The organism is Flavobacterium pectinovorum (assembly GCF_006438875.1).
In the GTDB taxonomy this organism is placed as follows: domain Bacteria; phylum Bacteroidota; class Bacteroidia; order Flavobacteriales; family Flavobacteriaceae; genus Flavobacterium; species Flavobacterium pectinovorum_A.
Map to the genome: position 1 here is coordinate 57,672 of NZ_RCZH01000019.1, position 57,671 is coordinate 115,342.

Here is a 57,671-nt window from a genome sequence, read left to right on the forward strand (position 1 = left end):
TATTAATTGACTATTACGATACTATTTTAAAAACATATATGGCTTTCCATATATGTTTTTTTTTGCCATGAAAAAAAATATTATTCTGATACAATTAGATCTTTTAGTGGCTATTATGAGCTCTTACGCAGTTTAATTTTGCAAAAAAATCAAATATTAACGATACATACCTTCTCCCACTTGTGTCGTATTTATTTGAATAAAAATGATGCTAATTTATTATGACTAAGATATGATAACAATAAGCCTGTGCATGATTGTGAAAAATGAAGAAGAGACATTGGCACAATGTCTTGACTCTATCAAGGAAATTATGGATGAAATTATAATTATTGATACTGGTTCTACTGATAAAACGAAAGAAATTGCATACTCATTTACAGATAAAGTCTATGATTTTGAATGGATAAATGATTTTGCAGCCGCAAGAAATTTTGCATTTTCTAAAGCGACAAAAGAATACCAACTTTGGTTGGATGCTGACGACATTATAATCGAAAAGGATAAGATCGCTTTTCTGGAACTTAAAAAAACACTTTCTCCTGCAATCGACATGGTTTTGATGAAGTATAATTATGTTGTTGATGAGAACAATAATCCTTCCTATTCTTTCCATCGTGAAAGATTACTAAAAAGAGCTAATAATTATCAATGGAGTGATCCTGTTCATGAATATATTGAATATGGAGGCAATTATTTAGTTTCTGAAATTGCTATTACACATAAAAAGCTAGTTTCCTTTTCAGATCGCAACTTAAAAATTTATGAGGAACAACAGCGAAAGAATTTACCTTTCTCTCCAAGATCTTTGTATTATTATGCCAGAGAGCTAAGAGATCACGATAAATACAAAGAAGCAATTGAATACTTTAATAAGTTTCTTGATACAAAAAACGGAGCTGTTGATGATAACATAAATGCCTGTAATGAAATTGGTAAAATTTACAAGAAATTAGGTGATACAGAAAACGCTTTAAAATACCTCTTTCAGAGTTTTATATTCGACATTCCAAGAGCAGAGGCATGTTGTGAAATAGCATCGATTTATAAGGCTAATGCAGATTATACAAAAGCCATCTATTGGTACGAGTTTATACTTACTTTGAAAATTTCTAACACTGACACCAATATGACTTCAATTGATTGTTGGAATTTTGTGCCAGCAATAGAACTTGCAGTCTGTTATTCTAATATAAAGAATATTGAAAGAGCAATATATTTTAATGAATTGGCAGGAAGATATAAAGTGAATCATGCTTCTGTACTACACAACCGGGAGTATTTCAATACATTCAAAAAAAATAAAGATTGTTTATATAAAGATTATATACATTAAGTATTGAAAACTTACAGTACAAAATAATAGTAAAAAGAAGATTATATAAAAAGGCGTTCGCTGTAGCGAACGCCTCCTGGTTATAATTACTTAAAATATCAAAAAAAGTAACTATTTCTTAGAGCCAATGTTTATAAAGCATTGGCTCTTTTTTTATTTTAAAACCTAACTTTTTTAAGTTCCCACAAGGTTTTAATAAACGTATCAACATCTTGTGTTGTGTTGTAAAATGCCAACGAAGGACGAACCGTTGTTTCAACGCCCATTCGTCGTAAAATTGGCTGCGCACAATGATGTCCTGTTCTTACGGCAACACCTTCTTTGTTAAGCGCTTGCCCAACCTGATCGTTTGAATATCCTTGCAGATTAAAAGAAAGTACGCTTGCTTTATCCTTTGCCGTTCCTATCAATCTCACACCCGGAATTTCTTTCAGCAATTTTGTAGCATATTCTAACAAATAATGTTCGTATTGCCCAATTGCTTCAATTCCTAGTTTTGTGACATAATCAATTGCCGCTCCAAGACCAATTGCATCGGCGATATTTCCAGTTCCGGCTTCGAAACGATTGGGTGCTTTGTGGTATTTTATCTCCTCAAAAGTCACATCCTGAATCATATTTCCACCCGCTTGATACGGTTCCATTTCGTTTAATAAATCTTCTTTTCCGTATAAAGCACCAATTCCGGTTGGACCAAATAATTTATGTCCCGAGAAAACAAGCCAATCCGGATTCAGATCCTGAACATCTACTTTCATATGCGAAACAGATTGTGCACCGTCTATTAGAACTTTCGCTCCGGCGGAATGTGCCATTTCGACTATTTTTTTAGCAGGAGTTACAGTTCCCAAAGCATTTGAAACTTGTGTAAAAGCAACCAAACGTGTTTTCGGATTCAGAAGTTTTGCATATTCGTCAAGCAAAATCTGACCGTCATCATCAACCGGAATCACTCTTAGTTTTAAGCCTTTTTTATCTGCCAGTCTTTTCCACGGAACGATATTAGCGTGATGTTCCAGATTACTTACAATGATTTCGTCTCCGGCAACTAAATTATGATCGCCCCAACTTTGTGCTACCAAATTAATTCCTTCGGTTGCGCCGCGAACAAATACAATTTCGTTTACAGAACCAGCATTCAGGAACGTTTTTACTTTTTCGCGTGCCGCTTCATAAGCGTCAGAAGCTCGTGCCGCTAATTCATGTGCCGCACGATGAATATTTGAATTTTCGTGTTCGTAGAAATAAGCAATACGATCAATTACCGATTGTGGTTTTTGAGTTGTTGCTGCATTATCAAACCAAACCAGAGGTTTTCCGTTCACGGTTTCTCTTAGAATCGGAAAATCTTTTTTGATTAATTCAGCATTAAAATTAGTTCCGGTAATGGCGCCAATTTCTTTAGAACCAAACGTATTTCCAACAATTGGACTTGGACTTTTTTTATCAAAAGCAAAAGGATTCTGATCTAAGAAATAATAGTTGTTTCCTGGTCCATTTCCATTTAATGGAGAAATGTCTCTCTTTTTAAATTGTGTGTCAACCGTTGCCAAAGCTGCTTGTAATTCAATTTCAAAAGAAGAATTCTCCGTTTGAAAAGGCAAATATTGATTGTTCAGCAGCAATTGAGAGAAAAACGAATCTTCAGTCAATTGTGGTGATGCTCCATTTTTTAAATTAGAATCATGAAAACCCGTATGCGGGTTATTGATGTTTAAATTATAATCTTCCTGAACTCCGGATGTTGTAACACCACTTTGCGGATCAAATCCGGCTCCGGCATTTGGATATAAAGCCGAAGCTCCTGTATTACTATAATTAGCAATTGTTGGAGTCGCCCCAAAACCGCTAAAGGAATTTGGATTTGGCTGAATATTCAACGGATCTTGTGCCGGAATTGGAGCTGTATTACCCAAATTTCCTGCCTGCAATATCGTTTCTGCAATTTTAGTTGCACGAGGATGTTCACTTTTATCCGGACTTAACGAAATTTCTTTCGGAAACTCATTAGGCAAAGTCCTGAACAGTTCGTTTGCCAAATTTTGCAAATCGTCAATATTAGGTAAACCGTTGTTGTTAGTATTTGTACTCATGATACTTTCCTATTTCTACATCTTCAAGAACAGCGATGGCGTCATCTACTAAAACTGCCAATGAGCAATAAAGAGATACAAGATAAGAAGCGATTGCTTTTTCGTTTATTCCCATAAAACGAACTGATAATCCAGGAGATTGTTCGCCTTGTAAACCTGGCTGAATCAAGCCGATAACTCCTTGACGGCTTTCTCCGGTTCTCAAAAGAATGATTTTAGATTTTCCGTTTACAATTGGCAATTTATCAGATGGAATAAGCGGAATTCCTCTCCAGGTTAAAAATTGTGATCCAAATAATGACGTTGTTGGAGGCGGAACTCCACGACGCGTACATTCACGGCCAAAAGCGGCAATTGCTAACGGATGTAACAAGAAGAAACCAGGTTCTTTCCAGACTTTAGTCAATAATTCGTCTAAATCATCCGGAGTTGGTGCACCAGTTCTTGTTTTTATGATTTGCGAAGGAGCAATATTGCTCAACAAACCATAATCTTTATTGTTGATTAATTCGCTTTCCTGGCGTTCTTTGATCGTTTCGATAGCCAAACGAAGCTGCTCAGAAATTTGATTGTATGGTTTACTGTATAAATCAGAAACACGTGTATGAACATCGACAATAGTCTGAACGGCAGCCAGATTGTATTCTCTTGGATTTTCGATATAATCCACGAAAGTATTTGGTAAAACTCTTTCGTCCCTTGCAGAACAGTCCACTTCGATATCGATTCCGTCTTTTACTTTATTCAAACGAAATACACCCGATTCTACCGGAACCCAATGCAAAAGATGCGTTAGCCAACGCGGAGATGTGTTTCCTATTTGTGGAACTGAACGGGTCGCAATTGCTAATTGTCTTGCTGCTACATCGCCTAATGCGGTTTGTTGTTTTTTTAATTCAGCCATGATTTAATGGTTTAAAGGTTATTTTTTGTTTATGATGTTAATAGGTTTCGAATTGCATAGACCTATTTTATGCTATAAGTAAATTTATGTTAAAAATTAAAGCTTCTTAAAATAAAGGATGTTTTATTTAGGTTTAAAAAACTCTTATGTTGTTGAATTTCAGAATTAAGAAAAGAATCCAAATAATTCTTCAACCGAAAGATATCGTTCTCCCGTATCATAATTAAAAGTCAGAATTACGGCATCTTTTGGAATATCTTTTAGCTTTTTAGAAACTCCCGCAAGAGCTGCTCCAGTTGAAACTCCGCCAAATATTCCTTCTTCTTGGGTTAGTTTTTTGGCGAAATTAAAAGCATCATTTTTTTCAACCGTAATTATTTCGTCAACATATTGTCTATTAAAAACTTCTGGAATAAATCCTGCACCAATTCCCTGTAAAGGATGCGGCGCCGGAATTCCTCCGCTTAAAACCGGCGATAAAGCAGGTTCTACAGCAATAGTTTTTAAATTTGGGAAATGTTGTTTTAAAATTTTAGAAACTCCCGTGATATGTCCGCCAGTTCCAACACCTGTAATCAGATAATCAATTCCATCAGGAAAATCGGCTAGAATTTCCTGCGCTGTTGTTCTTTCGTGAACTTCGACATTGGCAGGATTTGTAAATTGAGATGGCAAAAACGAGTTTTTAATCGTTGCCGCCAATTCTTTTGCTTTTTCAACCGCGCCCGAAGTTCCTTTTTCTCTTGGAGTCAAAACATATTCAGCGCCATAAGCTTCGATTATTTTTCGGCGTTCCACACTCATCGATTCCGGCATTACGATAATCACTTTGTATCCTTTTACGGCAGCGACCAACGAAAGTCCGATTCCTGTATTTCCCGAAGTTGGTTCTATAATAATCGAATCAGCATTTAAAAGACCTTTTTTCTCCGCATCTTCAATCATTGCCAGCGCAATTCTGTCTTTGATACTTGAGCCTGGATTTGATTTTTCAAGTTTAATCCAAACTTCGTGTTCTTTAAAAATTTTGTTCAGTTTAATGTGAGGAGTATTTCCTATTGTTTCTAAAATGTTTTGGTATTTCATGTTTGATATTTTTGATATTTTGGTTTTGGTATTCTTTATATCGAATAAAAAATAGGTTCCGGAAAAGGATTATTATCCTTGATCTTCATTTCATTTTTATGATAAACAACCGAGTTTGAAGGAATGGTATACGTGAGCCAGACATTCCCGCCAATAATCGAATCGTGCCCAACAGTTGTTTGCCCTCCCAGAATAGTGCTATTGGCATAAATAATAACATTATCCTCAATTGTTGGATGTCTTTTTATAAAAGCTTCTTCCTTTTTTACACTCAAAGCGCCAAGCGTAACGCCTTGGTATATTTGAACATTATTTCCGATAATAGCTGTTTCACCAATTACGATTCCTGTTCCGTGATCGATGGCAAAATCGTTTCCTATTTGTGCTCCCGGATGAATTTCTATACTCGTTTTGATGTGCGCATATTCTGAAATGGTTCTGGCAAGAAGTTTCAAATCCTGCTCCCATAACTGATGCGAAAAACGATAAACCGAAATGGCAAAAAACCCGGGATAGGAATACAAAACTTCTTCTAAAGTCTTTGCGGCAGGATCTTTGGCAAAAATGGTATGAGCGTCGTTTAGTGCTTTTTTATGTAAATATGGAATAGCTTCAAAAAACGTTTTGGTTTGTTGTTTGCTGTTTTCGTTTTTTGGAGCAAAATCTAAAACCAGTTCATCGAATTGCTTTTCTAATTCATCAATCTTGTTTTCGATAGTAGTCAGACAGCCAAAAGATTTTGAAGTGTTTGAAAATAATATGGCGAATAATTCATCAATAAATTTATGAATTAATTTCTTCTCCGGAAGAATTAATAATTGTTGATGCTGTCTTGCTATTTCCTGATAAAATGAATTCATAGTCGATTATTTTAGGATTAGAAATTTGCTTATTGTCTTTTTAAAAGTGCCCCGCCAGGCATTACTTCCGGTTTTAGTTTGAATTTACTGTATTCTACAACTCCGGTTTTATCTGCCCAGTCAAAATAAGAAGCCGAAAGTTTGTTTACAATTCCGGGATTTTGTTGTGCTACATTTGTGGTTTCACCTCTGTCAGTTTCGATGTTATAAAGTTCCCATTCATACGAAGGATAAGTCGAAACTAATTTCCATTTTCCATCTCTCACGGCTCTGTTTCCGGCTCTTTCCCAGAATAATGGTGTGCCTCGATCGACCTGCGAAACATTATTAAATAAAACAGGCAACAAACTGCTTCCAACCAAAGGGTTTGTCGTCACACCATTATATTCCTTGGGATATTCAATTCCTGCCAATTCGTAGAAAGTAGGAGCGAGGTCAATAATATGTCCGGTTCCCTTATCGATTCGGCCTGCTTTTATTTTTGATGGAAACCACGCAATAAATGGAGAACTGAATCCGCCTTCATGCATATTATTTTTATATTGCTGCAATGGTGTATTCGATAAATATGCCCAGTTTTGTTCTTGATAATCAAACGATCCCGAGGTTCCAACTGGTCCGTCATTTCGAACCAAACCACGTCCTAACGGATTATAAGTATTAAAACCACCTTGAGCGCCATTATCTGAAATGAAAATAATCAGTGTGTTTTTATCCTTTTTCAACGCTTTTAGTTTATCCAAAACTTTCCCCACATTCTGGTCCATATTATCGACCATTGCGGCATAAACTTCCATTTTGGCTTTCCAGAATTGTTTCTCATCATAGGTTAATTTATTCCATTCCGGGACTTCGGGATCTCTTGGCGCAACGGTTTGATCAGCAGGTAAAATGCCGTTTGCTCTAAGTTTTTCAATTCTTTTTTCTCTTAGAATATCCCAGCCTTCATCAAATTTCCCTCTATATTTTGCAATGTCAACAGGTTTTGCCTGCAAAGGCCAATGTGGCGCTGTAAAAGCCAAATACAAAAAGAAAGGTTTGTTTTCCTTGTTTTGTTCGTCTAAGAAAGTGACAGCATTATTCCCAATTTCATCTGTAAAATAATAAGAATCATCTTTTGGATGTAATTCTTCATTATTCCGAATCAATTTTACCGGATAAGGTGTTTTTCCGAAAGGCAGAGATTTCGTATCAAAGTAATTGGATGCGCCTTTCAAAATTCCGTAAAATTTATCAAAACCTCTTTGATTTGGCCATTGCGATTGATCTTCAGAACCTACGTGCCATTTTCCTGAAAGTAAAGTGCTGTAACCCCCAGAACGGAAAACTTCGCCTAAAGTTAAAGACTCTTTGTTTAAATATCCTTGGTAAGCTGGTAATCCCAAATTGACATCAAAAAATCCCATTCCCGCTTTGTGTTGATATTGTCCCGTTAACAACGATCCTCTTGTTGGGGCACAAATCGAGTTATTGTAAAATTCGCGCAATCGTAAACCTTCATTGGCGAGTTTATCCAAATTAGGCGTTTTAATTTCAGAACCATAATTTCCTAAATCAGAATAGCCCATATCATCAACCAGAATTAAAATAATATTGGGTTTTGATGTGTTGGTTTGGGCTTGACTAAAAAAGCCAAATGCGATTAAGAAATTAAGGGTGATAAATGCTTTTTTCATTTTGTTTTTAGATATAGTTCAGCAACTCTTTTGATACAAGTTTGTAACAAACAGCGTTTTATAATAGGTAATAAGAAACTTGAGGAATTTTAAGAAAGATTCGTTTTTTGGTTCTATTTTCAAATAAAAAAAAGATTGAAACGAAATTGTAAGAGACAGAATTAGCAACAGATAGACATATAACAAAAGGTGTTATAAGTGTACTTTTTAGGAAGAATGTAATACGATATGCTTTCTGTTGTTTTCAAAATTTAGTCTATTTGATTTAAATATAATATTAAACTCTACTAATTCTATAGACAAAGTTAAATTTAAATTAAAGATATCCAAATAAATATGTAATTATTTTTTTGAAGAGTAGGAGAGGATTGTGTTTGTGTTGGTATAATGTTCTGATTGTTAGTGTTTTGTTGTGGGTTTTTGAAAATTAAAAAAAGCAAATAAAGAATGCAATATTAAATACATTTCTTACTTGCTTTTGAATGTTTATTGTGGTTAAAAGGATTAATAAAGTGTGTTTAAAAAACAATCTCGCAAAGACGCAGAGGCGCAAAGTTTTATTTTTTTTACGGCTTTGCGACAAAGTTGTGTCATTTCGACAGAGGAGAAATCACACTAGAAGTTCCACATGCAGAATCGTCAATCTTTGTCGATTTACGAATGTGATTTCTCCTCCGTCGAAATGACAATATTGCGTCTAAACTTTGCGCCTCTGCGCCTTTGCGCGATTAATTAAAATCATCTGAATCTTTTTAATCTATGGCCATAATGAATTTATATCACTTACATGGTGAAAAAACTTATTTTCCAAATAACAAAAAGGCAATAATCAAAGTAATAATAACATTGAAAAATTGTGCCAATAAAAAAGCATACAACGGCTTTTTGCTATTATTACTCAATAAATCCTTAAAGTTAGTTTCCAGACCAATACTCGTAAAAGCCAATGCAAACCAAATTCCCTGAAGATTCTTCAAACTGTCTTTTACTTCATCCCGAACTTCAGGAGTAATCAGGAAAGAAAACACTAATGAAGCGACGATAAAACCAATAACGAACTTAGGAAAACGTTCCCAGATTACACCTAAAGTTGGTTTTGATGCTTTGGCTTCCGCCGAATTATTATGCGTGTAAGTCCAATAGACAGAAATCGCAAAAGCAGCGATTCCTAATAATACATTTTGAGAGAATTTTACAATGGTACTAATTTTCAAAGCAGTTTCGCCAACCAAAGAACCAGAAGCGACAACGGCACCGGATGTATCAATACTTCCGCCTAACCATGCTCCGGTAACTTCTTCGGGAAAGTTGAAATATTTGGCAATAATCGGCATGAAAATCATCATTGGAATTGCAGTTACCAAAACCATTGAAATTACATAAGATAGTTTTTTAGAATCACCTTTGATCGCGCCAGACGTTGCAATTGCGGCAGAAACGCCACAAATAGAAACCGCACTCGAAATCATCATTGTTAATTCGTCATCGACTTTTAGTTTTTTACACAACCAAAAAGCAAAATACCATACAGATAATACCACCACCAAAGCCTGAAATAATCCTAAAGCACCTGCTTTTAGAATATCTGAAAAAATAACACTAGTTCCCAATAAAACCAATCCGATTTTGACAAATACTTCTGTAGAAAGTGCCGTACGAAACCATTCCGGAAGCTTGAAAAAATTACCGATTGCCAAACCAATTATCAAACTGAAAATAACAGCTTCGAGATTTAGTCCTTTTATCGTTGTATTTCCTGCAATTGTCAATGCAAGAATGGTCAATATATAAACTATAGGAAACCCTAATAGAAAATTTTTAACCGATTTTCCGATTAAAAAAGCGCCAATTGTCCCAATAGAAATGAGATATATAAATTGTAACAAAATGATTTTTAAATTTCCGAAATCAAATACATCTTTTAGTAAATCTGTTCCGTTTGACCATTTGAATATTGGAACTTCAGGAAGAAAAATAAAGAGAGAAATCCCGATGATTAAAAATCCAAGAATTACGACTGTCCAATCTTCGTGGATGGTAATTTGTTTTGTTGAGGTTGACATTTTTATTATTTTGTTATCCTAACAGGTTTCTAAAACCTGTTAGGTATTGATTTGTTGGTTTTTTAATTTTTTTTGAATAGCCTCCAGTTTTAACTGGAGTAATTATTATGATTGACATTGGCTTTAGCCGAATAGTGTATAGCTGACCTTAAAACTAAATACCTAACAGGTTTTAAAAATCTGTTAGGATATCTAAATGTTTATTATTACAAATCGACAAAATATTTTTGTTTGCCAAAATCAAATTCGTAATGCGTTAGATTTGGCCATAAAGGTTTTACTAAACCTTTTTCCCAGTTTTGTAAAGCAACGTGTAATTCCTTTACTTTTCCCGGATTTTTTTGAGCAAGATCAGTTGTTTCCGATTTGTCATTTGCTAAGTTATAAAGCCATTCTTCGTGCGTTTTTCCGCTGATGATTAATTTCCAATCACCACTTCGAATGGCTTTTGCATCACCGGAACGCCAGTACAAAGTTTTGTGCGCTTCTTTATTTTCATTAACGGTGCTTACAAGATCTACACCATCATAAACCCTGTCTTTTGGCAAATCTGAATGTATCACAGCGGCAACGGTGCTAAAAATATCCAAAGTACTTACCGGAGTTTTATAAATAGTATGTGGTTTGATTTTTCCTTTCCATGACAATGCAAACGGGACATTGATTCCGCCTTCAAAATGTGAAAATTTCCCGCCTTTTAAAGGTGCATTTGTTGTAGCAAAAGTATAATCGGCGCCACCATTATCACTGGCGAAAAAGATAAGTGTATTATCTTCCAGACCTTCTTTTTTTACTTTAGCCCTGATTCTTCCAATCGCATCGTCCAAAGCGCTGATCATCGCAAAATACACTCGTTTGTTTTCGTCTTTCACATTCGGGAAACGATCGTAATATTTCCTACGAACCTGAAATGGCGTATGTGGTGCATTAAACGGAACGTAAAGCAAAAATGGTTTCGTTTTATTTTTATCAATAAAAGCTTCTGCTTCATCAGCAAATGTTTCCGTTAGATAAGCTTTGTTATGAATGATGGTGGTATCGCGACGAATTTGTCCAATTCCGACACGGCCATTTCCCCAAATCGTTTTATCTGTAAAATCTTTGTGATGATGGTTGATAATATCCGGATTGTCATCTTCGGGTGTGTAAAGAGAAAATGCCTGATAAAATCCGTAATGATAATCGAAACCGCGGTCTAAAGGAAAAAAACCTTTGTTGTGACCCAGATGCCATTTCCCGATAATTGCTGTTGCATAGCCTTCTCTTTTGGCAAGATCTGCAAACGTAATTTCAGATTGTGGCAAACCTTGTGTGGCTATAGACGCTTCATTTGGGTAATTTATTTTTGGATTTAATCTCCAATTATTGGTATTAATTAAATACTTGAAACCATAATATTCCAGGTTATTTTTTGGATATCGATCTCCGGGTTGAAATTCATGTCCAAAACGTTCCTGATAACGACCTGTAATCAAACCGGCTCTTGAAGGCGAACAAATGGAAGCAGAAACATAAGCGTCAGCAAAAGTTACGCCTGAAGCCGCGAGAGAATCTATTTGCGGTGTTGGTGTCGATTTTCCTCCATAAAGCGAAATATCATATTTTCCTAAATCATCAGCAAGAAGAATAATGATATTTGGTTTTTTGAATGAAGAATCTGTTGGGACTTTTTCGGATAAGAATTCTTTTTTTCCTTCGAGTAGTTTTGCGTTTGGTTTTATTAATGTTCCATCTGTATTGATGGGAAAGAATAGAAATACAGCCAATAGAAAAACAATAGCAACTATTGGAAGAATAATCTTTTTTGCTTTGGATAATGCCATGGTTTGGTTTTTGGTTTTTTGGAAATGATGTGTTTAACGACAATCTTTGTCAAAGTTAAAAACTTTTATAAAGATTTGCATAATAGGTTGTTATGATAATTTTGTCATTTCGACGAAGGAGAAATCACACTATCCCGAAGCTTCGGGACGCAAAGAATTTCGACAATCTTTGTCGAGCTAGATGTGTGATTTCTCCTTCGTCAGAAATGACAATGATTGTGATTGCAAAGCACAGATTAAAATAAAAATCTGCAAAATCTGCGTGAAAAAAAATCTAACAATGAATTTTATTTCGAAGCCAACGCCACATCAACATCATTTTTCAAATCGCCTAAACCGTCTTTTTTGAAAACAATTTTTCCGTCTTTGTATAAAATTAAAGTTGGGAAAACTTTTACTGTTTTTAGGTCAGCGATTACTTGCGGGCTGTCTTCCAAATCAATTTCTACAATTTTCAGATTGCTTCCGTATTGCGCTTTGATGGTTTCTAAAACTGGTTTTACTTTTTTGCAGGCACCACAATAGATTGAACCAATATCTACTAAAACATCATTATTTTCGGCAATTATTTTTTTGTACTCGGCTAATGTTAGTTTGCTTTTTGAATTGGCATAAAAAGGTTTTCCGTTTCCAATCCAGTTGGCGATTCCGCCTTCTAAACTATACGCTTCTTTAAAGCCTTTTTTTAATAAATCATCTGCCAGCCAAACACTTCTTCCTGCGCCAATAGAATAGGTAAATACGGGTTTTGACTTATCTAAAGCGGCAATGCGTTTGTCATAATCTTTTGATTCTAAATTAAAGTTTTGAGCACCATTTATATGATTCAAAGCAAATTCTTCAGGACCTCTGGCATCAATTATCTGCGGATTTTTTTCGCTTTGAATTTTTGTATAAAACACCTCTAAAGATACTGTATTTGAACTTTTTTCTTGTGAAAAACTTACAATTGTAAAAAGTAAAAAGACAATTGCGAAACGGTTATTTAATATTTTATTTTTCATGATTTTTTAATTTATGGGGTTACAATATTCCAATATGGATTTGCAGGCTCAAAAACGCTTGCCAATTCTTTGAATCTAAACGGATCTCCGACAAAACTAACACCTTCAGAAGTCAAAATATCTCTTGCCGTTTCTGGTTTGGTCAATAGTTCTACAAACTTGGCTTTTGGAATTGTCAGGGTAAATTCGGCTTTATCATTTGGATGGGTTTGACTTTGGTGTAAAACTCCGTTTTTAAGATAAACCAGAATATTTTTGTTCAATTCAGGGAAAATGAAACGTAATTTAACCTCTTTTCCGGCAGCTTTATTTCCGTCAACGGTAACAGACAAATAATCGAAAATAGCTTCAGGAGTTAAAGTAGATAAGAATCCCGCTGCGCGATTTACAGGATTTTTAGGAACAATTGTACCTTCGCGAAGTTCTTTTGCACCGGATAAATATAAATCTCTCCAGATTCCGGATTCGCTTTGATAGGCAATTTGTTCAAAAGCATCGGCTTGTAAATTTTTAGCGGCGGTATTATCAGGATTTGCAAAAATTACGTGTTTCAAAACTTCGGCAACCCAACGATATTCTCCTTTTTGATAGCTTTCATTTGCTTTTTTTAAGGCAGTTTCTTCACCACCAAACCATTCTACATATTTTTTAGCGGCTTCAACTTGTGGAAGTTTGTCGTATTCAGCGGGATTTCCGTCCCACCAGCCCAAATAGAATTGATAGGTTGCCTTGGCATTGTGTTTTACAGTTCCGTAAAAATCACGATTGTACCATTCTTTGCCTAATTCGGCTGGAAGTTTTATTTCTTCGGCAATCTCCTCTTTATTTAAACCTTTATTGGCTAAATGAACGGTTTGATCGTGCACGTATTTGTATAAATCTCTTTGTTTTTCTAAGAAAGTAATTCCTTTATCATGACCATAAACCGGCCAAGTGTGTGACGGAACAACAAACTCGGTTTTATCGCCAAACAAATCAATTGCTTCGTCCAGATATCCTGCCCAGGCTTTTGCATCTCTTGTTTTTGCACCGCGAGGCGTTAGAACATTATGATAGGTATGACTGGCAATTTCAGCAGAAAAGAAAACTTTTTGAGCAGGAGCAAAGACCGTTAATTCAGCTGGAGCTTCAGAATTCGGCGTAAGCTGAAAAACTAAATCCAATCCGTCAATATTAATCGTTTGCCCTGTTTTTTCGATTTCAAAATTAGGCTGTAAAAGCGAAGAACTTCCTCCGCCTAAAAACGGTTTTCCTAATCCAACATCAACTTGCCCAGTTGCGCTTCTTTCTAAACTTAAACCAAATTGATAACCGGCTCTTCGTCGCATTACGTTTCCTAAAAGCACGTTTTCGCTTACAGCTTCTTCATAAAAACCTTTTGGCGTAATGAATTTTACTTTACCTGATTTAATGTCTTCGGCAGAAACTAAACCTTGCAATCCACCATAATGATCGCCATGACTGTGGGTTACAATTACGGCAAGAATTGGTTTATCGGCAACGTATTTTTTTACAAATTCATAGGCTTTCGCCGAGGCTTCTTCAATGGTTAAAGCATCAATGACAACGTAGCCATTTTTGGTTTCGATAAACGAAATATTAGCCGCATCAAAAGAGCGAACCTGATAAACGCCATTGGTGATTTTAAACAATCCGTTGATGTTATTTAATTGCGCCTGACGCCATAAAGCTGGATTTACCGTTGCTGGAGCTTTTCCTTTAATGAAATCGAAATCAGTAAGATTTACGGCAACATTTCCGGCTTTAGAAAGAATTTTTCCGTCTGGCAAAGTGGCGATAAAACCACGTTTTGCATCAGTAAAATCGGCAGTATCATCAAAGTTTAACTTTGAATATACTGCCTCATTTGACTTTTGGGTAAAAGTTGATGCTTGTTTAGGCGCCTGTGCATTTGCTGCAATGGTGAAACCTATTAGTAAAGCACTTATTTTGTTATTTTTCATCGTATTTTTAAGATTGAGCCTGTTCGTAATAAACTGGACTCGGAGCAATATTTTCTGATTTGGCTTTTATTGGTAATGATAATACACCTTCGGCAAGAGGACTTCCTTCTTTTTTAGATTTGAATATTGGCCATAAAAATTGTGCGTACCATTCTTCTTGTTTGTATGATTTTGTGCCGTATGATTCCGGGAATTTACGTGTGATTAAACCTGTTCCGAAGATAACATCCCAAAGAAAAAACATGTTTCCGAAGTTGCCTTTGAAATGTCCAACACCATCACCGCTTGTATCTGCATGATGTGCATGATGCGTTGCCGGAGTAGAAATTAAACGTTCTAAAACCCATGCAACAGGATGTAAAACTTTGTATTTATAAAATGGTTTATCCCATGCAAGACTTGAATGTGCTCCTAATGTGATAATGCTTTTGATTACTAAAACAAATAAAGCCGGTAATCCTAAACCTAAATACGTTAATGTTGCTGTTAAGTAAATTTGAGAAAAGAAAACCGTATAAATAAAGTTTTGTCTCGAAGCCATCGCCATTCCCATATATGGAGCGGAGTGGTGTGTTCTGTGAAATCTCCATAAAAACGGAACCTGATGGTGCAAACGGTGGTACCAGTATTGCGTTAAATCATCGGCAATTGCGATCAGGAAAAATCCTCCCCAAAACGGAACCCATGAAAGTGTATTAGCCAAATTCGGGATCAAATAAGGCAAAGCTGTTAAGCTGAAAAAAGCAATCACGGGCGGTAAAAGCAATTTTGGCGCAAGGAAACAAATGATGTCTACTTTGCGTTCCTGACCCGTCCATTGATCGTCGTATAATCCTGCTCCAAATTCTATTATTCCTAAGACTAACATGAAAACGGTTAATCCCCAGGTACGGATATGTTCGAATGCGGGTTTGGAAAATTCTAAAAATGATGGTAATGAGATGTGCGATTCTGCTACAACACCATTTGTTAGTTTAAAATAAAGGAAAATTGCCAATACAGGCAAGCTGTATATTAATAAGCTGATGCTTAAATCTCTTGTTAGTTTTTCTTTTTGAACTATTGCCATGATTTCTTATTTTAAAAATTTACTAATTAATGCTAAACCTCCCGCCAATATGACTAGCGGAACTAAAAAAACGATCGTTCCCACGATGATTTTTTTTCCTATAATTTCATAGTCTACTCGTTTCATAATTTCTATTTTATGTGTGTTGTTGTGTTTTTTAATTTCTTTTAACTTGTTCGGATAGTTATATTTAAGCTAATAAAATGTAAAAATAAAAAATAAAACTTCTAATTCTATGGATATAGTAGAGTTTTATTTAATCTTTTTCAACAAAATTTGTTATAATCTTATTTTACCTTCTGAATTGTTGGAAGTGTTTCAACTGTCAAATTGTTTCTAAGCTCATCAGACGGTAAATACAAACGAATAATTAAGGTCGCTTTTTTAATATCGTTGATTGGCAGCCAATTTTCTTTTTTATCCGTTCCCGAAAGGTTGATTTTATAAGATGTACTATCAGCTTCATACTTTACATTTTCCAGATTATAGCTGTATTTGTTGATTGGATTTTTAATTAAAAAACCATTTTCATCATAAGCTGTAATGCTCCAATATTTAGCATCCAGTTTTTTTCCGCTAATAATATAATCAGCTTTAGGATCTAATGCATTTCCTTCGCTATCCGTACTTGTGCTTACGTAGATCACTTCTTTTTTTGTTAAAGCATAAGGTCCATAAACGGCAACTTGTGCGATTGTCAACAAATCTGCGGTACTAAGATCTTTATCTTTGTCAATCGTTTGCCAATTGCCAATAGCGCGCTGCGAATTGCTTTTGCCGGATTTAATATTGTAAACCCCAACGGCACTTCCTAATACGATAGCCAGAATGATCAACGCCACTCCAAGACCTATCTTCTTGATTTTTTGATTTAAAGCCATTTTTATTTTTATTTAAATTGAATGTTGTGTTTTTTTAGGAGCTAATCCCGCACCCGAGCCTGAAAGTGCGAACTGGCGAAGCAATCCATTCCAATCTTTTGTGGCGAACCCCGCCACAAAAGGATTTCCACTTCTATCGGGGCTAGGACAATCTTTGTCGAGTTACTTGTGTGCTCTTTGACAAAGCTGGTATGCGTATTTTTGTCATTTCGACCGGAGGGAGAAATCACATTAGAAGCTCGTCAAAGATTGTCGACATTGCTTGCGGAGTTACGAGTGTGATTTACTTCGTCTGTTCGCTTTCGCTCGGGTCTCCCTCTGGTCGAAATGACAAAGATTATGCTTACTTCGCCAATTTCTCTACCGTAACACCATGCTGCAATTCAGCCAATTTTGCTACCGGATATGCTTTTGAAACTAAATAACGAAACAGAATCAATCCTTTTGTAGTTGGACTATAAATGATTTTCTCTTTCGGAATATTTTTCAATACTTCTGCAGTGCTTCCTTCTGGTGCCAAATAATATTCGAATTTTGTTTTTACCTGTTCTTCATTCTGAACAAAATAATTGGTGGTGTTTTCCTGATATGCTGAAATTGACCAATAAGTCGAATCCGGAACAATTCCTGAAATTTTCAATACCTGATCTTTCAAATCATAATTGATTGTAGAATACAAAAAGTCAGGATTTGGTAACGGAATTACACGGCTGTTTTCAGCATTGGGCTGATCTCCAAATCGGGGAGTGTTGACGTAACCCAGACTTTTTTCGGCAAATTTATTTTGCACATAATAAGGAGTTACCCAAATGGTTAAGTAATAAAAGCTTACTGCAATTACTACAAGAACCAAGGCAAAAATGCCTTTTTTGATAAGTGGTTTTACTGCTGCCATAATTTACTTGATTTAATATCAGAGCCGTTATATCGAATGTTTAACAGCTCTGAATAGTTTTATTTTGAAGGTTATCCTGCAAGGTTTCCAAAACCTTGTAGGTATGTTGAAATCTATATTAGTTAGAACTTCCGGTTTTTCCCGTGGTTTCTGTATTGCCGCCTTTAGTTACTTGTTTTACTAAATCCTGAAGCGTTTTTCCTTTGTCTGCACCAGAATTATGAATTCTTCTGTTGTACACATCTTGCCAGTCAATTAGTGGATAAAGGTTATTTTCTTTGGCTTGTTCATCAAACAGTTTTTGAAGTTCGGCTAATTTTTCAGGGTATTTTTTAGCCAGATTGTTACGCTCGTTGAAATCTTCGTTTAGGTTATATAATTCCCAAACATCGGCATCAAAATTACTTACGGTAGGTTTTTCGTTTTTACCCAAAGTATTTTTTAAGGCAAAGGAATCCGGTAAATGTGCTGCTCCGGCTTTCCAGCCATCTTTGTAGATTGCTCTGTTTCCAAAAATATAGAAGTATTGTACTTTGTGTAAAGATTCCGCTTTAGCGTCATTTAGCGAAGCATATAAAGACGAACCCTGAATAATATCCTGTTTAATATTTTTGATATATTCCGGCGCTTTAATTCCTGCAATATCCAAAGTTGTAGGCAGTAAATCGGTTACATGACTGTATTGGTTTCTGATTCCGCCTTTTTCTTTGATACCTTTTGGATAAAAAACAATCAACGGATTGTGTGTTCCTCCTTCAGATTGTGCATCTTGTTTCCAGTTTTTGAAAGGTACATTTGTAGCTTGTGCCCATCCTAACGGATAATTGGTATTCAAACCTTTTGCCGTACCAATTTCGTCAATATTCGCTAAGTTTTTCTTTAGGTTTTCATCGTCAGAAGTTCCTTGAGAAAATAAACTTTGGTTGATTGTTCCTTCGGTAGTTCCTTCTTTACTGGCTCCATTGTCTCCAATTGCAACAAAAATTACGGTGTTCTCAAGTTGGTTTGTTTCTTTTAGATAATTTACCACTCTTCCAATTTCATGATCTGTATAACTAAGATATCCTGCGTAAACTTCCATGAATCTTGCATATACTTTCTTTTGATCCGAAGTTAATTTTTTCCAGTCTGCAATTAACGGATTACGTTCCGGTAAAACAGCATTTGCAGGAATTACACCTAATTTCTTTTGGTTTGCAATAACTTCTTCGCGATAAGCATCCCAGCCTTTGTCAAATTTCCCTCTATACGGATCGCTCCATTTTGTAGCTACCTGATGCGGTGCGTGAGCAGCTCCTGGCGCATAGTATAAAAAGAATGGTTTTCCAGGTGCGGCTTTTTGTTGTTTTTGAATGTAACTAATTGCTTTATCTGTAATTAGCTCGTTCAAATGACGTCCGTCTGGCGTAACATGAACCTGATCTTCTACTAAGTCAGGATTGTACTGATCCGTTTGAGATCCTAAGAAACCATAGAAATGATCGAAACCTTTTCCGGTTGGCCATCTGTCAAACGGTCCTGCATCTGTAGCATCTTCGTCTGGCGTAACGCCATATTTACCAACTGCAAAAGTGTTGTAACCGTTATCACGTAAAATCTCTGCGATTGTTCCTTTGTCAGATGGGATTTTTCCATCCCAACCCGGGAAACCTGCTGATAAAATAGTGTGTGAAAATCCGCTTACGTGAACTCTTCCTGAATTTCTTCCGGTTAAAAGTGCAGCACGTGTTGGCGCACAAATAGCGGTTGTATGAAAGTTGGTATAACGCAAACCATTATTAGCTAATTCGTCAAATGTTGGTGTTTGAATTAAACCTCCAAAAGCGCTTGAGGCTCCAAATCCTACATCATCCAAAAGAATCCAAACAACGTTTGGTGCGCCAGCGGGAGCTTTTACAGGTTCTGGCCAATATTCTTTAGAATCGGCTAAAGTTTTACCAATTACACCTTTAAATTCTTCTTGCTTTTCTTGTGCAAAACCAAGTTGTGCCACTAGCAATGCAGTAATCAAAAGCCCTTTATTAGGGCTTTTGATTTTTGAGTTAATTGTAATTTTTTTCATTATTTCTTTTTTTTAATAGTTGTTTGTCTATGGATTTAATAGAGTTTTAAGGTAAATTTTTTTACTTGTTTGCTTTGGTTAATAATTCCTGAGCAGATTTTCCTTCGGTAGATGGTGTTTTGTGTATTTTTCTTAAGTAAACATCTTGCCAGTCTATTAAAGGATATAGGTTGTTTTTCTTGGCTTGCTGATCAAAGAGTTTTTTTAGTTCGGCTACTTTTTCAGGATATTTTTTGGCCAGATCTTTTCTTTCGTTGAAGTCTTCATTGATGTTGTACAATTCCCAAACATCTTTGTCAAAATCACTTGGCGGAAGATTTGTTTTGGCATTCAAAGCTTCTTTTACTTCAATTGAATTTGGATGATGCGCTGCTGCTGCTTTCCAACCATCATTGTAAATAGCCCTTGATCCAAAAATGTAATAGTGCTGAATTTTATGCGCTGATATTGCTTTTGCATCATTCAAAGAATTGTAAAACGAATATCCCTGAATCGTATCTTGTTTAACTTCTCTGATAGATTCAGGCGCTTTTACTCCTAAAATATCAAGTGTTGTTGGCAAAATATCAATTACGTGACTGTATTGTGTTCTGATTCCGGGAGTTTTGATTCCTTTTGGATAATAAACAATTAACGGATTATGTGTTCCTCCTTCTGAATTGGCATCTTGTTTCCAATATTTAAATGGTGTGTTTGTTGCCTGCGCCCAACCTAACGGATAATTGCCATAGGTTTGAGGAGTTCCAATTTCACCAATTCGGTTTAAGTTATTTTGGAAAACTTTTTCTTCTGAATCACCATTTACATAAGTTAGTCTGTCAACGGTACCTTGAAGTGTACCTTCTTTACTTGCTCCGTTATCACCAATTAAGACAAAAACAACTGTATTTTCTAATTGATTACTTTCTTTTAAATAATTAACCAATCTTCCAATTTCATAATCAGTATAGGTTAGATATCCGGCATATACTTCCATGAATTTTGAATATACTTTCTTTTGATCCGGCGTTAGTTTTTTCCAATCTGCGATAAGTGAATTACGTTCGGGTAAAACAGCATTATCGGGAACAACTCCTAACTTCTTTTGATTTGCCAATGTTTTTTCGCGATAAGCATCCCAGCCATCATCAAATTTGCCTTTGTATGGATCGCTCCATTTTTGAGCAACTTGATGAGGTGCGTGAACGGCTGCCGGAGAATAGTATAAAAAGAACGGTTTTCCCGGAGCTGCTTTTTGCTGTTTCTGAATATAGCTGATTGCTTTATCTGTAATTTGTTCGCTAAGATGTCTTCCGTCAGGCGTAATATGCGCTTGATCTTCGATTAAATCAGGTTTGTACTGATCTGTTGCAGAACCTAAGAATCCATAGAAATGTTCAAATCCTTTTCCGGTTGGCCAATGGTCAAAAGGTCCGGCATCTGTAGCTTCTTCATCAGGCGTTACACCATATTTACCTACGCCAAAAGTATTGTATCCTTTGTCGCGTAAAATCTCTGCAACAGTTCCGTTTTTGGATGGTAATCTTCCATCCCAACCCGGAAATCCTGCCGACATTATCGTGTGAGAAAATCCGCCAACATGCACTTTATGCGAATTACTTCCGGTCAATAATGCCGAACGGGTAGGGGCGCAAATTGCTGTCGTGTGAAAATTGGTATAACGTAAACCGTTATTAGCCAAACTTTCTAATACAGGAGTTTCAATTAAACCTCCAAAAGCACTTGAAGCTCCATATCCTACATCGTCAAGAATAATCCAAACCACGTTTGGAGCACCTTTAGGAGGTGTAACAGGTTCCGGCCAATATTCTTTAGAATCGGCTAAGGTTTTGCCAATTACTCCTTTGAATTCTTCTGGTTTTGTTTGTGCAAAACCTAACTGTGAAAGAAGCAATGCGGTAATCAAAAGCCCTTTTTGCGGACTTTTGATTGCAATGTTATTTTTAAACTTTTCCATTTGTATTATTGTTACGTTATTACCTTTAATAATAGAATTATGTAATCATGTAATGCATAAAAAAAATTAAACACATAGAAACATAGAATTATTGAACTTAAAAAGGCGTTTCACTTGCATTAACACACATAGCTATGTGTGAGAAACAAGTTTCTTTTTGATTTACTTTTTTCAAAAACATAAAAATCTATGTTTCTATGTGTTAAAAATAATTATACCCAACGGGTTGTAATCACTGTTTTAACTATGCTATTTTATTTTATTCCAATCTTCGACACCTACTTTTACGGACCATTGCTGATGTAATTCAATCAGGGCTTGGAGCAGTTTTGGTTCTGATTTTGCCAGATTTTTTGTTTCTGTCCGGTCTGTAGCGAGATTGTACAATTCCCAAGGCTGATTGTTTTCGGCTACTGCTTTCCAATCGCCTTTTCGTATTGCTTTGCTGCCTTCATGTTCCCAAAACAAAGCTTCGTGTGCATCAGATTGTTGTCCTTCAAATTCCTTTTTTAAACTAATACCTTCTAAAGGAGTTAGCTTTTTTCCCTGAAAAGAATCCGGATAGTGAAAACCGGCATACTCCAAAAGAGTTGGTAAAACATCAATTACATGACTTACTCTGTTGCTTTGTGTACCTGCTTTAATATGCTTTGGATAATAAGCAATAAATGGAGAAGCAATTCCGCCTTCGTGAGTGTTCTTTTTGAATAATTGAAAAGGCGTGTTGCTCACATTTCCCCACGGACTTTCGTAACTGTCAATCGACGCAACGGAACCTGGAGTCCCATTTTTTTGTGTAACATAATTCCAGTTTTTCACATCATCGGCACTTCCTCCATTATCCGAAAGAAAAAGAACGATCGTATTATCTTTTTCTCCCAAAGCCTTTACTTTCTGCAGGATTTCTCCAATTCCGGCATCCATTCGGTCAATCATGGCAGCATAAATTGCCATTCGGGTATCCCATTTGTCTTTTTCTTCGGCACTTAGTTTTTCCCAATCCGGTACTTTTTCAAAACGATTTGATAAGTCCCAGTTTTTATCAATGATGCCTAGTTCTTTTAATTTCTTAAAACGGCTTGCTCTCAATTTATCCCAGCCATCCAAATATTTGCCTTTGTATTTTACAATATCTTCGGGCAACGCCTGAATGGGCCAATGTGGAGCATTATAAGCAACATATAGAAAAAAGGGCTTTTGCTGATTTCGCTGTTTTTCTAAAGAACTAATGGCGAAATTGGTAATTTCCTGAGTCAGATAAGTCGAAGTATCCGTGCGAATAATTTCTTTATCTCCTTTCAAAAAAGTGATTTTTCTACCATCATTATACAAAGGATCTGAGTTGAAATAACTGCTTCCATTGTTTTGTAAAGTAAAAGAATCATCAAACCCTCGATTAACTGCCCAAGCTGAAGGTACTAAACCAACGTGCCATTTTCCCGAAACTATGGTATTGTATCCTGCCAGTTTGAGTGCTTGCCCAATAGTGATACAATGTTCGTTTAAATATCCCTGATACGCAGGAAATCCCTTGTCCTGAACCATATCACCAACACCTGCCTGATGCGGATATAAACCCGTTAGCAAGGAAGCGCGTGAAGGACAGCAACGTCCGGCATTGTAAAACTGCTTGATAATAAGCCCGTTTTTAGCGAGCTTATTTAAGTTTGGGGTTTTAATTTCTGAGCCAAAAGCACCAATATCTGAGAAACCTAGATCATCCGCCAAAATGACGATGATGTTAGGTTGTCTTTTCTGTGCAGATAGCTGAAATTGTGCAACAACCAATAGGGCAATTATGAGCAGTTTTTTAATCATTTTATTTAGTCGTATGAAAGCTATTTATTAATAGCCCGGGTTTTGTGGCAAACCTACAGGATCGATATTTCTTTCGCTTTGCGGAATTGGATATAGATTATTACGTGCTGAAACCGAGTTTTTAGCAGTTACTTTTTTTACTTCGGTAACCAGAGTTCCCCAGCGTACTAAGTCAAACCAGCGTTGTCCTTCCTGAACAAATTCTTTTTTGCGTTCTTCCTGAATTGCAGCTCTAAATGTTACCTGATTTAATCCCGCTAAATCTATTGTTGGATCTGGCGTATTAATTGGTTTTGCAAAAGCTCTTCTTCTTATCTGATTAATCAATTCGTAAGCTTCCGGAGTTGGTGCGCCTTGTTCGTTAATCGCTTCCGCTAAAGACAATAAAATGTCGGCATAGCGAATAAGCGGGAAATTAATCGCTACGTTTCCTGGTGTTGCTAAATTGGTTAAATCCAAGTATTTTTTGAAAATCGGTTTTGGAAAAGTATAAATGTTTGCAGTTCCCGGAATTGGCAATGTCTTTGCATAGCTTACATCTCTACGAACATCTCCTGCCGCATAAATATCATAAAACTGTGCTACATCAGATATAATATCTGCTGGTTCTGTTGCTGTAAATCCTGTGAATGATGTTGCTTGAAAATTATTTCCGCTTGATCCGTTTCCTGCCTGATTTTGTTCAAATTGAACAGAGAAAATATGTTCTTTTCCATTCTTTTTGGATTTAGTGAAGATATCCTGAAAATTTTCAAAAAGGGCATATCCATAACCTCCATTAATAACTTCTCTGGCTTTTAAGATCGCATTTGGATAATCTTTTCTTGTCAAATATACTTTTGTCAAAATCGCTTTTGCAGCTCCTGATGTTGCACGCCCCGCATCACTTGCAGGATAAGTTGCAGGTAAGTTTTCGGCAGCATTTAAGTCTGAAATGATTTGTGTATAAACAGCATCAACAGTTTCTCTTCTCGATTTCAGGCTTTCTAATTGAATAGAAGTTGGCTCGTGTAAAACGATTGGAACTCCTCCCCAAATACGAACTGCCTGAAAGTATAATAAACCTCTAAGGAATTTGGCTTCATTGATTAATCTGGTTTTAATAACTTCGTTTCCAACTACTTTTGGAATATTGTCTATAGAAACATTTGCTCTGTTAATTCCAGCGTAAATTTGGCGCCAAGCTACCTGAACACGATCGTTTGTTGCATCGTGGGTCAAACTGCTCATTGCTCGTACCTGAGGATTTGTTGCAGAAACTCCTGCTGCAGCATAATCGGATCCCATATCTGTAAGGAAATATAAATTTCTTCCAAATAAACTTTGTTCTCCCGGATCTAAACTCAAAGAGGCATATGCAGCATTTATACTCGCAATAGCGTCATCTTGTGTGTTGAAGAATTTGTCTTCGGTTACAAAAGAGGTAGGCGTTACCTCTAAATCTGCGCACGACGAAAATAAACCGGCGCTTAGTAGTATTGTTATGATAATCTTTTTCATCTGTGTATATTTTTTACTTAGAAAGTTACGTTGACTCCTGAAATGAATGTTTTGGAGTTTGGATAAGAACCAAAATCAATTCCGGGATATAAATTATTTTGTTCATAAGAACTTACCTCCGGATCATAACCGGTGTATTTTGTCCATGTAATTAAGTTTTCGGCAGATACATAAAACTTGATGCTTTTTGTCCCCAGTCTTTGAGAAAGGCTTTTAGGTAATGTATATCCTAAAGTGATCAATTTTAATCTTAAAAAAGAAGCATCTTCTACGTAACGCTCTGAAACAATTCCAAGAGGAGAACTTGTTGCTCGCGGAACATCTGTATTTGTATTTGTTGGTTTCCAACGGTCGTCAAGCGTAACATTAGCATTGGTTCCAAGGGTAGAAATTTCTAATTGTTGATTTAATGCATTAAACACTTTTCCGCCATAAGATCCTTGGAAAGAGAAATTAAGATCAAAATCATGATAAGAAATCGTGTTGCTGAAACTTCCCACGAATTTTGGCTGGGAGGTTCCAAGATTTCCTTTGTCGAGAGCTGTAATTACGCCATCTCCGTTAGTATCAACATATTTTCTGTCACCAACTTTAGTATTGGCAAGGCTGTTTATTTTTGGCTGAGTATTAACTTCTTCCTGAGTTTGGAAAATTCCGTTGGTTCTGTATCCCCAGAAAGTACCTAATGGCAGTCCTACTTTTACAATTACAGGTTGTTGTTGTAATAATGAACCGTTTGGAACTACGGGAAAAAATTGATTAACACCATTTCCTATAGAAACCACTTTGTTTTTGTTGGCAGAGAAAACAAAGTTCGAATTCCAGGAGAAATTCTCTGTTTTTATGTTTTCAGTAATCAAACCAATCTCGATACCTTTATTCTCAACACCTCCAATATTTTGAAGTACTGTCGCATATCCTGAAGTCAACGGAATAGGTACATTTATCAATAAATCGTTTGTTTTTTTGTAATAAACATCAAATACAAAATTGATTTTTCGATCTAATAATGATAAATCCAGACCTATATTGTATTGATTTGTCTTTTCCCATTTCAAATCCGGATTTGCTAATCGGGTAGGAGCCAGACCTGTTTGCAAAGTACCGCCAAAAGCGTAGTTAACAGAACCCATTTGAGCCAGAGAAAGATAATTTCCAATTTCCTGATTTCCTGTCGTTCCCGCTGTAATTCTAAGTTTTGCTTCTGTAACACCTTTAATATGGTTTGCAAACTCTTCATCGGTAATATTCCAGGAGAAACCTGCAGAAGGGAAATAACCCCAAAGTGATTCTGATCCAAATCTGGAAGAACCATCGGCACGTGCTGATACAGTAAAGTTGTATTTTCCTTTATAAGAATAATTGACTCTGGTTAGCCATGATTTTAAGACACTTTCGAATGCGTCACTATAAGGTTTTACAGGAACTCCATCTTGTAAGGCGTTGTAGGTATTTGTGTCATTTACAAAAGATTGTGCGCCTGCATTAACAACTTCACCTTGAGTGTATTGAAGTGTATAACCTCCTAATGCTGAGAATTTATGATTTTCGCCAAAAGTAGTATTGTAATTCAACGTGTTTTCATTCAATACAGAACTTACTAATCGATCACCAACAGATCCTAAACCTTTAGTTCCGGCTCCTGTAGTAGTAGTTGATGGCGCATAATAATTTTGTTTGGTATTGATTACGTCGCCACTAACAGCAACTTTTGCAGTAAGTTTTTTAGTGATTTTGTATTCGCCAAATAAACTGGTCAAAATTCTGTTGATTTTGGTTTCATTTGTTGTACTAACCAAATCATTAATTGGGTTAGGTATAATACCATTAGTCGCCGTAGCGTAAGGGTTATTGGTTAGATTATAACTTCCGTCAGGATTTTTAATAGGAACTACTGGTGGTTGATACAAAGCTACAACCAATGGATTTGGCTGTCTTCCTGCAGCTGCACCGCCATTTGTACCAATACCATTTGCAACTGAATTGCTGTAGTTTGCATTTACGCCAAATTTAAAATTCTGAGAATAGTTTCTTTCATAATTAGCGCGAAGCGAAATTCTTTTGAAATCAGATGCAATTACAATTCCGTCTTGTTGAAAATAACCTGCCGAGATTGCGTAACGGGAGCGCTCGTCTCCACCTGAAAATGATAACTGATGATTTTGAATTGGAGCTGCACTTCTAAAAACGGCATCTTGCCAGTCATAACTTCCTGAAGTTTTAAAAGCTTCTATTTGAGCAGGGGTAAAAGAGGGTGCCTGACCAATACTTGCCTGAACATCATTGCGCAAACTTGCCCATTGACTGGCATTCATTAAATGTAGTTTTTTTGAAACATTCTGGAATCCAATATATCCTTGGTACGAAATGTTATCTTGTCCTTTTATTCCTTTTTTGGTAGTAATAATCACAACTCCATTGGCACCACGAGATCCGTAAATTGCTGTTGCCGATGCATCTTTCAAAACTTCGATAGATTCTATATCTCCGGGATTAATGGTAGACAAGACATTTACAGTTGCTCCGGCATTGGTAACACCTGCAGTACTATTATTATTGTCATTATAAATCAGGATTCCATCTACTACATAAAGAGGTTCATTTCCTGCTGTGATTGAGTTTCCTCCTCTAATACGAACACTTGAAGAAGCTCCGGGACGTCCAGAACTTTGTGTGACTACCACTCCTGGAATCGCACCGCGTAATAGATTATCTGCAGATGAGGTTACTTGAGATAAATTAGCCTTTGGAACTGATGCAACAGAACCGGTAATGTCTTTTCTCTTTTGAGAACCATAACCTACAACTACTAATTCATCCAGTTCCTGACGTTCTTCTTTTAAATTTATAGTAACAGGATTTTTGTCTACAACTATTTCTGCTTTTTTGTATCCTATATAAGATACAATTAAAGTATAAGGTAATTTTTGACCTGTTTGAAAATAAAATTTTCCTTCAGCATCAGTTTGTACTCCATGAGTTGTACCCTTAATAACAACAGATGCTCCAATAATTGGTTGATTTGTAACATCATCAACAACAGTTCCGTCAAGTTTAGATTGAATAAGCGGTGTGGTATTTTGGGCATTAATTCCTGCCGAAAATAACAGGACAAAAAGCAATGAGTATATGTTTAATATTTTTTTCATTTCTTTGTATTGGTTTTAAGTAATTAACAAGGCGCCCTGAAAGTTGAATTTTCAACTCTCTAATGGTGTTCTTGGTTTAGTGATAAATATTCTTTAGGCCTCGCCATTTCTGTTGCCGCAGAAATGGCTTTTTTTATTTACAGCAACAGCTTTGCATCTTTTTCATTTTAGTTTAGTTTTAGTTATTAGTCTTTTTTTAATTTATAGGTATAGTTTCAAGTATCTTTTTAATACAGATGATTGCATTAAACAGACTTTTGTTATTTTCAGTAATAGGGTATTTTGATCTATAAGAGATTCGATTTTTAAATCTGATTTGTAAAAAAGGAAATCAGATGACGAATAAATTGTGGTGGGAATTAGCAACAGAAACACATATAACATAAAGTGTTATAAGTATAGTTTTCAGGAAGAATGTTATACGATATGCTTGCGGTTGTTTTCAAAATTTAGTTTTTTTGGTTTCAAATATTATTTTAAACTCTACTAATCCTATAGACAAAGTTAATTTTAATATAATAAAATCCAAAAATTTCAGAAGTTTTTTTTAATAATGATGAATTCTATCTTCAAAATATGTGATTTTTTAGTATTTAAATAATTGATTTTCAGTTATTTGTGTTGGTTTTAAAAAACAATAAATATGTTAAAATAAAATAATCCAGAAGGCTTAAAATGTAGTATTTTATACTTAATTTTTCTCAATTTAATCCGCTACAGGCTTTTCACAAACAACCAAAAACGTCTAGTAAACACCATTTTGGAATTTAATCGAAGATTTTCGAACCTGAAAAAGATAATTTGAAAATTTATTGAATGTCATTAAGTTAAGCTTTTAAAAAATAAAATTATGGCAGATCAAATCCGTTTTTATCCGCGTTTTTACGAAGTAAATCTGTTTTATCCGCGTCAAAATTAGACGCTGAAATAGCAACAATGACCATTTTGCACAATTAAAGATAGATATGTCTTTTCGACATGATATATATCATTTTTTGTAAGAATTATAGACTTTATTTTTGCTTGTATAGTAATGAGAAAAGAATAACTCATTTTCAATTAAAGTAAACATTAGAGTTTTATGAGTAGCTTATCTCAATCCCACCGAATTTTATTTTTAAATACGTTAGCATTTACAATTTGTTTTGCCTGTTGGACATTAAATGGTGTTTTGGTAACGTATTTGGTTGATAAAGGAATATTCAACTGGACAATTGTTGAAACAGGCTGGTTACTTGGAATTCCTATTCTATCCGGATCAATTTTCAGACTTCCGATAGGTATATTAACTGATAAGTACGGAGGCAAAATTGTTTTTTCTATTTTATTGATGTTGTGTTCAATTCCGCTTTTTCTTCTTCCTTTTGCAGATTCCTTCTGGAGTTTTGCTGTATTAAGTTTTCTATTTGGTTTAGTAGGGACAAGTTTTGCAGTAGGAATCGGTTATACTTCGGCTTGGTATCCTCAAAACTGGCAGGGAAGGGCTTTAGGAATTTTCGGAATGGGAAATGCCGGAGCTGCAATTACCACTTTTATAGCACCTACATTATTAAATAACTTTTCAGAAACTGATCCTCAAAACGGATGGAAAATTCTGCCTGTTATTTATGGGACAGTATTGGTACTTATAGGAATACTGTTTATTGTTTTTGCTAAAAATAAAATCAATTCGGGAGTTTCAAAATCAATGAAAGAGTTAATGTCTCCACTTAAAAATATCAGAGTTTGGAGATTTGGAACTTACTACTTTTTAGTTTTTGGCTTTTTTGTAGCCTATTCACAATGGTTATTGCCCAATTTTATGAACGTTTATCATACTTCGTTAGTAATGGGCGGAATGTTTGCTACAATGTTCAGTTTGCCTTCTGGAATTATCAGAGCATTTGGAGGTTATCTATCGGATAAGTTTGGAGCCAGAAAAGTAATGTATTGGGTTTTAGGTTCATCAATTGTGATAAGCTTTTTATTGATGTTCCCGAAAATGGAAATTTTTACTGTCGGTCCCGGCGTTCTTTCCGCTACAAATGGTATTGTTACCGAAGTTTCTGCAGAAGCGATTACCGTAAATGGTAAAGAACATAAAATCCATAAAAAAGAAATTTCCAACAACGACGATAAAGCAATTTTTCCTGTAAAAAACTCCTGGCAGGAAATCGTCGTAAAACAAAATCAAGAAGTAAAAAAGAAAGAATTATTAGCTCAGGGCGTCACTCAAATTAAGTTTAGTGCCAATCTCTGGGTGTATGTAATTCTGGTAATCCTTATCGGCATTTCGTGGGGAATTGGTAAAGCGGCTGTTTATAAACATATTCCGGAATATTTTCCCAATGAAGTTGGTGTTGTAGGAGGAATGGTTGGTTTAATAGGCGGATTAGGAGGGTTTATAGGTCCCATAATCTTCGGTTACCTTCTTAATTATACCGGACTATGGACCAGTTCATGGATCTTTATTTTCATAGTATCAATTCTCTGTTTGCTTTGGATGCATCGAACAATTATAAACGGAATGAGAAAAAAATCACCGGATTTCACCAGAGATATAGAACACAATCATTAAAAATTAAACAAATACAATATATGAAAACTTGGTTAGACAAATGGGAACCCGAAGATGAAGCATTTTGGAATTCTACCGGAAGTAAGATTGCCTGGAGAACTTTAATAATAACAACATTAACATTAATATTATCTTTTGCCTCCTGGTTTATGATGAGTGTTATTGCCGTAAAATTACCGGGATTAGGTTTTAGTTTTACTAAAGATCAACTTTTTTGGTTAACAGCAATTCCCGGATTAGCTGCCGGATTCTTAAGAATCATACATACTTTTATTCTGCCAATATTTGGAACACGACATATTGTATCTTTTGCGACAGCAATTAAATTGATTCCCGTAATTGGGATTGGTTTTGCTGTGATGGATATAAATACTCCGTTTTGGATATTTGCACTTTTAGCTTTTACGACAGGTTTTGGAGGAGGAGATTTCTCCTCGTATATGCCAAGTACAAGTTTGTTTTTTCCTAAAAGACTTAAAGGTACAGCACTTGGAATTCAGGCAGGAATTGGAAATTTTGGTGTTTCGGTAGCACAATTTGTGACACCGCTTATTATCAGCGTTAGCATTTTTGGCGCAGCATCAGTATTTACAAGTATCGATCCTAAAGAAACACTAATGGTTTTTCAGAATTCGAGTATAGAAAAGCAAAAAGAAGTTTTTGCAGCACTTGATACAGAAGTGCAAACTAAGATATTATCTAATGTAAAGAAACCAATAATAGATTCCGTAAGTGCAGCCGTTCGTTCTTTGGATAATACGATCATTTTTACATCATTGCCCATAAAAGTAAAGGCAAAAGCCATCGCTAATGCAAATCCGAAATTGGCAGAAAAAATATTAAATGATATCAGTCCGAAAAATACAGCAGTTAAAAACACAGAAATATACCTGCAATCGGCAGCATTCTGGTATGTTCCTTTCTTAATCATATTATCAATTATAAGCTGGTTCTATTTAAGAAGTATTCCTATGAAAGCGTCTGTTAGAGAACAAATGGACATCTTCTCTAATAAACATACCTGGTATTGTACGATTACTTACGTTATGACTTTTGGAACATTTGCAGGTTTATCTGCGGCGTTTCCATTAATGATTAAATTTTTATACGGAGATTTTCCTAACGCACCGGATCCTTTAGTATACGCTTTTTATGGTCCACTTATAGGATCAGCGAGCAGGATTGCTTTTGGTTTTGTCGCCGATAGAGTTGGTGGCGCAATACTGACTACAATTACAGGATTAGGAATTTTGGCAGGATCGATTCTTTTAGTTACCGAAGGATTGGTAGCACCAACAAGTATGGATCAATTTCCGCTATTTGTAACCGTGATTTTAGGAATGTTCTTTTTTACAGGAATCGGAAACGCTGGAACGTTCAGACAATACCCAATTATTTTTGCCGAAAATCAACGTCAGGCAGCAGGAGTTATTGGTTGGACGGCGGCAATTGCAGCTTTTGGACCCTTTATATTTTCAAAATTAATTGGAAATAACCTTTCTGCAAATGGTACAGTAAATCAGTTTTTTATAGGAGTTTCTGTTTTTACTCTTTTGGCGACAGCAATAAATTGGTGGTTCTATAATCGCAAAGGTTGTGAAAAACCAAGTTAAGAAGTAATCATTAAATTAAAATTAAGGATGAAAAATAAAACGTTTAATACCAAAGCTTTACTTGTTGCAACTCTGGTTTCGGCATTAACTATAGTATTAGTTTTTTACGGATCCAGACAACTGCAAAATTTTGATGCAGCATTAGTTACCTACTTGTTTGGAACAATATTCGCTTTCTTCGGAATTGTATATCGTTATACAGTTTGGTTGCAGCGTCCGCCAACATGGATGTATTTTAAACGCAGTCTTAAATTTCTTTTTACGGGAAAAATAATCCAACATTTGTGGTTTTTAGGCAAGGAATCTGTTGAAAATATAGTCGTTCAAAAATTCATTTATCCACGAAGTAAATACCGTTGGGCAGCCCATTTTTGTATTGCATTAGGATGTATGTCAGCATTTGCAATTACAATTCCGTTAACCTTCGGGTGGATTCATTTTACATTGGCACAAGATTCCATTTCAATTTACGAAGCACATTTCTTTGGTTTCAAAATGATGGATTTTAAGATTGGGTCATTCTTGGCATTTTTAATCTTTCATGCCCTAAACTGGTCTTCGTGGTTAGTAATATTTGGATCTGTTTATTATTTAAGAAGACGATTAACAAACCCTGGTTTAATTGCAACTCAATCTTTTGAAGGTGATTTATTGCCACTTATTCTGTTGATAGCAATATCAGTTACAGGTTTGTGTCTTACCTATTCTTACCAGTTCATGAAAGGATTTGCATATGATTTCTTAGCAGTAATTCATGCCGTAACCGTAATCATGTTTTTGATATGGATTCCTTTTGGGAAATTCTTCCATATTATTCAGCGTCCGGCGCAGATTGGAGCGCATATTTATAAAAAAGAAGGAATAAAACAAGGAATGGCAGTTTGTCCCCATACAGGCGAAGAATTTGCGACTAAACTTCATATAAACGATTTGAAAATTGTCACCAAACAATTAGGATTTGACTTTACTCATGAAGATGGAACGTCACATTTAGATTTAAGCCCTGAAGGAAAAAGATCACGCTTGGCGCAGGCGCATCTAAAAGCAAGATTAGAGAATGGTGGGAAGTTATTTGGATAAAAAAACACAGTTTTCAGTCACAGTTTACAGTGACAGTTTGTACATGGCGACAATAGTTTACAGATCTATTTTGTAAATAACGATGATAGTTTACACGCTGAGACTGAAAACTGAGACTGAAAACTAAGAACTAAAAATAAAAATATGGCAAAATTACCCGTATCAACTGAAAAAATTATTGAAGATTTTGGTCCTCATTTAAATTATGCACCCAAAGATGGTTATGTAGGTAGAGATGAGCCGGATAGTTTAGTAAAAACGCATTGTTGCTTTTGCGGAATGCAATGTGGAATTCAATTATCAGTAAAAGATAATAAAGTAGTTGGTTTTGAACCTTGGATGGAATTTCCTTTCAATGAAGGACGTTTATGTCCAAAAGGAGTTCAGCGCTATTTGCAAAATAATCATCCCGATCGTCTTTTGCATCCCATAAAAAGAGTAGAAGGAAAAGGATTTGAAAAAACTTCCTGGGATGAAGCAATGGATAAAACAGTATCTGAAATAAAAAGGATTCAGGAAAAATACGGTAAACATGCTTTCTCAATGTTATCCGGAGTATCATTAACCAATGAAAAAAGTTATCTCGTTGGAAAGTTTGCCCGAGTAGCCTTAAAAACCAGAAATCTGGATTATAATGGTAGACTCTGCATGGTAAGTGCGGGAGCAGGAAATAAAAAAGCCTTTGGTTTAGATCGAGCTTCAAACAATTATTCTGATTTAGAATATGCCGAAGTAATCATTGTAGCCGGAGCAAATATCAGTGAAACTTTTCCAACATTAACCCATTGGATTTGGAAAGCCAGAGATCGTGGTGCCAAATTAATTGTCATCGATCCAAGAATGATTCCGTTAGCCAGAACCGCCGATGTGCATCTTGATGTAAAACCCGGAACAGACTCGGCATTATATGGAGCAATGCTTAAGTATCTTGTAGATCACGATATGCTCGACCATGATTTTATAGACAATTATACCTCAGGATTTCAGGAAACAATAGATGCCGTAAAAGAGTATACGCTGGAATGGGCAGAAGAAGTTACAGGAATTGACAAAAATAAAATAAAAGAAGCTGCCGAATTATGGGGAAAAGCTAAAACTAGTTTTCTACTTCATGCACGTGGAATCGAACACCATTCAAAAGGAGTTGATAATGTTTTAGGTTGTATAAATCTAGTGCTCGCAACCGGAAGAATTGGCAGACCATATTGCGGATACGGAACAATAACAGGACAAGGAAACGGACAAGGCGGAAGAGAACATGGACATAAATGTGATCAATTACCCGGAAATCGTGATATTGAGAATCCGGAACATAGAAAATATATTTCGGAGGTTTGGGGAATCGATGAAAAAGATATGCCCGGAAAAGGATTAACGGCTTATGAAATTATAGAAGCGATTCATAGAGACGAAATCAAAGGATTAATTTCTATTTGTTTCAATCCATTAGTTTCATTGCCCAACAATAATTATGTACGATCGGCCCTTGAAAAATTAGAATTTTACGTTTGTATTGATTTCTTTTTGAATGAAACGGCCCGTCATGCTGATATTGTTTTAGCCGGTTCTTTACAGGAAGAAGAAGAAGGAACAACGACATCTGCAGAAGGTCGTGTAATACGTATTCGTCAGGCTGTAACACCTCCGGGAGAAGCAAGAACTGATACTTCTATTTTGTTGGAAATTGCCAAGAGATTGGGCGAAGAAGATAAGTTTACATATGATAATAGTGAAGCTATTTTTAATGAATTGCGTGTTGCTTCAAAAGGTGGAACAGCAGATTATTTTGGAATATCTTATAAAAAAATAGAAGATAATATGGGCGTTTTTTGGCCTTGTCCAACAGACGATCATCCCGGAACACCAAGATTATGGGAAGATAAAAAATTTGCGACACCGGACAAAAAAGCACACTTTAATCCGGCACCTTATAAATTACCGGGCGAAGTTACAGATGATGAATATCCTGTTATTTTAACCACAGGTCGTGTGGTTTCTCAATATTTAAGCGGAACCCAGACACGGAGAATTGGTAAATTGGTAGACCAATTTCCTGAACCACTTTTAGAGATTCATCCGGAACTGGCTTTGAAATATGGAATCAAACAACACGAATTAGTAAGGGTTGCAACGCGACGTGGAGAAGGGATTTTCCCTGCAAATATCGTAGAAACCATTAGAAAAGATACCATTTTTATTCCCTACCATTGGCCTGGAGCCAAATCTGCAAATCAATTAACAACAGGAACTTTAGATCCAATTTCAAAAATTCCGGAATTTAAAGTTTGTGCCTGCTTATTAGATCCGTTAGGAGAAATAGCACCATCATCAAAAGAATCAGAAGCATATGCAAGTGTTTAAGCTATAAAAACGAAATTATGAATTGGACTAATTTTAATAGAAATGAAGAGTTTTTTGTAGATCTGCAACGCTGTATTGGTTGTAAGGCCTGCGAAATGGCTTGTGCTGAATGTGAAACTAACGGACAAGAATCATTGATTAGTGTGAATTATGTCGAGCGTTCTTCAACAATTCAAACCACTGTACAAGTTTGTATGCATTGCGAAGATCCGGTCTGTGCAAACGTATGTCCTGCCGATGCCATTTCGCAAGACGAATTTGGAATTGTTCATACCGCAAATACAGAAAGATGTATTGGCTGCTCGAACTGTGTTATAGCATGTCCGTTTGGAGTTCCTAAAAAAATGGAAGAATATGATTTGATGATGAAATGTACCATGTGTTATGACAGAACAAGCGTTGGTAAAAAACCAATGTGTGCCACTGTTTGTCCAAGTGGAGCTTTGTTTTATGGAACAAGAGCAGAAATGGAAGAAATGAGACCTAATAGTTCCCCAATCAATACCTTCATATTCGGACAAGAAACAGTAAATACCAAAGTAAACATTATGATGCCAAAAGGCAGTAATGAATTAAGAATTTATTAAATCTAAATCCATGTCAAAAGAAGATAACCTAAATGAAAACTGGAAAAAAGATTTCCCAATAAAAAAACAAGAATCTACCCAAGTAAGCCGACGTGACTTTGCTAAATTTCTAACTTTTGTTTCCGGAGGATTAATGGCAGGAAGCGGATTTGTTGCGGTAAAAGCTTTTTTGATACCAAAAGAAGGTGTACAAGGAGAACATTTTATATGCAATATCGAAGATGTGCCAGTAGGAGGAACTCGTGGATTTGTAATTGAAGGTAGTACAATACCTTATATTTTAATACATCTCGAAAGCGGAGATTTTAGAGCTTATGAGCAAAAATGCACCCATTTATCTTGTTCTGTTTTCTATAAACCCGGAACCGGAATCATACATTGTCCTTGTCATGAAGGCTCATTTGATGCCATGACCGGCGATGTAATTGCGGGACCGCCGCCAAGAGCTTTACCGCAATTAGAAGTGTTTTTTAAAGACAATCAAGTCTTTGTAAAAGCATATGCAGAAAATAAAAATAGTTAGATAAATCCTAAAAATGAATCGACATGAGCACTTTTAGAAAAAGTCAAAATCGCGCAAATCCAAATAAGTTAAACAATATACTTTCGACACTTATTTTTATTTTGATATTAAACGTAAGTATTCAAATTTGGCTGTTATATGCTTCCCTGAATAATGCACTTGACCATAACAATGAAATCTTGTTACCGGCATTTATAGCTTCGGCAATTCTGTTTTTTATAGGTTTTTCATGGTTATATTACTTGCCAACCGGAAATTTTCGAAACAAATAATTTGAAGCTTCCATAATTTTAATGACTTGTAAAAGCTATTTGATTGGTTTTTCTGAATTAATTCAAAGAATTAAGCTTAAATTTATAATCTTTTAAAAATTTAGACTACCAATGATTTTAACTAAGTATAAATACTTATATTTGTAATAAGTATTTATCGCGATAAATAAAATAGCAACCATGATTCAAGTTGAAGAAGCATTATCAATTATAGCAGAGAATAGCACCAACATGCCAATTCAGAAAATAGCAGTCAGTAAAGCACTTGGCTACGTTTTGGCAGAAACAGTTTATTCTCCTATCAACATGCCGCCTTTTCGTCAGTCGGCGATGGATGGATATGCTTTTATTCACAGCGAAAGACATCAGTACGATATTGTTGGTATTTCGCAAGCCGGAGATCATTCCAATTTAAAACTGAACCCGAACGAAACAGTCCGCATTTTTACAGGTGCTTTTGTGCCTGATAATGCAGATACAGTAATAATGCAGGAACATGTAATGGCTAATGATAAATCAATTTTGATTACTATTATGCCGGAGCAGTTTGCAAATGTTCGAAGTAAAGGAGAACAAATTCAAAAAGAAGAGGTTGTCTTTGAAGCTAATACTTTAATTACACCGGCAGCAATTGGATTTTTGGCTTGTTTGGGAATTACAGAAATTGAGGTTTATAAAAAGCCAAAAGTTACCATTTTAGTAACGGGAAACGAATTAGTAGAACCCGGAAAAAAATTATCTAAAGGAAAAATTTACGAAAGCAACTCCGTTATGCTGGAAGCAGCGCTCCAAACAATTGGAATAAAGAAGACAAAAGTTTACAAAGTAAAAGATAGCCTGAAAGCGACTAAAAAAGCACTAAAAAGCATTTTAAAAAAAAGCGATATAATATTAGTTTCCGGAGGGATTTCTGTTGGGGATTATGATTTTGTAAAAGAAGCTTTATTAGAAAATGGAGTAGAAGAACTTTTTTATAAAATCAATCAAAAACCCGGAAAACCAATGTTTTTTGGATCTAAAAATGAAACTTTGGTATTTGCGTTACCAGGAAATCCGGCTTCGTCACTTACTAATTTTTACATTTACGTTTATCCTGCAATCAAAAACAGAATGGGTTTCTCAGATACTCATCTTCCAAAATTAGTTCGAAAATTAAACACTTCATTTACCAATACAACCGGAAAAACATTGTTTTTAAAAGCATTGTATGATGAAACAAATGTGACAATTTTAGAAAGCCAGAGTTCAGCAATGCTCAACACATTTGCAATTGCAAACAGTTTGTTAATTGTTCCATATGATACAGAAAACCTTAAAAAAGGTGAGCTTGTAACTTTATTACCAATTGATTAGAGCGAATTTTTATAATTAGAGAATTAGGCAATTAGAAAATTAGATAATTAATTTGAAATACGAAATGCAGTATGTAAAATTAAACATACAGCATAAACTTGAAACCTGAAACAAGATTCTTTGAAACTTGACACAAAAATAAACCTGAAACAAAAGAATAAATGCAGTTACTGAGTTCTGAAAACATCTTATTATTTAGCTTTGCCTTAATCGTTATTGCTTTTTTGTATTCTAGTGTTGGACATGGCGGAGCATCGGGATATTTAGCTTTGATGACCATTTTTGCTTTTCCGATTTCAATAATGAAACCATCGGCTTTGTTGCTTAATTTGTTTGTTTCGAGTATTTCGTTTCTGTTTTATTACAGACAGAATTATTTCAAGCCAAAGCTCTTTTACCCGTTTGCAATTGCATCGGTTCCAGCGGCATTTATTGGTGGATTTGTAACGTTAGATAATGCTATTTATAAAATTATTTTAGGAGCTGTATTAGTTTTTGCAGCATTAAGATTGTTCGGAATATTTAATTTTAAAGAAAAAGAAGCAGTTCAGATAAATTTACCTTCTGCATTAGCGATAGGTTTTATAATTGGATTATTATCCGGAATGCTGGGTATTGGCGGAGGAATTATTCTGAGTCCTATTTTATTATTTTTAGGTTGGGCTACGATAAAAGAATCGGCTGCAATATCAAGTTTGTTCATATTTGTGAATTCATTTGCTGGAATGTTGGGTTTCTTTTTAGGAGGAAAAACAATTCCCACAGAGAGTTTTTATTTGGTTCCGATTGCCGTTATTGGAGGAGTTTTAGGCGGATTTTACGGAAGTGGATATTTCTCTAACAGAACTTTAAAAATGGTTTTAGGCGTAGTGATTTTAATGGCAAGTATAAAATTGATTTTTCCATAGATTAATAATTTAATCTACGATAGATATTTATTGACACGAATTTTTTTACCACAGATTTCACAGATTACAATGATTAATTTTTTTTAATCCTTTAATCTGTGGCAAAAAAACAAGATTAACAAAAACCTGAAACCTGAAACAAAAAACTAATAAAACAGTTTGATATGGAAACACTAACCGTATTTATCCTTTGTGGAGGAAAAAGTTCTCGAATGCAATCAGAGAAAGGATTAGTATTGTTTCAGAAGAAGCCATTTATTGAACATATTATAAAGGCTATTTTGCCTATAACAGATAAAATAAAATTAGTAACCGCAAATAAAGAATACGACTATTTGCCGTATGATAAAATTCCGGATAGAATTACTGACAAAGGTCCTTTGGGGGGAATTTATACCGCATTGACACATTCTGAAACCGAATTTAATTTGATTTTAAGCTGCGATATTCCGTTAATTTCAACCGAATTATTATCAGAATTAATTTCAAAACATAATGAGGAAGCCGAAATTACAGTTTTTGCTTCTGAAAGCAGAATGCATCCTTTGATAGGGATTTATTCGAAGAAATTATTATCCGTTATCAAAAGCGCAATTGATAATGATGATTTAAAAATGATGAATTTAATTGAGAACATTCCGCATCAAATCATCACAATTGAAGAAAGTGAAAACTTTCATCTCACAAACATTAATTCGGTTGACGAATTAAATGACCTGAATATCAATTTAAGTTAAAAGCTATGCGAAATTTAAAAACACCAAAATTAACGATTGTAGGCGCAGGTCCGGGTGATGTTGAATTGATTACCTTAAAAGCAATAAAAGCATTAGAAAATGCCGATGTAGTTTTGTATGATGCCTTAGTCAACGAAGAATTATTGCAATACGCAACAAACGCAGAAATCGTTTTTGTAGGCAAACGTTTGGGTTGCCACGCTTATACGCAGGACCAAATCAATGAATTGATTGTTTCGATGGCAAATCGTTATGGTCATGTAGTACGACTAAAAGGCGGTGATCCTTTTATTTTTGGAAGAGGAAGCGAAGAAATAGAATATGTAGAAAAATATGGTGTAGAAACGGCTATCGTTCCTGGGATTTCTTCGGCTTTAGGAGTTCCTGCTTCGGTTGGGATTAGCTTGACACAACGCCAGATTGCCGAAAGTTTTTGGGTAATTACCGGAACAACTTCTAATCACAAATTGTCGAAAGATATTCACCTAGCATCAAAATCTGCTGCAACAGTTGTCATTTTGATGGGAATGCATAAATTGGATGAAATTATTGCAATATATCAAGAGAACCGAACCGATGATTTGCCTATCGCGATTATTCAAAACGGTACAAAAAATACAGAGCAAAAAGTGGTTGGAACTATAAGTTCAATTGCTAAATTAGTGTCTGAAAATAAAATATCATCTCCGGCAATTATTGTAATTGGAGAAGTGGTGAAAAACACTTCAAGATTGACGTCTTATTTTCAGGAACATTTTGATGACGAATTTATTTTTCAGAATTTAAATTTAAAATAATGATTGAGATTAAATATTTTGGAGCTGTCGCTGAAAAAACGAAATGTGAGTTTGAGAAAGTTTCTTTTTCGGATAAATCATTGCAGGAATTAATGCAGGATCTGGAGATTAAATACCAATTTGAAACCCTTTCTTTTAGTGTTGCGGTCAATCAAAAAATAGTACCCAAAACAATTGATTATAAATTGCAAACAAGTGATGTTGTCGCTTTATTACCTCCTTTTGCGGGAGGATAAATGACTTTTTATGAATGATTCAATACGTTATAACCGACAAATAATACTTCCTGAAATAGGAGAAACGGGTCAGCAAAAATTATCAAAAGCAAAAGTTTTAGTAATTGGCGCAGGCGGTCTTGGTGCTGCCATATTGCCTTATTTAGCTGCCGCGGGAGTTGGAGAAATAGGAATTGTTGACGATGATGTTATTGAACTTTCGAATTTGCATCGTCAGGTAATTTATAAAAGTTCGGCAGTTGGAAAATATAAAGTCGAAGAAGCTAAATTGATGATTTCTGATTTGAATCCGTTAGTGAAAGTCGATGCGATTACAGAGAAATTATCAGGGAAGAATGCCATTTCGTTATTCAAAAAATATGATATTATTGTAGACGCAACAGATAATATCGCCATAAAATATTTGATTAATGATGCTTGTATAATTACAAACAAACCAATGGTTTACGGATCTATTTTTAGATTTCAGGGACAGGTTTCGGTTTTTAATTATCAAAACGGACCTACATACAGATGTTTGTATCCTGATGAAAACACGCAATCTGCCAATTGTGAAGATGCAGGAGTAATTGGAATTTCAGTTGGAATTATAGGAATGCTTCAAGCCAATGAAGTCATCAAAATGATTCTACAAATAGGAGAGGTGTTGAGTGGTAAAATACTGGTGTATAATATTTTGAATAATGAACAACAAAAGTATGACTTTGAAAAGAATACTGATGTTATCATGAATATAGAAGCTTTTCAGAAAAAATATAATAATACTGAAAATCAGATTGAAGAGATTTTAGTAGAAGAAATTTTAAATGAAATTGATAATGATGAGGTCTTGTTTTTAGATGTTAGAAATAAAGAAGAACTCCCAAAAATTAATTTCAAAAATGGAATTCAGATTCCATTGATTAATTTAGAAAATGAAATCAAAAAACTGAACCCAAATCAAACTATTTACGTTTATTGCCAATCCGGAATCAGAAGCAAAATAGCTGTTAAAATGTTAAAAAAGCATCAGTTTAAAAATATAAAAAGTATTGCCGGCGGTGCTTTAGCATTAAAACAATTATTAAAAGAAAAAGTATAGCCACAGATTTCACAGATTAAAATGATTTAAAAAGAAAGTTATACCAAGATTTGTTCGCCACGAATTTTCACAAATTAAAATGTGTTATTAATGAATTATTGTAGTTTTATCTTGTCATTTCGACGAAGGAGAAATCACATAAAGTGGCTCGACAACAGTGCGTTCATCCCGCGTGTGATTTCTCCTTCGTCGAAATGACAAAGCTGGATAAATTAGTGAAAATTCGTGTAATTCGCGGCAAAAGAAAAATCCTTTTAATCTGTGTAATCTGTGGCAAAAAAAACAATAACAATGAGTAAAAATGTATTTGTAGAAGGACCAATTTCTCCTGAATTTATAGCAGAATCTATTGCCAAACACCAATCTAAACATACGATTGGAGCGCATAATATTTTTCTGGGTCAGGTTCGTGCCGATGTAATTCACGACAATACAGTTGTAGCAATTGATTATTCGGCATATACGGATATGGCGAACGAAGCTTTATATGCAATTCGTGAAAAAGCTTTCGCTAAATTCGACTTAATCTGCATGCACATTTATCACAGTTTGGGCGTGGTAAAAGCGGGCGAAATATGTTTGTTCGTATTTGTTTCGGCAACACGACGTAAACAGGTTTATGAAGCTACAGAAGCCATCGTAAACTGGATAAAAACCGATGTGCCAATTTTTGGTAAAGAAATGTTTGAAAACGATACATTCACTTGGAAACAAAACAATAATGGTTGATATTACGCATAAAATAAGCACTTTAAGAGCCGCAACGGCAACAGCAATTGTCAAAGTTAGCAAACAAGAAACAATTGATGCTGTGGTGAATAATTTGGTTCCGAAAGGGAATGTGCTTGAAATGGCAAAAACAGCAGGATTATTTGCGGTGAAAAACACGCATTTATCGATTCCGGATTGTCATCCGATTCCAATTGAATTTACTTCAGTTGAATATAAAATTGAAGGCTTAACAATTCACATTATTTTCAATGTAAAAACCGTTTACAAAACCGGAGTTGAGGTTGAGGCGATGCATGGCGCATCAATTGTAGCTTTGACAATGTACGATATGCTGAAACCAATTGATAAAGAAATTGAGATTTCGACAATAAAATTAGTTAATAAAGAAGGTGGAAAATCGTCTTTCAAAAATAAATTTCCAAACGTTATAAAAGCTGCAGTTTTTGTTTGTTCTGATTCTATTTTTGCGGGTGACAAAGAAGATCGCTCCGGAAAAGTAATCGTTGAAAAACTAGATTCTTATGGCGTTGAAACAACGCATTATGAAATTATTCCGGATGAAATTGATATTATTCAGGAAAAAACGAAGGCTTTCGCCAAAGATAATCAGTTGGTTATTTTTACAGGCGGAACAGGATTATCGCCAAGAGATGTAACACCCGAAGCTTTGTCGCCATTGTTAGAAAGCAGAATTCCGGGAATTGAAGAAGCGATTCGTAATTACGGACAAGAACGCATGCCATACGCCATGTTATCAAGAACAGTTGCAGGAACATTAGGAAAAAGTCTGGTTTTGGCTTTGCCGGGATCAACCAATGGAGCCAGAGAATCCATGGATGCTGTTTTTCCGCATTTACTGCACGTCTTTCATATTTTAAAAGGAAAAAATCATGATACCCTCTAAAACCATTTTAACGGATGATTTTGGACGAAAACACAATTATTTGCGGATTTCGTTGTTGGAGAAATGCAATTTGCGTTGTACGTATTGCATGCCTGCTGACGGAATTACGTTATCTCCAAAAGCCAGTTTAATGACGGCTGATGAGATTTTTGCTTTAGCTCAGACTTTCGTAGAAAATGGAGTTGATAAAATAAGATTAACAGGCGGAGAACCTTTATTGAGAAAAGATTTTCCGGAGATTGTTTCTAAATTATCAACTTTAAAAACATCACTTTCAATTACAACAAACGGTATTTTAATTGACCGTCATATTGATGTTTTAAAACAATCTAATATCAAAAAAATCAATTTGAGTTTAGACACTTTAATTGCTCCTAAATTTCATTCGGTAACACTTAGAAATCAGTTTGAAAAAGTAGTTGACAATCTGCATTTACTTCTTAATAATGATTTTCAGATAAAAGTAAATGTGGTTTTGATGAAAGGTTTTAATGATAATGAAATAATCGATTTTATTAAATTAACGCAGTTTTTGCCCATTTCAGTTCGGTTTATTGAGTTTATGCCTTTTGCGGGAAATGAGTGGGACAGAAGCAAAATGGTGTCGCAAAATGAGATTTTATCACAATTAGAAACTTCGTTTTCATCCGAAGAAATTCAGAAACTGGAAGACGAAAAAAACTTCACAGCCAGAACCTATAAAATAAAAGGTTTTCAGGGCGATTTCGGAATCATAAGTTCAATTACAAATCCATTTTGTGATGGTTGCAACCGAATCCGCCTAACAGCAAACGGAAAAATTAAAAACTGCCTTTTCTCTAATTCCGAAACGGATTTGCTAACACCTTTTAGAAACGGAGAATCAATTACAAATTTGATTTCAGAATCAATCAAAAATAAAAAGAAAGTAAGAGCCGGAATGGTTACAGTTTCTGAAATCGACAATCCGGAACTTCACTTTGGTAATCGCAGTATGATTGCGATTGGAGGATAGTCCTTCGACTTCGCTAATAATGATATTTTTATTTAATGTGTTTAAAATAAAGCTTTTATAAAAATATTGATATCAGAGTAATACGTTATTTATATTGCTTTTTTTGAAAAAAATTAAACTTCGAAAACGGCAATTTTGTGGTTAATTTCTCTATAATTTCTATAGCTCCGACGGAGCGTAATATTTATAGCAATTATATTTTTTTTGGCATTAAAGCTCCAGAGGAGCGATATCTATGCCACCCCGCTGGGGTTCTTTTTCTCTTTATCAAAAATTAAATTTCTATAAATATAACGTCCCTCTGGGACTTACGATATTAACTCAAAATTAAAATTAATTTTAATCTTTTATTTCTTTAATCTGTGACTAAAAAACATTAAAAACACAAATAAACACAATAAACTACAAACTACACGAATAGAAAGTCTTTAAACAAAAAAAAGGTTCAACTCCTTCAAGTCAAACCTTTCTTTCTAAACTATTTTTTCTTTTTAGCTTTTGATTTTTTTTTGCGCTTTAGCTTTCTTTTTAGCTATTTTTTTTGCTTTAGCTTTATCCTTCGCTTTTTTGGCTTTTTCTTTTTTCTTAGCAGCAGCTTTTTGCTTTGCTTTTTTAGCTTTCTCTTTCTTTTTGTCTTTTTTAGCTTTTTCTTTTTTCTTAGCTAATTTCTTTTTCTCTTTGTCCTTGTCTTTGTCTTTCACTTTTTTCTTCTTTTTATCTTTTGATTTATCTTTCGTATTTGCTTCTATTGTTTCCGTTGTACCGTAAGTTTTATTTTCTGAAACGCTTTTCTTTTTTGGCTCTTCGATAATTACTTTTGGAGTTGTTAGCTCTTCCGTTTTCTCAATAACAACTGGAGTAACTTTTCTTGCCGGAGCAGTTCTGGTCGTTCTTTTAACTGGAGTAGTTGTAGCACTTTTTACGGTAGCGGTCGGAGTCTTTTTTACTGCAGCCGTAGGAGCTTTTTTTACAGTGGCAGCAGGAGTTTTTACTGGTGCAGGTTTTTTTACAGTCTGTGCTGCGGGAGTAATGGGTTCTACAGGCGTAGTTACAGGAGTTTGTTCAGGACTGTTTTCTGATGTTGGTTGTGTCATATCTTACAATTTTTTATTAATAAAACATTCGGCAGTTAGTTAATCTCCATGAAGTTAGATTTGGAGGTTAAGAAATTGTTAACTGTCGGTTACGTAAATGTAAGTAATAAAAAACTATTCCAATGTTAAGTTTTTCTTTAAATTAAATGTTTAAAATGCTGATTGTTAGTTTTTTAATTTTTAAACAAAATTCAAAAACGAAAATCTCTTAACAATTATATTTTGAAATGCCTCAAGAATAAAATGCAATTGTTTTAGTTAGGTACAATTTCCAAAATTTTAAAATTACTCTTTGGAGATTCGCACAAAGAACAGCAATAGGTTTCAGGTAAATCAGTAAATAAAACACCTTTAGAAATTCCCTGGCTTTGATCTCCATATTCAGAATTGTAAAGTGTTAAACATTCCTGACATTGGTAAATATCCAATTGAGGTTTTTCTTTTTTCTGAGGATTTTCGGCTGCTTCGGGAATAGAATTTCCGAGTTCATCGAAATATTTCCGACTCAGTTCGATTAAAATAGTAGGTAATTCCAGTTTATCAATGTCTTGCGAATGAACAATATATTCTCTTGTATTTGGGTCGAAATTCTTCGCAAATAAAACATTATAAGTATCTCTGATTTTGATCGATTCAAGATCTTTGGGTAATTCATTTTTTTCAACAACAACTGATGTAAAATAATGTCCATCACGATTGTATTCAGATATTCCGAAGGTTAATCCATAAGTACTAATATCAAACTGATCGAGCGTTCGAACCAGAAAAGTTTTAAGATTCAAAGCCCATTCCATTGCAACCGGCAAATGCCAATTCAGTTCTAATAAAGAATGACGGACATTGATTCCTTTCTTGCCCAGGAATTTCTCCCATTCGAGTTTTCGGTCTTTTGGAATTCCTTTTATAATAAACGATTTCCAGGGCGTAATACATATTTTTCCAATTTTACAATCAAAGCATAAATCGCACATTTGCTTTAGGAAATCCAGATCATACAAATTATTTCTCCAGTACAATCCCAGCCAGTATTGATCAATTCCCATTCTATTCATACCCTCGTAATACGGAAACGGGTAAAACGGAATGTTTAACGGTTTGTCAATCGTTCTGTTATTAGTGTCTAATGCTTCGCTGACTAAACTAAAAAGCACATCGATATCATAAGATTCCTCGTTTGTGATTTCTTCGATTTTATAATAGAATTTTGCAATATCCCAGCTGTAGATCAAAACGGGATAAAGTTCCATGCGCTCCCATTTTGGCAAACGAATGTATAAATACCAATAATCTTCGTGTTCTGAAGCAATAAAATTAAGATGACCTGTAAACAACGGCACAAGTTGCTGCTTTGGATCGTTTATGTTAACTTTTAGTTTTGGCTGTTCTTTAAATTGCTCTAAAACGTATAAAAACTTGTTTCCGGTTAACCAGTTTGTGTTTCTGAAAATATCTGTAGAAACATAAGAAGAAACGATATTATTGCCGCTTTTTTCATTTGGAAGAACAAAATGATGCTTGCCTATTTTTTCTTTGTCTAAAGATTTTAAACCTTTCGGGAAAATAATATCCTGTCTTGAACCAAAGGAAATCGAATCTAAACCTTGGTCCATAGCTATATTAACTACTTCTCGTAATTCCCCAGGCGAAATCACGCCTCCTTTTACTATTAATCTCGTTAACTCCATTTTTTCTATTTTTAGTCTCAGGTTTTTTTTGTTTTAGGTTTCAGGAGCTAATCCCGCTATCCGTTTCAATCTTTTGTGTCCGCCGCTGCGGACACAAAAGGATTTCTCCCGAAGCTTCGGGACTATCGGGGCTATGGCACTCATTTTCATAAGAATATTTTCGTTTAGTTTGTCATTTCGATTTCTATGATGAAAATCAAATATTTTTCGTTTCAACGGGTTAATCCCAAAGCTTCGGGACGTTGATACAATATAAAGCATTCCTCCGAAATTTTTTTGAGCAGTTCCGTAGGAACAAAATATATTGTAGGGATGGATTTTAATCCATCATTCGCAATCGGAACCCAATCTTGTCATTTCGACGGAGGAGAAATCACATAAAGTGGCTCGCCAACAGTCCGTTGCTCTCTGGATGTGATTTCTCCTTACGTCGAAATGACACAAAGGAGAGAACCTGAAACTTGAAACAAAGAAAACTTGAAACAATTTTTAAACCTTACACTTCGCTAAAATCTCTTTAACTTCTGTTTTACAGCTTCCGCAGCCTAATCCTGCGCCCGTTTTTTTGCATAAATCCGTGAAATCATTTACACCACTTTTTATAGTTTCTTCAATGTTTCCGACTCCAACCTGACTGCAGGAACAGACTAACTTTCCGAGAACAGGTTTTGCGTTCGAACTTCCTCTTAATAATGAATTTCGCTTGTCAGATAATTCGATTTTGCTTTCGATCATCGTTTTAAATTCGGCAAACTCATTTTTATCCCCCATTAAAATCGCTCCAACAAGCAAATCGTCTTTTACAATACATTTTTTGTAATACCGTTTTTTCAAATCGGCAAAGACAATTTCTTCATATGAATCATCGTTTTCAGGAATTGTAAGATCTCCAATACTGCATAAATTTATATCTTCTAATTTTAGGATATTCATTAAAATCGAGCCTTTATAAAAACTACTGATATCGCCCGCCATAAAATTGGCCAGAATATCAGCCTGTTCTTCCGCGGCAGAAGTGATTCCGAATAATTTATTGTTGAATTCTGCTATTTCTCCAATAGCATAAATGTCAGGATTTGAAGATTGTAAATACTGGTTTACTTTTACGCCACGACCACAGGCAAGTCCCGTTTCGCGGGCAATTTCAATATTCGGAATTGTTCCGATAGTATATACAATCGCATTTGCTGTAATTATTCTACCGCTTTTCAGTGCGATTTCTATCTCATTTGGATTTTCGGTTTCAAAAACGGTACTAACTTCATTATCAAAATAAATCTGAATATCACGAAGCTGAACTTCTTCGGCTAATAATTTGCTCGAAATTAAATCTAACTGACGTTCCATTAATCGGGAAGCGCGCTGAATTATAGTAGTTTTTACTTTTTTATGTTTTAATGCCGCAGCCAATTCCAAACCTAATAATCCACCGCCAATAATGACAACATGTTGCTCTTCCGGAGGTAAATTAGTGCTGTCAAGATGTTTTTTTAAACGATCGGCATCTTCTTTTCGTCTCACAGTAAATCGTCCGGGCAAATGAAGCTGAGCATTTTCAGGAACAAAAGGACGGCTTCCGGTTGCCAAAATTAGCGAATCGTAAGTATGTATTTCGCCGAGACTATCTGTTATTGTTTTTTCATTCGCATTTATTTTGTCAATCGCTACGCCGGCTTTCATAGTAATTTTAAGCTTACTTAATGCTTCACCATCTTTAACTTTCAAAAGCTGTTCCCAGGTAAATTCGCCTGTCATGTATTCCGGAAGCAAAACACGATTGTAAAACGGATTCATTTCATTAGAAAAAACAATAATTTCATCGGTCGAATTAAATTCACGATAATTCTGAATAAACCTGAAAGAAGCGGCTCCGGCACCAACAATCGCGATTTTCTGAAAAGGTTTTATATATTTAGAAATCGCAACCGTCGTATATTTAAAATCGGGTTCTTTTGAAACTGGATCGACAACTGTATTGGTTAAATTATTGGTTCGGTTCAAGTCATTTTCGAGTTGTTTTCCCCAATGCATTGGCAGAAAAACGACTTTTTCTTTTATAGAATCTGTGACTTTTGCTTTTACGCGAACTTCCCCATTTTTACTGGAAACAATGACAATATCTCCATTTTTAATATCATTTTTATAAGCATCAATTGGATTAATTTCTAAAACCGGACTTGGTGTATGCGTCATTAATCGCGACACTTTTCCGGTTTTGGTCATCGTATGCCATTGATCGCGAACTCGTCCTGTTGTTAATATAAACGGAAATTGCGGACTTGGCTGTTCCGAAGTATTTTCAATAGCTGTTGGCAAGTTGAAAATTGCTTTTTGCGAAGGCGTATAGAATTTTTTATCGGTAAAAAGGCGAGGAGTTCCCGGATGTCCGTAATCAGGAACTGGCCATTGAAAAGTACCTTCGTTTTTTAGCCGATTATAATTTAAGAATGAAATGTCGATGTTGGTATTTTTGGTCAACGCACAATGCTCTTTGTAAATTTCTTCAGCGCTATTAAAATTAAAACCGTTGAAATTCATTTTTTTAGCAAACCGAATTAAAATCTCAATGTCCGGAAGTGCTTCTCCGGGCGCATTAATTCCTTTAGGTAAATAAGAAATTCGACGCTCAGAATTGGTCATTGTCCCTTCTTTTTCTAACCAACCTGCGGCGGGTAATAGTAAATCGGCATATTTTGAAGTATCCGCATTATGCGAAATATCCTGAACAACTACAAATTTGGCATTTTGCAGTGCTTTTTCAATCCGACGTGAGTCAGGTAAACTTACCATAGGATTGGTGCAGATAATCCAGATAGCTTTCATTTTTCCGGATTCTAAAGCTTCAAACATTTCGGTTGCCGTTAAACCCGGTTTGTCCGAAATAGAATCTACACCCCAAAAATCAGCAACTTCTTTTCGATGTTCCGGATTTGCAATGTCTTTGTGTGCCGCGAGTAAAGTTGCCATTCCGCCCACTTCACGTCCGCCCATTGCGTTGGGTTGTCCGGTTAATGAAAAAGGTCCCGAACCCGGTTTACCAATTTGTCCCGTTACTAAAGATAAATTTAGCAAAGCCGTATTTTTATCAACGCCCACAGCGCTTTGATTTAATCCCATTGCCCACAGCGAAATAAATCCTTTTGCTTTGCCAATAATATCTGCTGCAAGTTTAATATCGTTTACCGGAATTCCGCATAGTTTAGAAGCTTTTTCAAACGAAGTACTTAAAACAAGGTCTTTATATTGTTTGAAATTCTCCGCATTATTTTTTACAAAATCGTGATCTACATTACCTTTTTCAATGATGCGTTTGGCGATTGCATGATATAAAATAATATCTGATCCCGGAATAATCTGCAAATGCAAATCGGCGAAAGCTGCCGTATCTGTTCGTCTGGGATCTACGACAATGATTTTTATTTTCGGATTTTTCTCTTTGTGTTTTTCAATTCTTCTGAATAAAATAGGATGACACCACGCCGGATTTGCTCCGGTAATCAGGAAAGTATCAGCAAGTTCGATATCATCATAAGCAATTGGAACAGAATCTTCACCAAAAGTCTTTTTATAACCCACAACTGCCGAACTCATGCAAAGTCTCGAATTGGTATCGATATTATTGGTTTTCAAAAAACCTTTTACCAATTTGTTGACCAAATAATATTCCTCGGTCAAACACTGACCAGAAATATAAAAACCAACACTATCAGGACCATGTTTTTTTATGATGGAAGTAAAAACAGCTGCAGCACGATCAAGTGCAGTATCCCAACTCACACGTTCCAGCGGATAAGATTTGCTGCCTCGCATTTCAGGATATAAAATTCGGTCTGAAGTATCATTAACAACATAATGCAAATTCATTCCCTTAGAACATAACATTCCTTTATTGACAGGATGATCTTTGTCGCCCGTAACCATCACGCCATTTTTGGCATCATTGGTCACAATAATTCCGCAGCCAACGCCACAGTAGGAACAAGTAGTTTTGATTTTGGTATTTTGCATTACAACTTTTTTTGAATACGAAATATGAATTTACTTGTCTAAGCTAATTCACGTATATTGATGTAAACAAAAATACGTATTTTTACGTATAAATACGTAATTTTTGAATTTATTTTTAGATAAAATAAAAGAAGAAAAGTTGGATAGGGGAGTTTTTTGTAGAGACGCACAGCAGTGCGTCTCCACGTAACGTTTATGCGTAATTTATTTTTTTCGTCCAATAAATCGAATCACAGAACCTTTTGCGTTATGGAATACACCTTCGTTCAATTCGATTTCTTTTTCTTGTAATTCAATGATTTCATAATTTGGAAAATCAGCCTGAATTTCTTCAATAGAAAATAACGATTCAATATCTTTTGGTCCGCCAACTTTGTCGTTTATGGCAAGATATTCTAAATGTTTTTTGCTAAAAGCTTCAAAAATGATGATTCCATCTTTGCGTAAATAAGTTTCAAGGGTTTTATGAATTGCTGATTTTATTTCTGCCGGAAAATGAGCATAAATCAGGGCAATTGCATCAAACTGTTCCGTATGATAATTTAAGGTTTCTAATTCGCCAACCTGATAATCAATAGCTACATTGCTGGCTTCGGCAAGTTTTAAGGCTTTATTTTTTCCTTCTTCACTAATGTCAAAAGCGGAAACTGTCCAACCTAATTTTGCGGCATAAACAGCATTTCGACCTTCGCCTTCGGCAGGGAAAAGGATAGTTCCGGTGTTTAGTTTCTCGATTTGTTCTTTAAAATAATTGTTGGGTTCTTCGCCGTAGGCAAATTCTTCATTGCTGTAGCGGTCGTTCCATCTTTCGGTCCACGAATTGTTCATTGTTTATATATTAAAATCAATTATTAAAGGTGTGTGATCGCTGTGTAAAGTCCAGTCTTGATAATTTCCAATTTCGACGCTTTCCATAATTTCAATGAAATCGCTCGAAGCAAAACAATAATCAAGATGATAAGGTTTGTTTTCGTGGCGATACAAATGCAACGTCGGATGTTCTTCTTTGCCCTGTACTTGGTTGTAATATTTGTGATAGGTACTATAAATTTTTTTGGCTTCGAGTTTATTTACAACAGTCGAGTGATTTCCTTCTCGTCGTGGTTTGTCCCAGATTGTATTACTGTTGAAATCTCCAATTAAAACGGTTTTATTTTCCTTGATGAGATCTTCATAATAATTAATCGCTTTCCAAACCTGCGTAACATATTGTCCGTCTTTGTCTTCGGGATTATTAGCCCAAATAGCAAACATGGTAAAATCAACTTTTCCGCCAGTTACGGCTATTGGCAAAATGTTTTTGAAACTTGGATTATGACAATCCAGCAATTGAAATCTATAATCACTATAAGAGAAAACGCCAACTCCTTTGTGCGGATTTGTACCGTACCAAAGTATATCTGTTGGAAGTTTTGTATCAATACCAAATTTCAATTTTTCCGGATTTTCACACTCAGAAATTACAGCAATATCAGGATTAAAAGCTAGAATAAATGGAGCTTTTTTTCTGAATGCCATATTACAATTCCAAGCTATGATTTTCATTAGACGAGGTTTTATATACAATTTTGATTAAATATTTCGTTATGTTCTTTTAATCTGAACCCACAAGTTTTGTTTTACCATTAGTGATGTCAACTTCTACAAAATCATGTTTTCCAATAATAACCAATAGTTTATTTGTACTAAATCCTACATATCTAATTTCAGGCACGCCAACACTTGGTTTTCCACAAACAGAGATTACATTAGTTTGCCATTTTAACTTGTTTTTCTTGTAAGCAGATATTGTCTGTAAATCTTTTTCAACATAGTAAATGACATTATTGCTTTTAATTCCTCTCTTTTGTGTTTTTGCAAAATTTATCTTTGAATCTTTTGAAATTAAATTCACATCATATTTTTGTGCAAAACTTGATTGTGCTATAATGAAAGTGAATATAGATAATTTAAAAAAGTGCTTCATCGATAATTTTTTGTTATGTTGGATTTGCTTTAGATAGTTTCTTTAGAATAAAGTAATTTAAAATTTGAGATGAAATTATACTAAATAAAGCAATAAGACGATAGTTTACATTTTGATGATGATAATATATGTCTTTATCAACAGTTGTGGTATATTTTATAATTTGAGATTCGGAAAAGCAGTAAAAGAGATAAAATAACACTACAAGACCTGGAAAAATTAGAATGGAAAGGAGGTCATTTCTTTTTTGTTTTTGGGATTTTGAAATAATGAATAATCCAATCGGAATTAGTGTTAATATGAATCCTAAATCAGGAATAAATAATCTAATTTGTTTTGCTCCGTAATAACTCAAATCGTAATTGGCAATTTTTAAAATAAGTGTTCGGGTTAAAGTTCTGTATGGCATATCATAAAGTAATCCAATCAGGAAGAATAGAATTATTGAAACGAATAAAATTATTATGCTTTTAAATTTCATTAGTTTTTTATGGTATTTGAAAGTAATAATGTTGAGATGATATTGTTTGATAATTAAGTCAAATATACCTATTTTAAAGGATAAAATGTATTTCAATTACGTTCTAAAAAAATACCCTTTTCCAAAAATGAAAAAGGGTAAAATATATAAGAAAGTTTAAAATTTATTTCTTAAAACTAAAAATTCGGCTTTTAATCTTAACCAACAAGTCTTGTTAGACCACTATTTATGTCAACTTCTGCAAAATTATGCTTTCCCATAACAACAAGTAGTTTGTTTGTATTAAATCCGACATATCTTATTTCAGGTTCACCGTTTTTTGGTTTTCCACAAATAGAAACTACATTTGTCTGCCATTTTAGTCTGTTTTTCTTGTAAGCAGATATTGTTTGTAAATCGTTTTCAACAAAGTAGATAATGTTGTTTTTTTTAATTCCTCTTTTTTGTGTTTTTGCAAAATTTATTTCTGAACCTTTCGAAATTAAGGTATCATTATATTTTTGCGAAAAACCAGTTTGAGTAACAATAAAAGTTAGCATCGATAATTTTAAAAGTTGTTTCATGGGATAGAATTTGGGGTTCGTATTCGATTCAAATATAGTTAATTAAAGCATTAAACAAGTTTTCTGGAAGATAAAAAAAATACCCTTTTCCGAAATAGGAAAAGGGTAAAATTTAAAGGTTAAATTTGAAGGAAAACTATTTTTTCCAGCTAAAAATTCTAGGATTCACAGAAATCATTAGCCAAGCCCAATTGTTCGTATGTCCGGCATCTCCCGGAGCTTTAATAAACTCCATAGTTTTAGAACCAAACATTTGAGAATAACCACCACTTACCACGATATCTTTTTTAAAGTTATAGCCAAAAGTAGCATCAATCTCAGTTCCTAAATAAGAATCCAGTTTTTCGTTTAGTGGCGTAACTACATCAGCAGCAGCTAAAAATACATGCGGAATCAAAGCAAATTGCCATTTATTAGCATTGTAGTTTAGTTTTAAGAAAGCATCTTGTAAACCAACGCTGTTTAAGTGATTTCCAACATAAAAATAATCCATATAACCGTTAAAACCATGATTGGTTCCAAAGATTGGGTTGAATGATTTGATTACTTTGCTTCCGTCATTTGTAGCTTTTCCGGATAGAAATTCATAACCTAAACCGGCCTTAAAAGAATCGGTAATATTATATCCAAAGTTTACTGCTGCATCCCAGGCACTAACTTGCAGGTCAATACTTTTTCCGGTTTGACCGTAGAAACTTAAGTTTGTATCTATTTTGCCTGCTTTGTAGGTTAAATAAGTTCCGAAAGTTTGTTTGTAATCTATTATTAATTCAGGATTGTTTATTCTTGAAAATTCATAACCTGTATTTAATAATAATAAACTTGCTCCAATCTTATCAAAAGTAGTGTGATACCAAGCATATTGCATCGCTTTGTAATTGGCTACTGTATAAGGTGTTTGAAAAGTGTTTTCGGCATTTGAGTTGTACGCTAATCCCATATCAAGCTGATGGTTTTCCGGATGAAAAGAAACCATTAATGCATCGTGACTTTGCCCTTGTTGTGCCCAGTCCATTTCGCCCATAATACGTTGATTATCGTATGAAAGTACCTGACGTCCCATTCTGGCGCTCCATTTTTTGGTTAAATCGTATTGTGCCCAAGCTTCAAAAACTGCTACTCCATTTTTGTCTGCAGTTGCTGTAGGAGTAACATCGCCCCAGGTTCTGGTATTTTGAAAAGTTAATTTTACGGTTAACTCATCTTGTTTATAGTTAAAATTCAATCGTGAACGTTGTGAGATTTGGGAAGTTCCTTTCTGACCTTCCGGTAAAAGCGTTTTGTATCCGTTTCTGTATTCGAAACGGGGTCTGATTTGTAAATTTACATCTAATTCCTGTGCCTGAATATCAAAGCTTATTCCTGCTAATAATAAGAATAGAATTATTTTTAATTTTTTCATAATTGGTTTTTTAATAGGACAAATTTATAGGAAAAACACCTCATTAAGAATGATAAAAATCATTAATTGTTTTTTTATCAAAAAAAATAATTTTAAGTTATTGTGTGTCAATTAATCGGGACAATTTAGGCTGTTTTTCGTTCATGATTTTAGTAATAGTATAATGCATCCAAATTAAACAAATGGAAGAAAATACTAAAATAAAAATCCATGAGCTTGACCAAATTCCGGTTGCTGTAAGCAAATAACTAAAGATAATTGGACCAAAAAAACCGCCTAAACCGCCAATCATCCCTACCATTCCGCCAACTACGCCAACTTCTGTTGGGAAATATTCCGGAATATGTTTGTAGACAGCCGCTTTTCCAATTCCCCATGAAATCCCAATAAGAATGACCAGAATCAGAAATACCCACATATTGGCGTCGAACTTAATGACAGTAATTCCTTTTGCAAGTAATTCTTTCTTTTTTACGGTTTGGTTTTCTTCAACTACAACTTGCTGCCATGAAGATTTGGTTGGGAAAATGGCGTTTTCATTTTCATTCGTTTTTCTTTGAGCCACTGCGAAATCAGTATCTCCAATTTTAATTTTTTCGTTTGAAACTGCCGTTATTATTCCTTTTTTAGTAGCTAAAACTCCAGGTCCGGTTGTTGTAATTTCCATTTTTGGAATCATCAGTAAAGCACTTAATATAACGGATGAACTTAAAACACAATACATGACTTTTCTTGCTCCGAATTTATCTGATAAATAACCGCCAAACGCTCTGATTACACCCGATGGCAAACTAAAAAGCGTAGCAAACAATCCGCCCATAACCAGACTGGTTTGATAAACGTTCATGAAATTGGGCAAAAGCCATTGAGAATAAGCGACAAAACATCCGAAAACTAAAAAATAATAAGCTCCAAAACGCCATACTCTGGCTGATTTTAAGGATTGCAACATTTGAGAAACAGTTTTGGTATTGTTTTCTATTTTTTTGTTTGTGGCAAAAATTAAAAAGGCAATTCCAATAATAACTAAGGCAATTGCATAGATAACCGGAAGTGTTTTCCAGCCATTTTGAGGATCATTTATGGAGAAATGATTTAATAATGATGGTGCCAAAAAGGTTGTAATTGCAGCTCCGGCATTTCCCATACCGAAAATTCCGAGCGCGCGCCCCTGCCATTCTTTTGGATACCAAATTGATGTGTAACCTATTCCAACAGCAAAACTAGTTCCAACCATTCCGAATAAAAAACTTAATACGGCAAACGTAAAGAAGCTATCAGCATAAGGCAATAAAAATAGAGGAATCGAGCAGAGCAGGAGTAAAAGCGAAAAGACATATTTTCCGCCAAATTTGTCTGTAAGTATTCCAATTGGCAAACGCATGATGGAGCCGGTTAAAATTGGAATTCCAAGCAGCCAGCCAACTTGTACAACACTCCAATGAAAAATGCCATTGTCTACTAAAAAAGTTACCAATACACCGTTTAATGTCCAACAAGCAAAACATATGGTGAAGGCTAAAGTATTCAAAAATAAAATCTTGTGTGATTGTGATAAAGAGTTTGTATTTTTCATAGTACTTAGATTTGTTTTACC

At 35.0% G+C, this 57,671-nt stretch carries 44 protein-coding genes; 17 read left to right on the plus strand and 27 right to left on the minus strand.

Annotated elements, in window-relative coordinates; genetic code table 11:
• The first annotated feature begins 253 nt into the window (after window positions 1-253).
• Complete coding sequence (locus tag EAH81_RS22495) at window positions 254-1,336, plus strand: glycosyltransferase (RefSeq protein ID WP_206669106.1); 1,083 nt, start codon at window positions 254-256, stop codon at window positions 1,334-1,336.
• A 158-nt stretch (window positions 1,337-1,494) separates the two neighbouring features.
• On the opposite strand, the gene EAH81_RS28040 is transcribed toward EAH81_RS22495, so the two are convergent.
• The 17 genes from EAH81_RS28040 to EAH81_RS22580 form a co-directional block, all read right to left on the minus strand.
• On the minus strand, window positions 1,495-3,429 hold the full coding sequence (locus EAH81_RS28040; protein WP_140511250.1) for a family 2A encapsulin nanocompartment cargo protein cysteine desulfurase: 1,935 nt from the start codon (window positions 3,427-3,429) through the stop codon (window positions 1,495-1,497).
• Window positions 3,413-4,333, minus strand: a complete 921-nt coding sequence (locus tag EAH81_RS22505; RefSeq protein WP_140511251.1) for a family 2A encapsulin nanocompartment shell protein — start codon at window positions 4,331-4,333, stop codon at window positions 3,413-3,415. Before EAH81_RS22505 ends, EAH81_RS28040 begins: the two co-directional genes overlap by 17 nt.
• A 165-nt stretch (window positions 4,334-4,498) precedes the next feature.
• Window positions 4,499-5,419, minus strand: coding sequence for a cysteine synthase A (cysK, locus tag EAH81_RS22510; RefSeq protein WP_140511252.1), 921 nt, complete (start codon window positions 5,417-5,419; stop codon window positions 4,499-4,501).
• 35 nt (window positions 5,420-5,454) lie between these two features.
• A complete protein-coding gene (gene epsC / locus EAH81_RS22515) occupies window positions 5,455-6,279 on the minus strand; it encodes a serine O-acetyltransferase EpsC (RefSeq protein WP_140511253.1) in 825 nt (274 codons plus the stop codon).
• Window positions 6,280-6,308: 29 nt separating this feature from the next.
• A complete protein-coding gene (locus tag EAH81_RS22520; protein WP_140511254.1) occupies window positions 6,309-7,955 on the minus strand; it encodes an arylsulfatase in 1,647 nt (548 codons plus the stop codon).
• Between the two features lie 800 nt (window positions 7,956-8,755).
• Entirely contained in the window at window positions 8,756-10,018 is a 1,263-nt protein-coding gene (locus EAH81_RS22525; protein WP_140511255.1) for a YeiH family protein, read from the minus strand.
• A 206-nt stretch (window positions 10,019-10,224) separates the two neighbouring features.
• Window positions 10,225-11,841 (minus strand): sulfatase-like hydrolase/transferase, encoded by a 1,617-nt coding sequence (locus EAH81_RS22530; RefSeq protein ID WP_140511256.1) that lies wholly within the window; start codon window positions 11,839-11,841, stop codon window positions 10,225-10,227.
• Between the two features lie 287 nt (window positions 11,842-12,128).
• Window positions 12,129-12,845 carry a thioredoxin domain-containing protein gene (locus EAH81_RS22535; RefSeq protein WP_140511257.1) on the minus strand — a complete coding sequence of 239 codons (717 nt, stop codon included), beginning with the start codon at window positions 12,843-12,845 and terminating at the stop codon, window positions 12,129-12,131.
• Between the two features lie 11 nt (window positions 12,846-12,856).
• Window positions 12,857-14,809, minus strand: a complete 1,953-nt coding sequence (locus tag EAH81_RS22540; RefSeq protein WP_140511258.1) for an alkyl/aryl-sulfatase — start codon at window positions 14,807-14,809, stop codon at window positions 12,857-12,859.
• Window positions 14,810-14,816: 7 nt separating this feature from the next.
• Window positions 14,817-15,878 carry a sterol desaturase family protein gene (locus EAH81_RS22545; RefSeq protein ID WP_140511259.1) on the minus strand — a complete coding sequence of 354 codons (1,062 nt, stop codon included), beginning with the start codon at window positions 15,876-15,878 and terminating at the stop codon, window positions 14,817-14,819.
• 287 nt (window positions 15,879-16,165) lie between these two features.
• On the minus strand, window positions 16,166-16,759 hold the full coding sequence (locus EAH81_RS22550) for a DUF1214 domain-containing protein (RefSeq protein ID WP_140511260.1): 594 nt from the start codon (window positions 16,757-16,759) through the stop codon (window positions 16,166-16,168).
• Between the two features lie 343 nt (window positions 16,760-17,102).
• Window positions 17,103-17,654 carry a DUF1254 domain-containing protein gene (locus tag EAH81_RS22555; protein ID WP_140511261.1) on the minus strand — a complete coding sequence of 184 codons (552 nt, stop codon included), beginning with the start codon at window positions 17,652-17,654 and terminating at the stop codon, window positions 17,103-17,105.
• A gap of 118 nt (window positions 17,655-17,772) precedes the next feature.
• Complete coding sequence (locus EAH81_RS22560; protein WP_140511262.1) at window positions 17,773-19,716, minus strand: arylsulfatase; 1,944 nt, start codon at window positions 19,714-19,716, stop codon at window positions 17,773-17,775.
• Window positions 19,717-19,777: 61 nt separating this feature from the next.
• Complete coding sequence (locus tag EAH81_RS22565) at window positions 19,778-21,673, minus strand: arylsulfatase (protein ID WP_140511263.1); 1,896 nt, start codon at window positions 21,671-21,673, stop codon at window positions 19,778-19,780.
• A 249-nt stretch (window positions 21,674-21,922) separates the two neighbouring features.
• A complete protein-coding gene (locus tag EAH81_RS22570) occupies window positions 21,923-23,491 on the minus strand; it encodes an arylsulfatase (RefSeq protein ID WP_140511264.1) in 1,569 nt (522 codons plus the stop codon).
• A 27-nt stretch (window positions 23,492-23,518) separates the two neighbouring features.
• A complete protein-coding gene (locus EAH81_RS22575; RefSeq protein ID WP_140511265.1) occupies window positions 23,519-24,991 on the minus strand; it encodes a RagB/SusD family nutrient uptake outer membrane protein in 1,473 nt (490 codons plus the stop codon).
• Window positions 24,992-25,008: 17 nt separating this feature from the next.
• Window positions 25,009-28,140: a SusC/RagA family TonB-linked outer membrane protein gene (locus tag EAH81_RS22580; RefSeq protein ID WP_140511266.1), complete on the minus strand. Its 3,132-nt coding sequence runs from the start codon at window positions 28,138-28,140 to the stop codon at window positions 25,009-25,011.
• A gap of 1,081 nt (window positions 28,141-29,221) precedes the next feature.
• Between EAH81_RS22580 and EAH81_RS22585 the strand changes: the two genes are divergently transcribed.
• From EAH81_RS22585 to moaA, 16 genes are all read left to right on the plus strand, one after another.
• Window positions 29,222-30,697: an MFS transporter gene (locus tag EAH81_RS22585; protein ID WP_140511267.1), complete on the plus strand. Its 1,476-nt coding sequence runs from the start codon at window positions 29,222-29,224 to the stop codon at window positions 30,695-30,697.
• Between the two features lie 20 nt (window positions 30,698-30,717).
• Window positions 30,718-32,310, plus strand: a complete 1,593-nt coding sequence (locus tag EAH81_RS22590) for a magnesium transporter MgtE N-terminal domain-containing protein (protein WP_140511268.1) — start codon at window positions 30,718-30,720, stop codon at window positions 32,308-32,310.
• Between the two features lie 27 nt (window positions 32,311-32,337).
• Window positions 32,338-33,390 carry an MFS transporter gene (locus EAH81_RS22595; RefSeq protein WP_140511269.1) on the plus strand — a complete coding sequence of 351 codons (1,053 nt, stop codon included), beginning with the start codon at window positions 32,338-32,340 and terminating at the stop codon, window positions 33,388-33,390.
• A gap of 144 nt (window positions 33,391-33,534) precedes the next feature.
• The gene (locus EAH81_RS22600; RefSeq protein ID WP_140511270.1) at window positions 33,535-35,751 is read left to right on the plus strand and encodes a molybdopterin oxidoreductase family protein; all 2,217 of its coding nucleotides are present in this window, start codon (window positions 33,535-33,537) and stop codon (window positions 35,749-35,751) included.
• A 17-nt stretch (window positions 35,752-35,768) separates the two neighbouring features.
• The gene (locus EAH81_RS22605) at window positions 35,769-36,338 is read left to right on the plus strand and encodes a 4Fe-4S dicluster domain-containing protein (RefSeq protein WP_140511271.1); all 570 of its coding nucleotides are present in this window, start codon (window positions 35,769-35,771) and stop codon (window positions 36,336-36,338) included.
• 10 nt (window positions 36,339-36,348) lie between these two features.
• On the plus strand, window positions 36,349-36,861 hold the full coding sequence (locus EAH81_RS22610) for a ubiquinol-cytochrome c reductase iron-sulfur subunit (RefSeq protein WP_140511272.1): 513 nt from the start codon (window positions 36,349-36,351) through the stop codon (window positions 36,859-36,861).
• A gap of 23 nt (window positions 36,862-36,884) precedes the next feature.
• On the plus strand, window positions 36,885-37,133 hold the full coding sequence (locus EAH81_RS22615; RefSeq protein WP_140511273.1) for a DUF6755 family protein: 249 nt from the start codon (window positions 36,885-36,887) through the stop codon (window positions 37,131-37,133).
• Window positions 37,134-37,313: 180 nt separating this feature from the next.
• The gene (gene glp, locus EAH81_RS22620) at window positions 37,314-38,486 is read left to right on the plus strand and encodes a gephyrin-like molybdotransferase Glp (RefSeq protein WP_140511274.1); all 1,173 of its coding nucleotides are present in this window, start codon (window positions 37,314-37,316) and stop codon (window positions 38,484-38,486) included.
• Between the two features lie 161 nt (window positions 38,487-38,647).
• Window positions 38,648-39,394 (plus strand): sulfite exporter TauE/SafE family protein, encoded by a 747-nt coding sequence (locus tag EAH81_RS22625; protein WP_140511275.1) that lies wholly within the window; start codon window positions 38,648-38,650, stop codon window positions 39,392-39,394.
• A gap of 164 nt (window positions 39,395-39,558) precedes the next feature.
• Window positions 39,559-40,131, plus strand: a complete 573-nt coding sequence (locus EAH81_RS22630; RefSeq protein WP_140511276.1) for a molybdenum cofactor guanylyltransferase — start codon at window positions 39,559-39,561, stop codon at window positions 40,129-40,131.
• A gap of 5 nt (window positions 40,132-40,136) precedes the next feature.
• The gene (cobA, locus tag EAH81_RS22635) at window positions 40,137-40,928 is read left to right on the plus strand and encodes a uroporphyrinogen-III C-methyltransferase (RefSeq protein ID WP_140511277.1); all 792 of its coding nucleotides are present in this window, start codon (window positions 40,137-40,139) and stop codon (window positions 40,926-40,928) included.
• Entirely contained in the window at window positions 40,928-41,164 is a 237-nt protein-coding gene (locus EAH81_RS22640) for a MoaD/ThiS family protein (protein WP_140511278.1), read from the plus strand. Before cobA ends, EAH81_RS22640 begins: the two co-directional genes overlap by 1 nt.
• Before the next feature lie 10 nt (window positions 41,165-41,174).
• Window positions 41,175-42,245 (plus strand): HesA/MoeB/ThiF family protein, encoded by a 1,071-nt coding sequence (gene moeB / locus EAH81_RS22645; RefSeq protein WP_140511279.1) that lies wholly within the window; start codon window positions 41,175-41,177, stop codon window positions 42,243-42,245.
• Between the two features lie 291 nt (window positions 42,246-42,536).
• Entirely contained in the window at window positions 42,537-42,974 is a 438-nt protein-coding gene (locus EAH81_RS22650; RefSeq protein ID WP_140511280.1) for a molybdenum cofactor biosynthesis protein MoaE, read from the plus strand.
• Window positions 42,967-43,881: a bifunctional molybdenum cofactor biosynthesis protein MoaC/MoaB gene (gene moaCB, locus EAH81_RS22655; RefSeq protein ID WP_140511314.1), complete on the plus strand. Its 915-nt coding sequence runs from the start codon at window positions 42,967-42,969 to the stop codon at window positions 43,879-43,881. The genes EAH81_RS22650 and moaCB overlap by 8 nt, the downstream gene beginning before the upstream one ends.
• Window positions 43,868-44,875 carry a GTP 3',8-cyclase MoaA gene (gene moaA, locus EAH81_RS22660; RefSeq protein WP_140511281.1) on the plus strand — a complete coding sequence of 336 codons (1,008 nt, stop codon included), beginning with the start codon at window positions 43,868-43,870 and terminating at the stop codon, window positions 44,873-44,875. Before moaCB ends, moaA begins: the two co-directional genes overlap by 14 nt.
• Before the next feature lie 491 nt (window positions 44,876-45,366).
• On the opposite strand, the gene EAH81_RS22665 is transcribed toward moaA, so the two are convergent.
• The 10 genes from EAH81_RS22665 to EAH81_RS22710 all read right to left on the minus strand — a co-directional run bounded on the left by EAH81_RS22665 (window position 45,367) and on the right by EAH81_RS22710 (window position 57,650).
• Window positions 45,367-45,969, minus strand: a complete 603-nt coding sequence (locus EAH81_RS22665) for a hypothetical protein (protein ID WP_140511282.1) — start codon at window positions 45,967-45,969, stop codon at window positions 45,367-45,369.
• A 254-nt stretch (window positions 45,970-46,223) separates the two neighbouring features.
• Window positions 46,224-47,654: a rubredoxin gene (locus EAH81_RS22670; protein WP_140511283.1), complete on the minus strand. Its 1,431-nt coding sequence runs from the start codon at window positions 47,652-47,654 to the stop codon at window positions 46,224-46,226.
• Window positions 47,655-48,143: 489 nt separating this feature from the next.
• A complete protein-coding gene (locus EAH81_RS22675) occupies window positions 48,144-51,662 on the minus strand; it encodes a nitrate reductase (RefSeq protein WP_140511284.1) in 3,519 nt (1,172 codons plus the stop codon).
• Between the two features lie 204 nt (window positions 51,663-51,866).
• Window positions 51,867-52,490, minus strand: a complete 624-nt coding sequence (locus EAH81_RS22680; protein ID WP_140511285.1) for a class I SAM-dependent methyltransferase — start codon at window positions 52,488-52,490, stop codon at window positions 51,867-51,869.
• A 3-nt stretch (window positions 52,491-52,493) separates the two neighbouring features.
• Entirely contained in the window at window positions 52,494-53,207 is a 714-nt protein-coding gene (locus EAH81_RS22685; RefSeq protein WP_140511286.1) for an endonuclease/exonuclease/phosphatase family protein, read from the minus strand.
• A 49-nt stretch (window positions 53,208-53,256) separates the two neighbouring features.
• Entirely contained in the window at window positions 53,257-53,628 is a 372-nt protein-coding gene (locus tag EAH81_RS22690; protein ID WP_140511287.1) for a hypothetical protein, read from the minus strand.
• Window positions 53,629-53,641: 13 nt separating this feature from the next.
• Window positions 53,642-54,109, minus strand: coding sequence for a hypothetical protein (locus tag EAH81_RS22695; protein ID WP_140511288.1), 468 nt, complete (start codon window positions 54,107-54,109; stop codon window positions 53,642-53,644).
• A 197-nt stretch (window positions 54,110-54,306) separates the two neighbouring features.
• On the minus strand, window positions 54,307-54,672 hold the full coding sequence (locus EAH81_RS22700) for a hypothetical protein (RefSeq protein ID WP_140511289.1): 366 nt from the start codon (window positions 54,670-54,672) through the stop codon (window positions 54,307-54,309).
• Window positions 54,673-54,808: 136 nt separating this feature from the next.
• Complete coding sequence (locus EAH81_RS22705; RefSeq protein WP_140511290.1) at window positions 54,809-56,074, minus strand: alginate export family protein; 1,266 nt, start codon at window positions 56,072-56,074, stop codon at window positions 54,809-54,811.
• Between the two features lie 97 nt (window positions 56,075-56,171).
• On the minus strand, window positions 56,172-57,650 hold the full coding sequence (locus tag EAH81_RS22710) for an MFS transporter (RefSeq protein WP_140511291.1): 1,479 nt from the start codon (window positions 57,648-57,650) through the stop codon (window positions 56,172-56,174).
• Window positions 57,651-57,671 lie beyond the last annotated feature (21 nt).

Coding starts and splice junctions, on each gene's coding strand:
- EAH81_RS22495 (WP_206669106.1), top strand. CDS start 254: ATGATTGTGAAAAATGAAGAAGAGACATTGGCACAATGTCTTGACTCT.
- EAH81_RS28040 (WP_140511250.1), bottom strand. CDS start 3,429: ATGAGTACAAATACTAACAACAACGGTTTACCTAATATTGACGATTTG.
- EAH81_RS22505 (WP_140511251.1), bottom strand. CDS start 4,333: ATGGCTGAATTAAAAAAACAACAAACCGCATTAGGCGATGTAGCAGCA.
- cysK (WP_140511252.1), bottom strand. CDS start 5,419: ATGAAATACCAAAACATTTTAGAAACAATAGGAAATACTCCTCACATT.
- epsC (WP_140511253.1), bottom strand. CDS start 6,279: ATGAATTCATTTTATCAGGAAATAGCAAGACAGCATCAACAATTATTA.
- EAH81_RS22520 (WP_140511254.1), bottom strand. CDS start 7,955: ATGAAAAAAGCATTTATCACCCTTAATTTCTTAATCGCATTTGGCTTT.
- EAH81_RS22525 (WP_140511255.1), bottom strand. CDS start 10,018: ATGTCAACCTCAACAAAACAAATTACCATCCACGAAGATTGGACAGTC.
- EAH81_RS22530 (WP_140511256.1), bottom strand. CDS start 11,841: ATGGCATTATCCAAAGCAAAAAAGATTATTCTTCCAATAGTTGCTATT.
- EAH81_RS22535 (WP_140511257.1), bottom strand. CDS start 12,845: ATGAAAAATAAAATATTAAATAACCGTTTCGCAATTGTCTTTTTACTT.
- EAH81_RS22540 (WP_140511258.1), bottom strand. CDS start 14,809: ATGAAAAATAACAAAATAAGTGCTTTACTAATAGGTTTCACCATTGCA.
- EAH81_RS22545 (WP_140511259.1), bottom strand. CDS start 15,878: ATGGCAATAGTTCAAAAAGAAAAACTAACAAGAGATTTAAGCATCAGC.
- EAH81_RS22550 (WP_140511260.1), bottom strand. CDS start 16,759: ATGGCTTTAAATCAAAAAATCAAGAAGATAGGTCTTGGAGTGGCGTTG.
- EAH81_RS22555 (WP_140511261.1), bottom strand. CDS start 17,654: ATGGCAGCAGTAAAACCACTTATCAAAAAAGGCATTTTTGCCTTGGTT.
- EAH81_RS22560 (WP_140511262.1), bottom strand. CDS start 19,716: ATGAAAAAAATTACAATTAACTCAAAAATCAAAAGCCCTAATAAAGGG.
- EAH81_RS22565 (WP_140511263.1), bottom strand. CDS start 21,673: ATGGAAAAGTTTAAAAATAACATTGCAATCAAAAGTCCGCAAAAAGGG.
- EAH81_RS22570 (WP_140511264.1), bottom strand. CDS start 23,491: ATGATTAAAAAACTGCTCATAATTGCCCTATTGGTTGTTGCACAATTT.
- EAH81_RS22575 (WP_140511265.1), bottom strand. CDS start 24,991: ATGAAAAAGATTATCATAACAATACTACTAAGCGCCGGTTTATTTTCG.
- EAH81_RS22580 (WP_140511266.1), bottom strand. CDS start 28,140: ATGAAAAAAATATTAAACATATACTCATTGCTTTTTGTCCTGTTATTT.
- EAH81_RS22585 (WP_140511267.1), top strand. CDS start 29,222: ATGAGTAGCTTATCTCAATCCCACCGAATTTTATTTTTAAATACGTTA.
- EAH81_RS22590 (WP_140511268.1), top strand. CDS start 30,718: ATGAAAACTTGGTTAGACAAATGGGAACCCGAAGATGAAGCATTTTGG.
- EAH81_RS22595 (WP_140511269.1), top strand. CDS start 32,338: ATGAAAAATAAAACGTTTAATACCAAAGCTTTACTTGTTGCAACTCTG.
- EAH81_RS22600 (WP_140511270.1), top strand. CDS start 33,535: ATGGCAAAATTACCCGTATCAACTGAAAAAATTATTGAAGATTTTGGT.
- EAH81_RS22605 (WP_140511271.1), top strand. CDS start 35,769: ATGAATTGGACTAATTTTAATAGAAATGAAGAGTTTTTTGTAGATCTG.
- EAH81_RS22610 (WP_140511272.1), top strand. CDS start 36,349: ATGTCAAAAGAAGATAACCTAAATGAAAACTGGAAAAAAGATTTCCCA.
- EAH81_RS22615 (WP_140511273.1), top strand. CDS start 36,885: ATGAGCACTTTTAGAAAAAGTCAAAATCGCGCAAATCCAAATAAGTTA.
- glp (WP_140511274.1), top strand. CDS start 37,314: ATGATTCAAGTTGAAGAAGCATTATCAATTATAGCAGAGAATAGCACC.
- EAH81_RS22625 (WP_140511275.1), top strand. CDS start 38,648: ATGCAGTTACTGAGTTCTGAAAACATCTTATTATTTAGCTTTGCCTTA.
- EAH81_RS22630 (WP_140511276.1), top strand. CDS start 39,559: ATGGAAACACTAACCGTATTTATCCTTTGTGGAGGAAAAAGTTCTCGA.
- cobA (WP_140511277.1), top strand. CDS start 40,137: ATGCGAAATTTAAAAACACCAAAATTAACGATTGTAGGCGCAGGTCCG.
- EAH81_RS22640 (WP_140511278.1), top strand. CDS start 40,928: ATGATTGAGATTAAATATTTTGGAGCTGTCGCTGAAAAAACGAAATGT.
- moeB (WP_140511279.1), top strand. CDS start 41,175: ATGAATGATTCAATACGTTATAACCGACAAATAATACTTCCTGAAATA.
- EAH81_RS22650 (WP_140511280.1), top strand. CDS start 42,537: ATGAGTAAAAATGTATTTGTAGAAGGACCAATTTCTCCTGAATTTATA.
- moaCB (WP_140511314.1), top strand. CDS start 42,967: ATGGTTGATATTACGCATAAAATAAGCACTTTAAGAGCCGCAACGGCA.
- moaA (WP_140511281.1), top strand. CDS start 43,868: ATGATACCCTCTAAAACCATTTTAACGGATGATTTTGGACGAAAACAC.
- EAH81_RS22665 (WP_140511282.1), bottom strand. CDS start 45,969: ATGACACAACCAACATCAGAAAACAGTCCTGAACAAACTCCTGTAACT.
- EAH81_RS22670 (WP_140511283.1), bottom strand. CDS start 47,654: ATGGAGTTAACGAGATTAATAGTAAAAGGAGGCGTGATTTCGCCTGGG.
- EAH81_RS22675 (WP_140511284.1), bottom strand. CDS start 51,662: ATGCAAAATACCAAAATCAAAACTACTTGTTCCTACTGTGGCGTTGGC.
- EAH81_RS22680 (WP_140511285.1), bottom strand. CDS start 52,490: ATGAACAATTCGTGGACCGAAAGATGGAACGACCGCTACAGCAATGAA.
- EAH81_RS22685 (WP_140511286.1), bottom strand. CDS start 53,207: ATGAAAATCATAGCTTGGAATTGTAATATGGCATTCAGAAAAAAAGCT.
- EAH81_RS22690 (WP_140511287.1), bottom strand. CDS start 53,628: ATGAAGCACTTTTTTAAATTATCTATATTCACTTTCATTATAGCACAA.
- EAH81_RS22695 (WP_140511288.1), bottom strand. CDS start 54,109: ATGAAATTTAAAAGCATAATAATTTTATTCGTTTCAATAATTCTATTC.
- EAH81_RS22700 (WP_140511289.1), bottom strand. CDS start 54,672: ATGAAACAACTTTTAAAATTATCGATGCTAACTTTTATTGTTACTCAA.
- EAH81_RS22705 (WP_140511290.1), bottom strand. CDS start 56,074: ATGAAAAAATTAAAAATAATTCTATTCTTATTATTAGCAGGAATAAGC.
- EAH81_RS22710 (WP_140511291.1), bottom strand. CDS start 57,650: ATGAAAAATACAAACTCTTTATCACAATCACACAAGATTTTATTTTTG.